This window comes from Vibrio sinaloensis (assembly GCF_000808535.1).
Lineage (GTDB): Bacteria > Pseudomonadota > Gammaproteobacteria > Enterobacterales > Vibrionaceae > Vibrio > Vibrio sinaloensis_D.
The window spans coordinates 747,842-805,512 of record NZ_JWLV01000001.1; the positions used below are offsets into that span (position 1 = coordinate 747,842).

A 57,671-nucleotide genomic window follows, 5' to 3' on the forward strand; every position below is an offset into this window, starting at 1 on the left:
CGGTCAGAGATACGACGCGCTTGCTGCATAGAATGCGTCACGATGACGATGGTGTAGTTCTTTTTCAGCTCTTCCATCAACTCTTCAATTTTATGCGTCGCAATGGGATCCAACGCAGAGGTAGGCTCATCCATCAGGATCACATCCGGCTCCATCGCGATGGTACGTGCAATACATAAACGCTGCTGCTGACCACCCGAAAGACCAAATGCGTGAGACTTAAGACGATCTTTTACTTCGTCCCATAGTGCCGCACCGCGTAGAGATCGCTCAACCACTTCATCAATGTGCTTTTTGTCTTTCACACCTTGAGCACGCAGACCATACGCCACGTTCTCATAAATGCTCATTGGAAACGGGTTTGGCTTTTGGAACACCATGCCAACTTTAATACGCAGGTCCGCTACATCGATATTGCCATAAATATCGGTACCATCCATATCCAGCTTACCGGTGATTTTCACGCCTTCAATGAGATCATTCATGCGGTTTAGACAACGTAATAGCGTCGATTTTCCGCAACCTGATGGGCCGATAAGTGCCGTTACTTGGCGAGTTGGAATCGGCAAATTGATCGCTTTTAGTGCTTGGTTGTCACCGTAATATAGGTCTAGATTCTCAATATCAAACTTGTTCATTTTCTTAATCTCTTCAATTCTTTAGTTCGTGTTTGTGTGCGATTAGTAAGTCGCTTTGTTGAAGCGGCTAGCAATAAGCTTCGTCGTCATGTTGATTAATAAGACCACGACAATCAGCACTGTCGCTGTACCGTAAGCTTGGTTCCACTCTTCAATTGTGAACAGCTCGGTAGTCAGCTTGTATAGGTGAACGGTCAGCGTTCGTCCCGAATCGAGCAAAGAGTCCGGAACTCGAGCAACCATGCCTGCTGTTAGAAAAACAGGGGCCGATTCACCAATGACACGACCAATACTAAGAATGACCGAAGTTAAGATACCAGGTGTCGCACTGGGTAAGATTAAACGCCAGATAGTGTAAATTTTCGAAGAGCCTAGCGCGTAAGAGCCCTCACGATAGGTTTGTGGCACAGCCATCAATGCTTCTTCCGTCGTGCGGATAATGACAGGCAGAATCAGGATACTCAAAGTCAATGCGCCCGAAAGGATCGAGAAGCCCAGACCGAGAATCGCGACGAAGAATGTCATACCAAATAGACCGAAGATAATCGATGGTATACCCGCCAATGACTCGGTACAGAAACGAATAACTTTCACCAGCTTACTGCCAACTTTGGCATACTCCGTTAAGTAGATGGCCGTCATAATGCCCAGTGGCGCTGCCACTGCAATCGAAGCGATAACCATGTAGATAGTCGCTACTATCATCGGGAAAATACCTTTCTCTTCCCCAGTCGCCGTGTAGTTATCAGTAATGAATGCCCAATCAACGTGCTTTAGACCATTCGATAAAATGTACCAGATGATCCAGAACAGGAAGCCTACCGTTAAAGCAGCAGCGGCCCAGATAAAACCGTTTAGGATCTTGTCCTTAAACTCTCGAGATTGTTTTAGTTTTGCGCGGTCCATAATCGTCACCTATCGCTTATTTCGCTTTTTCGCGATTGAGATAAAGAAGAGCAGCATTGAGCATCATGATGAAGACAAGCAATACGACACCTGTAGCGTAAAGTGCATTAGCGTGAACACCACTTGCGTAGGACATTTCAATCGCAATATTAGCTGTTAGTGTACGCGCAGAGTCCAATATACCCTCAGGCATCGCGGGGGCGTTACCCATTACCATGATGATGGCCATAGTCTCACCAAGTGCACGACCGATACCGAGGATGACCCCAGTCATAATGCCGCTGCGAGCTGCTGGAACAAGGAGCTTAAAAATGGTGTAGATCTTAGATGCTCCAAGCGCTAGCGAGCCTTCTTTGTAAGTGCGAGGAACTGCGCGAATAGACGTTTCAGAAACGGTTATCACTGTTGGTAGAATCATGACACCCAAAACAATAATACCCGCCAAAATTGTGTTGCCTGCTGGCACTTGGAAGATATTTTGAATTAGGGGAACGATGATAACCAAGCCAAAAAAGCCATATACCACTGATGGAATACCCGCCAAAAGTTCAACCGCCGGACGAATAACATCGGCGACACGTTTCGGCGCGATTTCAGCGATGAAAATTGCGGTCAATACACCTACGGGTACACCCACTATAACGGCACCAAATGTGGAAACAACAGAAGCAACAATCATGGTTGCAACGCCGTACAGCGCCGGTGGTAGCCAATCTTGGCCAAGGACAATGCCCGACACTCCCGCTTCTTGGAATGCAGGGATGGATTCTTTAACAATGAAGTAAGCAATAATTGCCAGTGAGACGATACCGATTACGGCACTCGCTAGAAACAGGCCATGGAAGATGCGCTCTTTCCAGTCAACGCGTTTGCGCTCTCGTAATGCTGGCTTAGAAACTTGAGTCGCTTCAGTATTCATAAGCTTTTCACTATTGGTTGCGATGGTCATAAAATTCTTACCTGGAGAACGAAAAGAATCGTTTCAGAGTCAGAAAAGGCTCAGCCCAAAATTAGGCTGAGCAATTAAGTAGATTTGCTGGGATTAGTTAACTGAGATGTAGCCTTTCTTATCTACAAGCGCTTGTGCGTCATCAGATACCATCCACTCTAGGAACTTCTGAGTTTGTGCTGATGGCTTACCTTCTTTGTAAAGTACAAGGAATGGACGTGCCACTTTGTAAGAGCCGTTCTTCACATTATCAACAGACGCTGGCGTGCCATCGATAGATAGTGCGTTAACTGAAGCGTCAACGGTGCCCAGAGAAATGTAGCCAATTGCGTAAGGGTTAGATGCCACCATTGTTTTTAGAGCACCGTTACCGTTAGCAACTTGAGCGCGCTGAGAGATTGCAGAAACTTTCTTACCAGAGATTTTCTTTTTCAGTTTCATGATGTCTTCGAAAGCACCACGAGTACCTGAAGCTGTGTCACGAGTGATAGCAACGATAGGCTTGTCTGCGCCACCAACATCTTTCCAGTTAGTGATTTCGCCTTTGTAGATTGCTGTGACTTGCTCAGCAGTTAGACCACTAAGGTCGTTTTTCGGGTTAACAACAACTGCGATACCGTCCATTGCCACTGTAAGCTCTTTAAGAGCAGGCTCTTTTTCGGAATCTTTTAGGTTACGAGAAGACATACCTAGGTCAGCACTGCCGTTTTTCGCCGCTTTTACACCTGCAGAAGAACCTGGGCCTTGAACTTCAATAAATACATCTGAGTTTGTCTTCATGTATGTTTCAGAGAAAACTTCCATCAGTGGAGTTACGCTGCTAGAGCCCACTGCAGAGATCGTTTCTTTAGCAGAAACTGAAGTCACTGCCATTGCGCCTAGAAGTGCGATTGCACCGATAACTGTCTTTTTCATCACAATATCCTTAATTGGCTTTATTGCCGTTGTGTTTCACTTGAACGATGCTCACTTTAGGACCCTTATGTGACAGTTGTGTTTCACTTAGTTGAAGCCTCTATGACAGCTTAGTTTTGCTCTTTCTCCTCCAATACACATTGAGTTATGAATCAATTATTGTGAGAAACTGTGTCAGCTGGATTATAATAATTGATGCAATTAGTTACATAAACCACTGAAAATTAAATAAATTAAGTTGCATAACGTCCTATCAAAAATTGCACACAACTCTAAATTTGTGTATTGAATTATCCTCGCAGGGAATTAGAATCATTCTCGAAACTAATAAAAATAATAATTTATTTACTATTACATTGCTTTTTTATGAAGAGGACCTTTCATGCGCCAACTACTCAGTGGCTTGTCTATTAAGCTTCAGGTGGTTGTGCCTGTTATTTTTACTTTGTTACTTCTCGTTGCAGGTATCAGTTACAGCACTTCAAATCTGAAAAATGTATTCAATCAAGTAACCATCTCTACCGAAAACTTGGTCACCCACAAGGATGAACTCACCAAAATCATCGACAACACCTACGGAATGCGCATTAAAGCCATTTACAGCCTTTTTAGATCCGATGATGTAGCGCAACTTGCAACGACTTTGGAATCCAAAAAACAAACCAATTTCCGCTTGTTGGACTCCCTAGCTCAAGTTAAAGGCCTCGAGGCAGAGGTGAAAGCGATGCGCAACGCCATCGACGATTACGTGAGCTACTCTATTGATACAATGACGCCCTTGCTAAAGACCAAACACGCTAGCGAATCATTGTCTGCGGCGTTTGAGCAACAGTACGAACAAGCATCAAACGTATACCGAACCAAGGGCAACGCGATGGTAAAAGCGATCGACGACTTGTCCGCTAAGCTCAACGAAATTGCATTGCACGAAGTCGCAGCCAACCAAACCAGTCACTCGAATGTGATGTTTAACGCGATCCTCGGCTTACTTGCCGTGCTTGGTACCGCTCTAGTGATAAGCTGGCTGCTGGCAGGTATCATCGTTACCCCAATCAAATCACTGCAAAAAGCAATGAAAGAGCTTGCTCAAGGCAACCTCAAAACGGAGGTAAGCGTTGAGGGTAACAACGAAATCACTGCGCTATCACAAGACTTCAACTCGACGGTTAAGCAGCTACAAGGAACCGTAGACGCGCTGGTACGAATCAGTGTTGATGTTGCTTCTGCTTCGACTGAACTTGCGGCAGTAATGACACAGTCAAGTGCAAACTCCGATCAAGAGAAGAACGAAGTTGAGCACGTGGCAGCTGCCATAAACCAAATGGAAAGTACCGCTTCTGAGGTCACCGAAAACGCTAATCGAGCCGATTCTGCCTCTACACGTGCTGACAAACTTGCACGTGAGAGCCTTGCCGTGTTTGAACAGAACACGCGTTCAAGTGAGAAAATGGCTCATCAGCTTTCAGAAGCCGCAACAGTAGTAAACTCACTGAAAGAGCAATCTGAGCAAATTGGTAAAGTCATTGAAGTTATCGAAAGCATTTCAGAGCAAACCAACTTACTTGCTCTCAATGCTGCGATCGAAGCGGCTCGAGCAGGCGAGAGTGGTCGCGGTTTTGCCGTTGTCGCAGATGAAGTCCGTATGCTTGCAGCACGCACGCAAGAATCAACCAAAGAGATCCAAGTCATTATCGAAGAGCTGCAAAGACAATCAGGAAGCGCGAATGAGAGCATGAACTCGAGCTTAGAGCTACTGAGTCACAATCAAGACCAAGCCAGCAAGGTTAGAGAGTCCTTGGGTAACATTAGCGCCTCAATCTCAGAACTGACAACTATAAACGCTCAAGTCGCCGTTGCATCGGAAGAGCAAGGGCAAGTGACCTCTGACGTAAACAACAACCTGAGCAACATTTACGAGCTTGTAAGCCAAAATGTAACCGGAATTACCCAAGCTGCTGCCGCAAGCCAAGAGTTATCAACGCTAGCGGAAAACCAAAAGCAACAACTGGGGTTCTTCAAGGTCTAACCGCGGTATTTAAGCAAAAAAGGGGCTGCCAATTGGCAGCCCCTTTCTGTTTTGTTTGACCTGTTTATTCGTCGTCCGCTTTCGGAGCAACTTTCTTTTTCGGGATGAACACACTATCACCCACAGCTACGTTTTGGTGGAAGCTCTTATCACGCTTCACTGGTTTCTTAACTGCTTTCTTCGCTTGAGGTTTAGCACTCTTAGTCACTTTACCCTTGTTACGGAAATCTGGCTTGCGCGGTTTTAACCCTTTGAATTTCCCTTTTAAACCTTCAAGCTCTGAAAAGCTCAGGTCTTGCTGTAAGTAGGCTTCGACGCGTTTAAAGCTGTCCCAGTCTTTCGGACCAACCAATGAGATCGCATCCCCTTTATTGCCAGCACGACCAGTACGACCCACTCGGTGAACGTATTCTTCCGTGTGTTTTGGCATATCAAAGTTGATTACGTGGGTAACATTCGCAATATCAAGGCCACGAGAAGCAACATCTGTCGTAACCAAAATCTTAAACACCGCTCGCTCAAACTGGCTCATGATGGTGTTGCGCTGAGTTTGATTTAGATTGCCACTTAGCGCGATTGCTTTCAGCTTTTTCTCATTGAGTTTTTCGGTCAAACGATCAGTGTCAGCTCGTGTTGCCGTAAAGATAATGATCTGCTTGTACTCTGCTTCTTGCAGCACACGCTCCAATATCGCCTCTTTGTGATCAAGGTGATCACACAGGTAAAACTTCTGAGTGATGTCCTTGTGCTCTTCATTCGAGACTCCGACAGCAATGCGCTTTGGTGCATTCAACATTTCAAAAGCGATATCGTTCACTTCCGCATGATCCAATGTCGCAGAGAACATCAAAGTCTGGCGACGACGGTGTTTTGCCGCATTATGAATACGGCGTAACTCTGGTGCAAAACCAAGGTCGAGCATACGGTCTGCTTCATCAAGAACCAAGGTTTCTAACCCTTCTAAGAAAAGCGAACGATGCTCTAGGTGATCCGCCAAACGACCTGGGGTCGCGACAATAAACTTAGGGTACTTTCGTAGGGCTTTTACTTGGTCATTAAAGTTTTCACCACCAACGATCAAAGTGGCGTCATAAGACAAGCCAGCCAACATTGTGCGCAGCTCTCCGTACACCTGTTTTGCAAGCTCACGCGTTGGCGCTAGAATCACAGCACGAGGATCTTTGGCAGAAAACGCTTTGCTCTTTAACGACTTGTGCAGCATAGGCAAAACAAAGGCAAGCGTTTTACCTGAACCTGTTTTTGACGAAGCCAACAAGTCTTTACCAGCAATCGCGACCGGTATTGCTTTTTGCTGGATCTCCGTTGCTTTCTTAAAATCGAGATGTTTTAAGTTTTTTAACAAGCGGTTGTCTAAGCCTAAATCTTTAAAATGCAAAGTATTCTCCATTGGTGCAGCAATATTTTCCATCACTCAAAAAGAGTGAGTTGGAACAGAAAATGAGTAAAAACAGGCTATGATACCTAGATTTACCCAAAGTAGATAGTGATCACATTAAATATCACTTGATGGTCGAAAATGGATAAGAATCGTTCTCAAAAACCGATGTAATTATAGCTCTCACCAATGAGACTCAGCTCAACTTATTGGATAATTGCTTAAATTCTTGGGTTTTTTTGACTTTATTCTGCTTTAGCAAGCGTAAAATTAGCACTACACTATTCACGTCACTATACGCAAGAGAAGGTATAGGACGACTTTATTGATACATATATTTCAAGGAGTTCGATTATGAACAAAATGTTGATCGCAGCTGCAGCGTCTTCTGTACTTCTACTAGCTGGTTGTGCTTCTGGTCCAGATGCAGCAACAACCGCTAAGATGGATGAGCTAAGCAACCAAGTTAGCCAACTAAGCCAAGACGTTCAAGCACTTCAATCTGAAGTTCGTAAGTCTGGCGACGCTGCAATGTCTGCACAAGAAGAAGCGTCACGCGCTAACGAGCGTATCGACAACATTGCTCAGTCTTACACTAAGTAATAACGTCTTCTTAAAGAAAGGGTCTGCAAATGCAGACCCTTTCTTTTTTCTGTTAAGAGACTAAGCTAATTGACAAACGTCGGAGCAACAATCTCAACAGGCACACCATTCTGCGCCAAGATTGCGGCCCTAGCCTTCACATCTGAATGATCAAACTCTTCCAACCACCAGCCTAGCTCAAGCGGCATTTCTAAGCTCTTTTTGGAACCATCACTTCTGGTCAGAGGTTCGTGGGCTTCAATAAACACACTGCGATCGGGTTCGAGCGAAACCTTAATTGGCTCATTGATCACCCGTACTTTCTCTCCCAGCGAGACTTTGGGAAACAACCAGTCGATATCTTTCGGCTCCATCCGAATACAACCCGAACTTACGCGCAGGCCAATACCGAAATCTTTGTTGGTGCCATGAATCAGATAATCACCCGCGCCATAAGCGAGACGAAGTGCGTATTCACCGAGTGGGTTTTCGGGACCTGCGGGAACCACAGCAGGAAGTTCTATTCCTTTCGCTAAATACTCTTTACGAATAGACGCAGGTGGCGTCCACGTTGGATTAGGACGCTTCTGGCTGATCGTGGTCGACATTTCCGGCGTATCGCGCCCGACTCGACCAATCCCCACTGGGAAAATGTGAACCAGACCGGAGTCAGGCTCGAAGTAATACAGCCTTAGCTCAGCTAGATTTATCACGACACCTTCACGTTCAACTTGCGGCAAAATGATTTGCGTCGGAATCGTCAATACGTAACCGGCTTTAGGCAGAAACGGATCAACGCCTTTATTTGCCGCCATCAATGAGAGAAAGCCAACATCATATTGCTTGGCAATTTCCGCCAAGGTTTCGCCTTCATCAACTTGGTGGTACTGAGTTCGCCCGACAATGTTGCTCCCTTCTGGAGGTAGCGGGTAGCTAGCCGCGAATACTTGCGAGGCAAAACAACAACCCAGAGCAACGAGTTTACGTAGCATCCATGAAATCCTTAGCATTTTTATAGTTGGCTAAGGTTATCTCTCTTTGAGCCTTGTGATCAACTATTGGCGAAGGATATGACACGCCTTTTGCATTGGCCCACTTGCTTGGTTGATGAATATACTTATCAGGAACATTCTTAAGCTCAGGGACCCAGTGGCGAACAAAATCACCCTTCGGATCGAACCGCTCCCCTTGTGTGGTTGGATTGAATATTCGAAAATAGGGCTGGCCATCGCAACCCGTTGACGCACACCACTGCCACCCTCCGTTATTGGCTGAGTATTCTCCATCGATTAGTTTGCTCATAAAGTAATCCTCACCAATCCGCCAATCCACTTGCAGATCTTTAATAAGAAAACTGGCGGCGATCATTCTTAATCGATTGTGCATCCACCCCGTTTGGTTTAACTGGCGCATTGCCGCATCGACAATGGGGTAACCCGTCATACCTTCCTTCCAAGCCTGAATGCGCTTCTCATCATTCTGCCATGTGAGGTGTCTCCCCCAAGGAAGGAAACTCTCTCCACGACTCAGCTTTGGCTCAAAATAGATAAGATGCTGATAAAACTCTCGCCAAATTAGCTCACTCAACCAAGTTTGACGTCCTTCACTCAAGGGAGGTATTTGCTCATAAAGTAGCCTTGCCATACATTGCCTGACAGACAATGCACCAATCGCTAAATAAGGAGACAATCGGCTGGTACCCTCAATAGACGGGAAATCACGGTCTACTTGATAATCGTCACTGCGTTCATTGACAAACGCTCGCAACAACTCAAGGATCTGTGCTGTTTTTGCGGGGTAAGCATCACTACACTCCGTCGGGTAGCTGAACGTCATATCATGTTGCAATATGTCTTGTGGTCGCAGCTCTCGGCCATGCTCTACCGCGCTTTTTGCTGGCTGAACGTGCACAGGGTATTGCTCAAGTTTCTGTAAGTAGGCACGTTTATAAGGAGTAAAGACTTTAAAGTAATGCCCCTGCTTGTTTACGACACTGCCTGGCGCAAAGTGGCACTTGTCGTCATAGCGATGCAGCATCACTCCCAGTTCAGAGAGCTTGCTCTCAGCCTTATCGTCGCGACTCACTTCGTTCAGCTCGTACTCTTTATTGACGTGGACGTTGGTCACACCATATTGCTTAACCCAACTTAACACCACATCGACACTGCACGGATAATCTGGAGCTTCGGAATAGATTAGGGGAATGTTCAACTCAGAAAGCTCGCTCTTGAGTTCGACAAGCCGCCTTTTGATCAAATCCGCTTGGATAGGCGCCATTTTATGCTCACGCCAACTATCAGGCGTTGCCACAAATGCTGCTATTACTGGTTCTCCGCTCTCAATCGCCACGTTCAGTGCCGTATTGTCGATTGTGCGCAAATCGCGCCTCAGCCATACAATTCTCATCTATATTCCTCGTAAGCGGCTAGCACGTCGGACATGAAAAACTGACCGGAAAACCCGCCTCTCACACTCTCAATACCACCCATTTGCTGCTCGGTGAGCGGACGTGGGCTATAGAGCGCTATCGAATCAAATTGCGTATCAAATTCTGCCCGAACGAGCCCTGACACATCATCAACGCCATCTAGCAGCGTCATGTTCCATCCATCATCAGATAATTTTGCCGCCCACAAACGACTCTCGATATCTCGACTTGGATCAAAATTGATGAACAAGCACTTGCCTCGATACGATGCTTTGTTTTCTGCTTCAATGATCGCTTCTAACTTTGCGATTAGCAGACCATTAAACAATGCCGTTTGTAGTACCTGTTGGTTGCGCTTTACTAAAGAGAGCGATTCATAGATCGGCTTCACGAACTGTTGAATGACCGCAGGCAATGGATACTCTTTTAGCACCGTATTAATGGTCGATTCGACCCGCTTTTTATTGAGTATGGCAAGAGCAGCGGTAACCTTATCCACTTCTTCTAGGTGTTGGTCAATCGCTACCCCTTGATCCTCGACTAAGGATTCTGCGTCTAACAACGCTTTTACCTTGCCAATAGAGACCCCCTTGTCCAGCCAGGTTTGAATAGACCGAATACGAGCAATGTCTTCTTCTTTATATAGACGATGGCCCTTTTCAGTTCTCATGGGTTTAATCAGGTTGTATCGACGCTGCCACGCTCGCAAAGTGACGGGCTTCACACCAGTCAACTCTGAGACTTCTCTGATGGCATACTGTTTTTCATTACAATCCATAACGTAAACGTAACTCCTGCGGATATGGGTCAAAATATTTTTGTTGTTGCAAATAACTGTCCGGATGGGTCGCTAAATAGTGTTTAATCAGCGTCAGTGGTGCTAATAACGGTATCAGACCAACACGATAGTCATCGATCACTTGGCAAAGCTCCGCTTTCTTTTCTTTATCTAGGTCTCGCTTGAAGTAACCCTGCAAGTGCATTAGAACATTGGTATTGTTCTTTCGGCTTGCTCTGTGAGCCATCGCTTTCATCAACCCTTCTCGATACAGCTTGAAGAATTCCTCAAGATCGTAGTCAGAAATATTGGCGACCAACTGGCCGAGTTTCTTATAAGATTCTGGGTGATGAGCCATGAGCGTTAACTTATAGCGAGAGTGGAAGGCCACAATCGCTCCACGTGTTAGGTTATGGCCTACAGACTGGTAGTAGTCATGCAGTGTGTATATGCGAGTAATGAAGTTCTCTTTCAATACAGGATCATTTAGACGACCATCTTCTTCTACTGGTAACCACGGCATTTTTTCCATCAAAGTTTTGGTGTACAAGCCAATGCCTTCTTTCGCAGCGCTGTTCTTGCTGTAAACCTTCACACGCTCCATGCCACACGTTGGCGACTTAGCACAGACGATGTAACCACAAAGCTCTTGATCAACAAGCTCAGCAACCTTCTTCTCAGAATAATCGATCATGGCTTCAGTGTGCTTGTTGTCGGGATTTTTGGTTTCAACAAGTTCGATTCGCTCTTCATTCGACATCAAGCGAATAGTGGGTCTTGGAACCGGCATGCCCATACCGACTTCTGGACAAATAGGCATAAAGTTGAAGTAGGGCGCCAACTCTTTGGTGACGAATTTACTGATCTTATGCCCTGAGTCGAAACGCACGTTTTCGCCTAGCACACATGAACTGATACCGATATTGATTACATTGCTCATCATACTGTCCTCTCAAAGGTGTACAAATTTTTTGTTTGTATAATTATTAGCACAATTTTCTCATGTTATACAAAAATTATTTTTGTACACACAGATGAACGTTACGATAAATTGCCTCAATAAGTTCACTTTAAATAAGCAATCGTTTTTCCGAATCGATTGCATACCCACTTTCAACACAAAACGTTATCAATAGCCTTTTTCACTTCGAGTTTGGGTGCTTTTGTGACATACATCTCACGGCTCGAGCGCTTATCTAGCTAGTATTGCCTCAACAGATAAAACAGAATCAACAAAATTGGTAATCAGGAAACTGAATAATCAATAACTTTGGAGTATCAACTATGGCAACCCCACACATTAACGCTCAACCAGGTGATTTTGCAGAAACAGTACTTATGCCGGGTGACCCGCTACGCGCTAAATACATTGCAGAAACGTTCCTAGAAGACGTGAAGCAAGTATGTGACGTACGTAACATGTTTGGTTTTACAGGTACTTATAAAGGTAAGAAAGTATCAGTAATGGGCCACGGTATGGGTATCCCATCATGCTGTATCTACGTTCACGAGCTAATCGCTGAATACGGCGTTAAAAACGTAATCCGTGTAGGTAGCTGTGGCGCAGTGCGTGACGACGTAAACCTAATGGACGTTGTGATCGGTATGGGTGCATCTACTGACTCTAAAGTTAACCGTATCCGTTTCAACAACCACGACTTCGCAGCAATCGCTGATTACGGCCTACTAGAAGAAGCGGTAAACCAAGCTCGCGCTCAAGAAGTGCCAGTAAAAGTGGGTAACGTATTCTCGGCAGACCTTTTCTACACACCTGAAGCAGACATCTTCGAGAAGATGGAAAAACTAGGCATTCTAGGTGTAGATATGGAAGCTGCTGGCATCTACGGTGTTGCAGCAGACCTAGGTGCAAAAGCACTAACGATTCTAACCGTTTCTGACCACATCATCCGTGGCGAAAAACTTAGCTCAGAAGAGCGTCAAAAATCGTTCAATGACATGATGAAAGTGGCGCTAGAGACAGCAATCAACATCTAATTCGATTTACTTTGCCACCAAGTGTCTGCTTGGTGGCCCGAATAATCCCGAGGGGGAGATAGTGACAACTGGCAAACTGCCACAGGAAGCAGAAGGTTTACAGCTCAACTTTTGTAAAACATTGGCGTGTGACAACTTTGGATTGAGTGATGCATATCGTTACGTTGTGCAACATGCGAACCCTAAACGACCTGCGATGGTTTGTCGGGAGTGCGGTGCTTTCCCCCCCTTACTTAACAACCAAGAAGTTCTCAACGAGCTTCACCGCTTACGTCATCTTCATAGCGATGGGCTCCCAGCCTGCCGCAACGATGATTGCGAAAACTTTGGCTTATCAGTCCATACCCACAAGCACCTTTATCATGCGTTTGGTTACAGCGGTGACCGCCAACGCTATCGCTGCAAGTGCTGTCAGACGACCTTCGTCGATAAATGGTCTGGAGCCAATAAAAAACTTCATTTCCAAGAAAACCTGCTTGGCTTGCTCTTTATGGGCTACTCTGTCCGCGAGATTTGCCGCAAATTAGAGATCAATCCAAAAACGTTTTATGACCACTTGGACCATATCGCAAGTCGTTGCCGACGCAAGTTGGCGATGTTCGACGCGAGATGGGTTAACCACGCACAATCCTATGAGTTTGCTTCCCACTACGTACAGTTGCAGCCTAAAAGCAACAATGGCGTCCTTTGGATGGCAACTGGCGAAGCCAACAGTGGCTATATATTGTGCCAACACGTCAATTACTCGGCTCAAGAAGAGCCAAGTGGAAGCGTCGATCACGATCCGTACTCAACACCATCACGTTTTGTTTCACGCGATCACTCGTCAGAAGCAAACATGCCTGCACCCAGTCCCTCTCCGGTGCTGAAGGAACGTATAGACCAGCAATATCAAACCATTCTGGCACGTGGCAATGTTGAAGATCCAATGGGCAACTTGACGGTATTCAATTACCCTTCAAAAGGCGCGTTGATTCGACCTCCTTACACCTCGTACGCTCACTTTTTGCACGTTCTAGATATGTGTCAAGAAGAGAGCCGAGTCAGCATTTACTTGCCACAAGATCCCGTCCTTCGCTCGGCAGCGTTGAGCGTGTTCTTGCCAAGAATTCAGCGCCAAAATATCGACTTGATGTACGTAGAGGAAGACAGCCAGTGGCAGACAGGCAGTGCAATCGACAAGATTGACATTGTTCATATGGGATGGTGGCGAGATCGCTGGGCAATCAGTTCGGTTGGTAATAATTCAAAAGGCATTTGTTACCTAGCGGGTCAACAAAACGAACCTGAATACTGGTTGCAAAAGGCTTCAATTCGAAAAACGGCGTTCTACCAACAACGCTTTCAAACCCTATTCGAAAGTTTTATCAATGAGCCTCGCCGCAAACTTCGACCTGGTGGTCTACTACCAATGTTGGATATTTTCCGAGCATGGCACAATTTGTGCTACCAAGATAAGTGCGGTAACACGGCGGCGCAAAATCTTGAGCTAACACAGTCTCCGCTGACATTGAGAGAGTTGCTTTCATAATTGTCATTAATGTGACGCGCCCCCGTAAACCGCCCGAGTTTTAGTACTTTTAGTAGAGTAAAGTAAACTGCTATTCTTATAATAAGTATGGCGTTTTAAGCATAGAAGCGGTAAGGGATTGATTCATTGGATAAAAGCCAACGACTACTAGAGACAGAGATAGATCAGCTTAAGGCGCGCATCGAAGCCGAGCCTGATAAGGTTCGAGCTATCGCGGAACAGTGCGCGGCGCGTTCTGCACAAATCCTCTACCCTGAAGGCGAAATTCAGTGCTTAGTGATCATGTCTCGCTGCGCATGGAATACCATGGACTACCGAAAAGGGATTCGGTACATCAAGGAAGCGCACAGCAAGCTTAGCTCTCTCGACACCGACGATCTCCTGCCTGAAATTCTTCACATTCACGCACTCCACTACTGGGGACAAGCCAAGTATTACTCTGCCCAGCAGTATTGGATTAACGCGCTAGAGCAATCAGCTTTGGTCGACGAAACCGAGATTCAACTGGAAGCATTGATTGGCCTTGGCAACGTGTGGCGTATTACCAACGAATACCCGTTGGCCAAGACCACCCATGAGCTTGCGGTTACTGTCGCGAACAATGCCCGAATAAGCTGGTTGGAGGGTAAAGCGCGTATCTTGCTTGCTTGGGACCACTATCTACTCAATAACTATGTCGAGATGCTGTCGGTACTTGATGGCGCTGCTGAAGCGCTAAAAGATCACCATGACAATACCTGGCAAGCGGAAATTTGGGATTTTCGCGGCCTTGCATTACTTGGCTTAGAGCGATTGGAAGACGCTGAGGAAGCGACCAACAAAGCGCACTCCCTAGCGGTTAAGCACGATTTAGTGTGGATGAAAGCGCACTCTTACATCAGCCGTGCTCGCCTAGAGCTATTGCGTAAACACCCACAAAAAGCCTCAGAGTTATTGAAAAATGCGGAGCAATCTGCGACATCATTTGATAACGGAGAACTGTTGTCTCAGATCTGTTTTCAACAATCGAGGGTGGCGGAAGAGTGCGGCGAGCACAAAATCGCCCTACAAGCGTTCAAAAAATACCGTAAACACTCGACCGATATGCTTCGCGAACAGACCGCTCGCGTAAGCAACGACAAAGCGCGCGCTTCCAAACGTCAACTTGAGCAACGTGCTCGTAAATTGATCAACCGAATTCGTGGCCAGCATGAATACGATCCAGAAAAACACCTCAGCCAGATGGTGTCTGAAATTTATTGGTGGGAACAACTGGTTCTGTTCAAGACTGAGCTAAAGCGCTCGAACCATGCCGTCATTATGATTCAACACTCTGACTCTGGGTACTTAGACGTATGTGCGGAACTGGCTCACTCTCTGTGTAACAAACAAGACCTGCTCTCACGCTTGAGCAGTGAAAGACTTGGGCTTTTGTTGGCAGACAAAGGCGATGAAGCGCTAAATGTTTTCCATGTACTAGCCAAAATGATCGAAATCTACCCTTGGCATCGCAAAGGACTCGACAAACCTCTGCCAAAAGTTGTCTTCCAAGACATACTCACCTTCCCATTCACCCTAGAACAATTAGAAGAAAACCAGCGACAGGAAGAGCAAAATGGAAGTATTACTGAATAAAATTTCCGACTCTGGTTTAGATGCGTCTTCGGTGGCTGGTGAAGAAGCGTTAATTTTCTGGAGCCACGTTCGCCAACATGTCGCCTCGACGCCTCAAGAAAAAGCCCAGTGCTTAATCATAAGCGCTGAGTTTCGCAGTGAACTAAAGCAACCTCTTACCAGTATCGAAGAGTTGAGAGAAGCGCTTAACCTGCTTACATTGCCTCAAGATGCGGAATTGATCCTCGAGGTAAAAAACAGCTTAGCGGATCGCCTCGTTGAAGGCGGAGACTACAGCGGCGCGCTTCATGAATACATCACCGCCTCCACCATCGCTGTAGATAACAGCTTTATCGATGAATATGCCCTAGCCGTACTGGGAATGGGTAATCTCTGTGACGCGTACGGCGATCACAATCGCGCCCTTCGCTATTACCAAAAGATTGATAGCATAGACCACGCGATAAGTAGCCGCTCACTTCGCCTTAGATACAAGCTCTACATGCTTGCCTGTTACATTGAGCTTAACCGCTACACAGCGGCACAAGATTTAATTAAAGAGTGTGAAGAACTCAGTATCCTCGTCAGCGATAAAGTATTGGCAGGGCAAATCTTACTCTATCAGGCAAAGTTATATCGCCAAGAGAAGCGAACCGATCTCGCGATGTCGTGTCTATCCAATGTTCAATACGCATCGGGCAACATCCATTCGGTATGGTTATCTAACATGACGCGCTTAGAACTTGCCTACTGTTTGAATGAAGCAGGAAAATCGCATTGGGCCAACATGATTCTTGAAGCGGCGCATAAGAGAATCAAACAACACGCGTCACCGATATTAAACCTTCAGCTTTGTAACTCACTGGGTGAGATTTGCGAGCAACAAGGCGACTACGTGCGTGCGCTCGATTATCAAAAACGAGCATTTCGAATCGAAAGTGATTTGATGAAGCAAATCCCGATCGGTGAACTCGGCGCTAGCCAATTACGTAGGCTTTCTCGTTTCGAACTGCAGCTCAAGCTCATCTTGTCCGAGATTGAAAATCGCGAACTCAAAGAGACAACAGAAAGCCAGAAGCACACCGTGGCTCAGTTGCAACAAGACGTGTTTACCGACCCATTAACCAAACTGCATAACCGACGTTGGCTCGACGTGAAGCTGAAAGACTTACTGCTTCACGACGTGCCGTTTGCTTTGATGGTGATAGACATTGACCACTTTAAATCGATCAACGATGAGCTTAGCCACTTGGTGGGCGACAAAGCGATCGTAAACGTTTCAGCCGAGCTAGCGGCTTACTTCAAGTTCCGCGGTGCCTCATGTGTTCGATTTGGTGGTGAGGAGTTTTTGGTCATTATTGAGCGCTGCACACTAGAACAAGCCGAAATGCATGCTGAAACCTACCGCGAGCGCATTTTCAATTTTGGCTGGGGAGATATTCTCGGTGAGCGCGGGCTAACCGTGAGTGTCGGTATCACTTTGCATCGCGAAGGTGAAAACACACAACGTACCTTCTACCGTGCAGACAAAGCGCTCTACCGAGCAAAAGCCAACGGTCGCAACCAAGTCTGCACCGAGTAAACACTGCTACTGAACAAAAAACAGCGAGATTCCGATTATCGCCGCCAGAGTGCCGAAAACGCTTTGGCGGGTCACCCTTCTTCCTTTAAACAGATAGATAAGCAACATAAATAGCGGACTGGTTGCGATTAATGTTTGAGCCACTGCCGGATTGGCATGTTTTAGCGCGACCTGCTGCAACCACAACGCTAAAAACGTGCCCACGAAAATAGCCGCGAGAAGCCAGATAAATGCGGGCTGTGATAACGAGCGTAAATGACGTTTAGTCTCTTCAAATGGCGACTTTTCAATACATCCAATGACCAGTACCACGGCTAACACACCAACAGACAACCGAATCAAGGCGCCAAGCAATGGTGGAAGATCCCCAGCAACCAAGGCATAGTGCGAAATAACAACACCCGATGCCTGACATACACTGGCTAGTAATCCAAACATTACCCCTGTCATGCTAATTGATTGACTCTGCTCTTCGGGCTGAAAAATGACAAATGTCACCGCAACCGTTGTAACAATCACACCGAGCCAACTCTGAAACGTTAAGGCAGACCCCAATACCAGTAAAGCTAAGACACCCGACAACGGCGGGGCCAGCGATTCTAATAACAACGTCTTATTCGCACCAATTCGTTTTAACGAAGCGAAATAAGCGCTATCACCAATAGCGATACCTATCATGCCGGAAATGGCCAGTATCAACAAATGAGACATGTCAGGCTTTACGATGTTAACCGAGGTAATCGGTAGCGCAATCAACATCATTATTGACGCTATCGTTCCCTTTAGGATGTTCAATTGCAGAGCGGTAAATCGGTGACTAAACTGGCTGTAGATCCACGTTGCTAACGCCCATACCACCGCTGCGGCGAGCGCTGCTACCTCTCCTTGGTATGCCATATCAACCCACATAATTGTTAAAATAGTTAATTGAGAAGTGTAACCAAAAAATCTCTAATTTGTTGTTTTTATTTCTATACTTTATCTCATAACCACCGTACGATTTAACTTTCCATAATTAAAAAAACAAGGATGTAACTATGTTTTTAGATTACTTCGCATTGGGCCTTCTGGTCTTTGTCGCGTTGGTTATCTTTTACGGCATCATCGTTATTCATGACATTCCGTATGAAATAGCAAAAGATCGCGAGCACCCTCATCAAGATGCGATTCACTATGCTGGCTGGGTTAGCCTATTTACCCTGCACGCTATCTGGCCATTCCTTTGGATTTGGGCAACGCTATGGCGAAAAGAGCGTGGCTGGGGATTCCAAAAGTTGGAAGCGGAGCAGCATGATATTCACCATCGCGTCGATGCATTGATTGATCAGGTCAACCAACTACAAAAAGAAGTCGCCGAACTAAAAACCGAATCCAATGAGACCACAGCGCCTTCCAACCAGACTGATGGTCAAGAGGAGAAGCAGTAATGGATTTACTTTTAATTCTGACGTACGCCGCTCTGTGTATCACCATATTCAAAGTCTTTAATATCCCGCTGAACAAATGGACAGTCCCTACCGCAGTTCTTGGCGGCGTTGTCCTTATTGGTACACTCATTTTATTGATGAACTACAACCATCCGTTCACACAAACCGGTAATCAAGTTTTTTCTTCGACCCCTATCGTTTCAGGCGTAAGAGGAAAAGTAATCGAAGTACCCGTTCAGCCAAACCAACCACTCCAGCAAGGGGACGTTCTATTCAAGATTGATCCAATCCCTTATGAAGCGGAAGTGGCTAAGAAGAAGGCTCAAATTAAAGAGGCGAGTCAAGGCGCGCTTGGACTCGAGTCGCAGCTTCAAGCAGCCAAAGCCGCAGAAGTGAAAGCGATAGCAGAGCGCGATAAGGCGCAGCGTGAATTCGATCGTTACCAACGAGGTTACGATAAAGGTGCATTTACCGAGCAACAACTCGATACACGCCGCCAAGCCTTCAAAGCCGCACAAGCTGCCGTTGAGTCAGCTCAAGCGGGCGTGGAACAAGCAGAACTCGCACTGGACTCTGAGATTGGTGGAGAAAACACCACTGTCGCTCGTCTATTAGCAGAGCTGCGCCAAGCGGAGTTTGACTTGGAGCAAACCGTGGTTCGCGCACCGACTGATGGCTTTGCTACCCAGCTTGCTTTGCGCCCTGGCGTAATGGCCGTACCTTTACCGCTCGCGCCTGTGATGACCTTCGTTCATACCGAAGATAAAATATACACAGCCGCCTTCAGGCAAAACTCGCTGCAACGATTAAAACCTGGCTATGAAGCCGAGTTTTTATTCCGCGCACTGCCAGGTAAGGTGTTTAAAGGTGAGGTAATCGACGTTCTTCCAGCCATTGGTGAAAGCCAGTTCCAGGCTCGTGGCTCACTTCTTGGAACAGAAGCTCTGCGCACCAGCGGCCGCGTATTTGTGACACTGAAGATCACTGATGACTTAACAGAGTACAATCTTCCGATGGGTACAGCGGTCGAAGTGGCAGTGTATTCCGATAAATTCACCCACGTTTCTATCATGAGGAAAGTACTGATTCGAATGAAGAGTTGGCAAAACTACCTCTACTTGGATCATTAATACTCACATAAAACAGGCCTCAATCGAGGCCTGTTTTTTTATATCAACCTCTATCCTCATCTACGAAGCGACCAACAACGGTTAGCCATCTAGATAGTTGGCTTTCCAAGTCATTTATCAACAGGTATAATTTGCGCCTTGCGCTCATAGGTGTACAAAAATCAATCAAATAAAGCACCTATAGCTACCTTCTTTAAAGAATTTATCACTGTTTTCTTGAACAGCAGACACAGACTATCGCTGTTCTGAAATAGGCATCACACTAAGGGTTATCTATGAATCTTTCTGCAAAAACCGTTGTCGTTATTGCAATTGGCGCTGCGCTGTATGGAATTGGCGGCTTACCGATGTTCGGTATTCCTGTTTTTGCCAATACAACACTTAAACCGGCAATGGCGGTATTGGCACTTTTCTCTGTTCTGTTTGGTCCTATTGTTGGCTTCTTAGTGGGTTTCATCGGTCACTGGGTGACGGATTTGTTTGCAGGTTGGGGCGTTTGGATCACTTGGGTGTTAGGTTCTGGCATCGTGGGACTTATTTTGGGTTTCTATCCTGCGCTAACCAAACACCGTCTACAAAATGGCCACTTCAACCACAAAGACTTCGCGCTGTTTGTCTTGCTCGCATTGATTGGCAACGTGATCGGCTACGGCTGCTCCGCATTCCTTGACACCATTCTATACGCTGAACCATTCACCAAAGTTTTCACTCAGTTGACCATTATTGCTGCTGGTAACACAGTGTTAATTGCGGTTGTTGGCTACTTTATTCTCAAATCAGTCGCAAAACGCAACGCTCAAAGCCGCAACCTAACTGAGGCTTAATCATCAATGACTATTGAATTTTCTGACTTCTCTTTTAGATATGAGTCGCTGGACAAACCGACGCTTAAACATATCAATCTAAGGATAGAGAAAGGAGAGAAAATCGTCATTATCGGTCCAAGTGGTAGCGGAAAATCTACCCTTGGCCAATGCCTAAATGGGCTCATCCCCCATGCCATCAAAGGGGAAATAACGGGGCAATTGACCTTACACGGTCAGCAATGTGCCAAGCTCCAATTGCACCAAATCACCGAACAGGTCGGTACCGTCCTGCAAGATACTGACAGCCAGTTTGTTGGGTTAAGTGTCGGTGAAGATATTGCATTTGCACTCGAAAACCAGCAAGTTTCTAATGTTGATATGTATCCAATTGTCAAATCAACCGCCAAAATGGTTGAACTGGAAACGATGCTTGACCGCTCGCCGCAAGACCTCTCCGGAGGGCAGAAACAGCGAGTTTCGTTAGCGGGCATTTTGGTGGACGACGTCGACACGTTGCTCTTTGATGAGCCACTAGCAGCACTCGATCCAAAGACAGGTCGAAAAACAATTGAAATCATCGACCAGCTTCATCAAGAATCCGGCAAGACCATCATTATTATTGAGCACAGACTGGAAGACGTACTGCATCGCCCCGTTGACCGAATCATTCTGATGGAACAAGGGGAAATCATTGCCGACCTCACGCCTGATGAGATGCTTGCTTCGCCATTGCTGGCTGAGCATGGGATTCGTGAACCTCTTTACCTCTCTGCATTGAAAAGCGCGGGGTGCACCATACACGCAACAGATAAGCCCGCGAGTCTAAACCGCTACCCCATAGACCAGTGCCAATCTCAGTTTCTGCAATGGCGCAGTAACGTCGTTTCAGAGAATAACAACAGCGACAAACTACTTGAAATTTCAAACCTCACCTACTCGTACGATGGCGAACGAAACGCACTGGAAGAGGTTAGTTTTTCTATTCGACGCGGTGAATTTGTCTCTATTTTGGGGAAAAATGGATCGGGTAAGTCGACCATCACCAAATTGATCATGGGCGTGATTGCACCGGATGACGGAACCATTGCATTCAATGGTGAAGCGCTGCAAGAACTCTCTATCTTCGAGCGCAGCCAAAAAATTGGTGTTGTCATGCAAAACCCTAATCATATGATCTCTCACCATATGATTTTCGATGAGATCGCTTTTGGTCTGAGAAATAAGGGGCTAAGCGAAGAGAGAATCAAAGAAAAAGTGCTCTCGATTCTCGAGCTCTGCGGCTTAAGTAAGTACCGTAACTGGCCAATAGAAGCACTCAGCTACGGCCAGAAGAAGCGGGTCACTATTGCATCCATTTTGGCATTAGAGCCAGAACTTCTGATTCTAGACGAGCCCACTGCCGGCCAAGATTATCGCAACTACACCGCGATGCTTAACTTTATCCACAAACTCAATAGAGAGCTCGGGATAACGGTGATCATTATCTCTCATGATATGCATCTCGTTTTGGAGTACACGCAGCGTTCCATTGTGATCTGTGATAGCAAGTTGATTGCTGACGCACCGATGACGCAAGTGTTTAGCCAACCTGCGTTACTCGATAAAGCGAACTTGACCACCACAAGCTTGTACGATCTGGCGGAAAAGTTAGGCATCGATGACAAGAATGGGTTTATGCAGCACTTCATACAACTTGAGAATCACGTCGCATGAAAACGTCTAAAATGAAATTTGGCATCAGTTATGTCGATACCAAATCCCCCCTGCATGCGCTTAATGGCATTACTAAATTTGCACTCTTTATCGCTTGGGTAACCGTTGTATTAACAACCTTTGATCTCCGGCTAATTGGCCTCATGATTTTGATTGGACTTGGGTTATTAAAAATGACTCGAGTGCCACTCACCGTGTATAAACCGTTATTAATCGGAACGGCGAGCGTGCTGTCGCTCAATGCACTGTTTATGTTTTTGCTTGCGCCAAATCAGGGCTCCGAATATCTGGGCAGCACCACGCCATTGGTGACACTGCCTGGCCATTACTCATTAACGCAAGAAACCTTGTTCTATCTGATCACGGTCACTCTGAAGTACTTTAGTATGTTCCCGATTGCGTTAGTGTTTGTGTTTACCACGCACCCAACCGAGTTTGCCGCTAGCCTTAATCGTATTGGCGTACCTTACAAAATCGCCTACGCAGTCAGCCTGACACTGCGCTACCTGCCAGAAGTGAAAAACGACTTCGTCAACATCATGCATGCACAGCAAGCTCGCGGGCTGGACATTTCAAAAAATACGCCTTTGTTTCAGCGCTTGCAAAACGTATCAAAAATTTTGGGGCCGTTAATTTTCTCGAGCTTAGACCGAGCAGAAGAGATTTCAAACGCCATGACGTTAAGAGGGTTTGGCCGTCACAACAAACGGACTTGGTACAGCTACCGCCCACTTCAGAAGCAAGATATCGCTTGGTTACTCGTTATTGGGATAAGCGTTGTCGCAGCCATTGCGAAACGAATCACCGACACCGAACTTTTCTGGTATCCATTCTGATAAAAGGGCCTGACAGCAGTCAGGCCCTTTCGCTTTATGCAGGAGCCATTGCGGTCTTCGTCCACACGAGCATCAATGTTGCTGCCGCCACTAGCCATACGAGTGTCGCCCCACCTAATGTCGGAATTAAAGACCATCGGTAACTCAAGTAATATACGGCGATTAGATAGCCCGCGTAAGGCAACAACGAGTAGAGACCAAAAAGCGCGGTTAACCTCAGCTCTTCCATATTGCGCTCGGAGCCGACAATAAAATGGGCGATCAAGGCAAACGTTGGAAATAGAGGCACAAGACCTGCGATGTAAAAGTTCTTACTTTTTGACAGCAGCGCAATCAACACGACTGCACCAGCACCAAGCAAACTTTTGAAAAATAAAGAGACCATGGCGTGTCATGCTAGGTTGTTGAACAGTTCATCATCCGACATGTATTTATGCTTACTGCCCAAATTACGTAGATGCATAAACATAAAATCAGGAAAGCCAGGGGCGAGTAAATCATTTGGCTCCCAAACAATACCACCGACGAATACGTATCGACCTTGCTTTTCTTCGCTGTGCAGACTGTTGTTGAGCTCTGTTGAGAACTCTGGACGAACCCCTTCGATAACGCAGACGATCTGCCCTTTTGCAACACCGACAACGCGCTTGACTAGGTTAGCCTTAAAACCGCACTTCCAAGCCTGCCGAGTCGCCATTTCGAAACCGTGTTTACGAACGTTCTTGTGAATATTGACCACCAGATTCATCTCAACGCACCACCTATCAAGCCGTAATTCATTCCAGATTAGAGAGCAACAGCAGATAAGGCGAGTGAAATGTTCCCAGTAATTCTCACTCAGTGAAAATAATCTTGTATTCACCACGAATACGCCGACGTAACCAGAATCAAAAACCCAACAAATGTCACACTTATAAAACAACGCAAATATCTCATTGCATTATTATTTGAATAATGTCGCATAAATCTGTCGAATTTATCGATAACTTTAATAACTTTAATGACTCATAAAAATTCGACTCCGCTAGAGTCTGAATTGAGAGGAAAACACAATGAAAGAAGTCGATTTTAGGACCATAGATCGCCTGTTCATCAAGATGTCAATCAATGATAAGTTCTGGGTGATACTTGGCCTGTTTCTCATAACCGTTTCATTCCTAGCGGGAGGACGGTACTTGGATACGATCAAGCAAGCAGAAACAAGCCAGGTACAAGCTGCCCAAGTTCGGTTGGATACCCTCGTTTCGACGTTGGAACAGAACCAGCTTACGACGGTTTCCGATATTTCGCGAGTAACATCACGTCAGGAGTCGAACATCAGCAATGGCGTCATTTCGGTTTATCAAACCAGTCGAGACGGCAATCACTATGTATTGACTAGCCAAGTCAGCAATGCAGTTGCAGAAACAAAAACGCAAGCCCTTACCACCTTTTTACTTAGCTATTTATGGACTTTGCCGTTTGCTCTTTTCTGTTACTGGGTATCGACCTTTATTGGCGGCGCACTATGGGTGCTGTTCACGACAACTCAACGTATAGGAGAAGGCGATTTAACGTCTCGCTTAGGCTTTCATCCAGGAAGAGATGAGTTTGGTACCATTGGCTGTGCACTCGACAAAGCTATGGACACACTGAGTGACTTAGTCAACAACGTCAACCAAAACACTCAAACGCTGACAGACACCTCTGCCTCTTTCGAACAAGATATGAAGCAAAGCGAACAACAAGTCCGTAGCCAATACGCTTCACTGGACTCGGTTGCGACCGCAATGGAAGAGATGACGGCGTCTGCAAAAGAAGTATCCAACATATCTCGCCAATCCACCGAACAGACCGAAAATGATTCGAAACACATTGAAGGTAGCCATAAACGCGTTCTGTCAGCCATTAAAGAGATTGATACGCTCTCTCAGTACATCGCTCAAACTGAGAACTCGGTAACGAGCCTAAATGACAACACGACACAAATTAATGAAGTCATCACGACGATCAACTCCATTTCTGAACAAACCAACCTACTCGCGTTGAATGCAGCCATTGAAGCCGCACGGGCAGGAGAACAAGGTCGTGGCTTTGCCGTTGTCGCGGATGAGGTAAGAACGCTCGCAAGCCGGACTCAATCTGCCACCGTTGAAATCCAGTCCATGATTGAGAAGCTCCAGTCTGAAAGCCAAAACATTGCGACGATCACGTCTAAAACCGTTTCTCAGGCGCAAACAAGCAGCGATTTGATCGCCGCGATTGGTGAAGATGTTCAATCCATCGCACAGTCGGCGCAGTCATTGACAGAAATGAGTATTCAAATCTCAACCTCTGCGGAAGAACAAAGTGCAGTCGCCAATGATATCGCCGCAGAGTTGACCGACATCCGAACTCAGTCGAACGCCTTACGCACAGTGGCAGAGCAATCGTCTCAAGGGATTGAGAACTTAACTGCCACAGCCATATCACTTTCGCAAATATTGAAGCAGTACCGCACACAATAAACGAAAATCCCTGTCATACATGACAGGGATTTTTTTACCAATATCGCTCATAAATGATCTGCCCACCCGTGGCTCGCCGATGTTTCTCGAGGCCAAAGCTTTTTAACACCTCGACAGACTCTTTAATCATATCTGGGTTGCCGCACAACATTGCAAAGCTCTCTTCTGCGCTAAGATTGACGCCCGCTTCCTTTTGCAGTGTTTGGTTGGAGAGCAACTGCGGTATACGCCCATACAAAGCGCTGTCCAACTGTTCACGCGAAACAACGGGGACATACTGCAAGCGGCCATCATATTGCTCAATCAATGTTTCTATCAAGTAACGATAAACCAAATCTTTTTCTTGGCGGACGGCATGAACAAGCACAATGTGCTCGCAACCCGGCCTGACGTTAATATCATCAAGCAGCGAAAGAAAGGGACCGATACCCGTGCCAGTAGCAAGCAGCCATAAGTTTTGAGTGTTTTTTGGAATCGAGCTTAGAGTCAAATCGCCATACGCTTTGTTACTCACGTAAATGGTGTCCCCTTCTCTCAGTTGCTGCAGTAAAGGGGATAAGGATCCTTCAGGATTTGCAACAATTAAAAACTCCATCATGTCACTGCTGTTTAAAGGAGCGTTAACAATAGAGTAAGGCCGTGCTACCAGTTGTTCGTCTTGGCTTAGTAGTGCCAATTTCACGTATTGACCCGCTTGAAATCGAACAGAAGCACCACCGAGTCGTAAACTGAACAACGAGCTTGTCCATTCAGTACGACGTTCAACGTGGGCTTGAGAAAAACCATCGAGTGCTGCCATCACAGTTCCTCCAATTGGTTAACTATTTTTTAACTTACGCCCTGTCGTCTTAGTTGTAAAATCCCTTGTCTATCAAGTTATTGTGGATCACATTTATTTAACAAAGAGACAACGTTAAAGGAATTAACCTCAAACTGTGATATTTAGCGTTCTACTCGGTTTGAGATATACTGCGCTCCATAAATCCACTCCATAACTAGATGTTTAATGAATAAGAGCTTACTCACCAACATTATTGCGTTAGCCCTACTTGCTGGAGGCTATCAAACCGATAATCAAATCGCCTTTTATGCGGGCCTTTTTGCTTTCTCAGGTGCCATTACTAACTGGTTAGCCATTCACATGCTGTTCGAAAAAGTACCGGGATTATATGGTTCGGGTGTGATTCCTGCGCGCTTTGAAGAGTTTAAAGCGGCCATCAAAAACTTGATGATGGAGCAGTTCTTTACCCAAGAGAATATCGATAAGTTTCTGAACAAAGAAATGGCTGGCGGTAAGTCGTTAAATCTTGAGCCTGTCATTGAAAAGATTGACTTCAATCCTACCTTCGACTCCCTTGTGGATGTGATCGCCAACTCTCAATTTGGTGGCATGATTGCTATGTTTGGCGGCGCCGAAGCACTCCAACCTCTCAAGCAACCTTTTGTCGAGAAAATGCAAGAAGCCATCGTTGACATGAGCCAGAGCGATACGATTAAAGAAGCGCTAAAGGAGCAGTTTGAGGCCCCCGCTATGATGGAAGAAATTCGCGGCAATGTTGAAAACATCATCGACCAACGCCTAAATGAACTAACGCCAAAATTGGTCAAAGAAATGGTGCAAAAGATGATCAAAGAACATCTTGGCTGGTTAGTGGTTTGGGGAGGTGTATTCGGCGGTGCGATTGGTGTCGTGTCATCCTTCATCGCATAATACTCTGTGAAAAAACAACAAAGGGAGGCTGGTGCCTCCCTTTTCATTCTTGGTGAATCAAAGCTTACTGATCAAATCCGCATTCACACCAAAGCTGGTTTTGTGCTCTTCTATTACAACTTCACTGCGCGTTTGAATAACGCCGGGTAAAGTGCCAAGCTTTTTCGACATAAAGTATTGATACGCCTTCATGTCTTTGACTCGAACTTTAATCATGGTATCGAAATCTCCAGACAACGAGTAACACTCTTCGATTTCAGGAATGTCAGACACCACATCTGCAAACTTTTCAAAGATAGAAAAACTGGTTTGATCGAGGCGGATATGGATGAACACTTGCACGTCTAAACCGAGCTTTTCAGGATTTAACTCAGCGTGGTAGCCTTTAATATAGCCTTCTTTTTCGAGACGTTTTACGCGGTCGGAGCAAGGAGAAGTGGTTAAGTTAACTTGCTTAGCTAACTCGACAATAGGTAGCCTGCCTTTGAGGTTTAAGGTACGTAGAATTTCACGATCAATTCTATCTAGGTCCATGTAACACTCTTATTATTGGTTATTATTCTGACCAATAATAAGCGAATAGCCCTCTACACACCTAGAGACAAATAGAATCTAAGCGTGATTTTGGTGATTAGGTCACTCACCCCAAAGTTTAGGCGGCTTTTACACCAGAAAAACCATCTGAGCTCACCACATCTGCTTGCGTGTTGCATACTCGACAAAAGCACTGCTTCTCCATTTTCATGTAGTGCGCACCTTGAAATACGGTTGCAAAAAAACAAGCCAGACTTTTTACCATTGATTGATGCTCTTCCTCACAACGCTTCATGACAATTTTATGCGCTGTCATTTTGTTGCAGCAATGGCAGTAAACCTGTGGCATTGGAACTCTCCCTGTATCTGGTGTGGTTATTGATAGTGGACATAGTTGTAAGGCCTTGGTTCCCTTTGCTCAAACTTTAGTGTGCAATTTGTGAAGCATGTTCAATTCCTGACCAACAAATAAAAAAGCCCCTGAAACTTTTCCGTTTCAGGGGCTTTTAACAGACCAGTACGATTAGTCTAATTCGACTAGCTGTTTCTCAAATTTTGCGTGCTGCGCTTTCACTGATTCTTCAGGTTCACCTGTCAGCAAGCTCACTACCACAATTGAAATCGTCGAGAAAATAATGCCCGGTACAATTTCGTAAACATCAAACCAACCGCCACTCAGTTGCTTCCATACTACGATAGTAATACCACCAACCAGAATACCCGCCAACGCACCATTGCGGTTCATGCGAGCCCAGTACAAGCTTAGAATTAACGCAGGGCCGAATGCCGCACCAAAGCCAGCCCATGCATAAGACACAAGGCCAAGAACGGAGCTGTCTGGCGTCATTGCAAGCACAAGAGCAACAATGGAAATACCAATTACCGCAATACGGCCAACCATAACGATCTCTTCAGATGAAGCATCTTGCTTGAACACTTGCTTGTAGAAGTCTTCTGCAAGCGCAGACGAAGAAACCAATAGTTGTGAATCGGCTGTACTCATTACCGCCGCCAGAATTGCCGCCAGAAGAATGCCGGCAATCACAGGGTGGAACAACGAGTTAACCAAAAGCATGAAGATCTTCTCACCATCATCAACCGTTACACCGGAGTTGTTCACGTAGATTAGACCAACAATACCAACGAGCATCGCACCAAGCATAGACAGCGCAGTCCAAATAACGGCAATACGACGAGCTGTCGTTAAATCTTTGTTGGTACGCGTCGCTTTGAAACGCGCTAGAATGTGTGGCTGACCAAAGTAACCAAGACCCCATGCAACAAGCGAAATGATCGCAATGGCAGAAAGTGGCTCACCTTTTGAGTCATTCCATAGTGTCAATAGCTCTGGGTTGATGTTTTCTAGCTGACCACCAAGATCGCTAAATCCACCTTCCATAGCCGCGATCGGTACGATCATTAATGCTGCCGCCATCAACAGGCCTTGCACCAAGTCCGTCCAAGATACCGCAAGGAAGCCACCGAACAAGGTGTACGACACAACACACACGGTGCCAATCACAACCGCCGTCGTGTAATCCAAACCAAATACAGTTTCAAACAACTTACCACCAGCTACCAAGCCAGAACTTGTGTAGAAAAGGAAGAACAGAAGAATGAAGAAAGCAGAAATTACTTGAATCATCTTTGATTTGTCGTTGAAGCGGCGCGACAAGAACTCAGGCAAGGTCAACGCATCGGTTGTAATCGAGTACGTGCGCAGTCGCTTGGCATTAATCAACCAGTTGAGCCATGTACCTACAAGTAGACCACCCGCTAGCCAAAACGCTTCAATACCCGCTGCGTACGCATACCCCGGAAGCCCCAATAGCAGCCAACCACTCATGTCTGACGCCCCTGCGGAAAGCGCCGCAGGCCAAGGGCCAAGTGAGCGTCCACCCAAGAAATAATCCGATGAGTTTTTCGTTCGTTGATACGCAATAACGCCTATTGCCAGCATCAAAATTAGATACGCAATAAACGTGGTCGTAATAGCAAAGCTATTTTCCATGTGATTTGTCCTCTTTTAAACGATCGCCTTCCCTAAACGCCCCAACCTGTAATTATCAAAATAGTCGTTGGGGCTATACACGGAAAAGGATTAGTGAGTGTCGCTACCAAGTTCTAGCAAGGTCGCGTTACCACCCACCGCTGTTATATTTATTGTGCGTGTGCGCTCGGTAATGAAACGCAACGAGAGATGTGGATCATGGGCAACGGGAGTTGCGTTGAGATCCGTTTCAGAAACTAAGCCAACGATGGCTCCTTCACGTTTCGCAAGTTGACGGTTGATACTACGTTCAACTTCAACATTACCTACATAACCGACACTACGTACGTCAGACTCCAGCAGCTGATGATAGGCATCTAAAGAAGCAAACTGTACTAGGTTGGTAGGTAAAGAAGACTGCGTGTAAGCAGCTTCAAGGTCTTTGCAAAGCTCGGCATCATCACTACAAAAGATGACACTGTTGCCCGCAATAAGCGCCGCGGTCATTTGCGCAACCGCCGCGTTTTTTGCTGGTTGCGTCGCATCACCTTGGATGATCAAAGCGACGCCACGTCCAGCAGTGTACAACTCGTTGGTTTCCCCAGTAGGGCCAATAAGTTGATGAGTTTCAGCAAGCAAAGTAGACGCTTGCTCGATGTGGAAAGAGACCACAGCCCCAAGCGACGCTTGGTTTTGCTGCAGCGATTGCTTAAAAGCAAGTAGGCACTCACTTTTTGAATCAAAATCGGTCAGATTCCAGTTTTCCCAAGCAGAAAAAGCATCAGAAAAACGAGTGACTTGATGAACCATAATTATTCTCCTGCCTGAACTTAAGAAAAGGTTGCTTGCGTGAAACGGAACAAGTAATGCGGACCACCCGCTTTTGGCCCCGTTCCTGACAACCCTTGGCCGCCGAATGGTTGAACACCAACAACAGCGCCAACTTGGTCGCGGTTGATGTAGCAGTTACCCACTCGGGCGTGCTTCTCAATCCAGCGATAAGTCGTCTCGTTACGGCTGTGGATACCCATCGTCAAACCAAATCCAGTGTGATTGATTTGCTCAACAACTTGCGCCAGCTCACTCGCTTTAAAGCGAACGATGTGCAAGATAGGACCAAATTGCTCCTCTTTCAGGCAAGAGATGTCACGGATTTCAAAGGCACTCGGCGCGACAAAGTCGCCATGCTCATGCTCGTCTGAAAGCGCTAGCTGAGCGACTTTCTTTTCCGTTGATAACATCAGTTCGATGTGCTTAGTCAACTTCGCTTTGGCCGTTGCGTCGATCACAGGGCCAACATCTGTAGAGTGAAGGTAAGGCTTACCGACCGAAAGTTCCTGCATCGCGCCTTGGATTAGGGCAACAATGCGATCCGCGATGTCCTCTTGAACATACAGAACACGAAGAGCACTACAACGTTGACCTGCCGATGCAAACGCAGAGCGAATCACGTCACGAACGACCTGTTCAGGCAGTGCCGTACTGTCGACGATCATCGCGTTCTGACCGCCAGTTTCAGCAATAAACGGAACTGGCGCAGCATCACGCTGGGCTAACGTTTGGTTAATGCGCTGAGCGGTTGCCGTTGAGCCAGTAAACGCCACACCAGCTATCGCAGGGTGAGAAGTAAGTGCAGAGCCAATCTCGGCGCCGCGGCCCGTCAATAGCTGAACAGTGCCCGCAGGGAATCCGGCTTCATGCATTAGCGCCACAGCGCGAGCGGCAATCAGACTCGTTTGCTCCGCAGGCTTGGCAACGACAGTATTACCCGCGACTAACGCGGCCGTCACTTGGCCAAGGAAAATAGCCAGCGGGAAGTTCCAAGGGCTGATGCAGACAAACACACCGCGTCCTTGACGTGAAACTTGGCGAGTTTCACCATCAAAGCCTGTAATAGATAATGCCGCCAACGCGTCGACCTGTTTCGCGTAGTAGCGACAGAAATCCACCGCCTCACGAACTTCGTCGATGCTGTCATGGATGGTTTTTCCTGCTTCCTGATGACAAAGTGCCACCAGCTCCGCGAGATGTTCCTCAAGCAAATCCGCCAGCTTCTCTAACTTTTCACCACGCTGTTGCGGCGACGTCGTTTGCCAACCCTCAAATGCAGCATGTGCTCCTTCAATCGCTTCGGAAACATGATCAAGGTTTGCAAAGGCAACCTGACCAACTTCAATTCGGCGATCGTAAGGTGCTTTGACAAGCTCAACATTGATGTTTTCCTTGATCATGCTTTCGGCATAATCGTGACCATTAATGACTGGAGCCGCCTGCCATTGCTTATCTAGGAAGCGCTCGACTTCCGCTTCAAACGGTTTCGCTTCACTCTCAATATCAACGTTGACGCCGATTGAGTTCTTGCGCTCAGGGAAAACAGCAGGGGGCAGTGGAATTTGCGTATTGTTCAGGGTATCGAATGCTTTTAGCATATCCACAGGGTGTTGCGTTAACGACTCGACAGGACATCTTGCATCCACAAGACGATGAACAAAGGAGCTGTTGGCACCGTTTTCTAGCAGTCGGCGAACCAAGTAAGGCAGTAAATCTTTGTGGCTGCCCACAGGTGCATAGATACGAACTGACTGCTGATAAGCTTCCATCGCATGGTTGTAGAGCGAATCGCCCATACCGTGTAAACGTTGGAACTCAAAATCTTTGTGTTTAGCCATAACCGCGATAGACGTTACTGTCTGAGCGTTGTGGCTAGCAAACTGTGGGAAAATATTGCCACGTACATTGTCGCTTAAAAGAAACTTCGCGCAGGCTAAATACGCCACGTCGGTCGCTTCTTTACGCGTGTATACCGGATAGTTTGCGTAACCTGCTTGCTGTGACCATTTGATCTCACTATCCCAGTAGGCACCTTTCACTAGACGAAGTGGAATTTGATCGCCCTGCTCTTTCGCCAGTCCGTTTAACCAGACTAACACCGGTAATGCACGTTTTGAGTACGCTTGAACCACCAAGCCAAACTTACCCCAGCCTTTAACCAGTTCGCTGCGATACACTTTCTCGAACAGTTTAAGAGACAACTCCAAACGATCCGCTTCTTCTGCGTCAATCGTGATCGCGACATCTAGCTCAACCGCTCGGCTAAGGAGTTGTTGTAACGTATCGTACAACTCAGTGAGAACACGCTCTTCATTCGCGACTTCATAACGCGGGTGCAGCGCAGAGAGCTTGATAGATACCGAAGGCGCAGGGCTTGTTTCAAGGCCGTACTTGTCGCGACCAACGGCTTCGATGGCCATTAAGTAGTCTTTGAAGTACTTATTCGCATCAGCGGTCGTCAATGCCGCTTCACCGAGCATGTCGTATGAGTAGGTAAAACCTCGGTCGCGATTCGAACGTCCATTTTTCTGCGCTTCTGCAATGCTGCGACCAAGAACAAACTGATGTCCCATCACTTTCATGGCTTGATGCATTGCTTTGCGAATCACCGGCTCAGACATTTTGTTGACTAGGCGATTAACCGCACTTACCGGGCTTTGAGCTTCACCCTCAGAAAGACCAACCACTTTACCGGTTAGCATCAAACCCCAAGTCGAGGCATTCACAAAGACCGAATCTGAATTCTTCAGGTGAGATTTCCAGTCCGCCACTGTCAGCTTGTCGCGAATCAACGCATCCGCCGTAGCCGCATCCGGAATACGCATTAAGGCTTCTGCCAGACACATCAACAAAATGCCTTCCTGAGTATCAAGGCTGTATTCAAGCAGCAGTGCGTCGATCATTTGAATCGACTTTTTATCTGCACGAATCGCTTCAATTAACTCAGTGGTTTTTTGGGTAATTTGCGCTTTCTCAGCGTCAGTTGGCATCGCCAAAGGCAACAGTTGTTCTAGCCATTGTGATTCGTCCACCATATAAAGTGGCGAGATCAGTGACCAAAGCTTTTCAAGCGGCTGCTCGACAAACTCAGTGTTCAACACATCAGTTGCTGTAAACATGCGTTTTCCTCAATCTCACACCTGACAATCGATCAGGTTTCCTACAATGGCATGCAGTGTATTTTGAGCGTGAGAGGAATACTTGTCAAAAACTCCGAGCTTTTTGCTAAAAACTCTGTTTTTTAACAAAACAAAAACAGAATCACACCAAATTAAGCAATATTATATTCGGTTTGTGCTTGCAGTTTTAACCAATTCTTTTCTTATAGGCTGAAGGTGAAATACCTTGAAGACGAGAAAAAGTGTGCGTGAAAGTACTTTGCCCTGAGAATCCCGTAAGCTCTGCCACTTGTCCGAGTGATAGGTTACCCTGCGCAATAAGCTGTTTCGCCATATCAATACGTTTGCTCAGCACATATTGGTGTGGCGTAATCCCCATTTGCTCCTTGAACAGATTGTGAAACTGACTTTCACCGAGGAAGACACTGCCCGCTAACTGAGCGACACTGATTTTCTGGCTCAAATGCTGCTCGATGTAGCGGTCAATCGCATCGAGATCAAAACGGGACTCTTTTCGCAACGTTTCAAAAGAAGACATGTGACGATGCAGTAATGCAATTACCGTGTCATTGCAAGCACGGCTTAACAGCAAATCCTCAGGACTGGACTGCATCTCTAGCACCAGCATCTGGATGAGTTTTTGAATCTGACCATCGAGCTGAAAGTAAGTGTCACGATCATTGAGCTCATTGAGCTTTTGAAGCATTAATGGGTCGTCATCACTCGCTATAGGCATATTGAGAACCAAGATATCGGATTGACCGACAACCCCGCCAAATGCATGCCCTGATCCGGAAGTCACCACGCAACCTTGGCCGGGGCCAACATAGTTACCCTGCCCATTGACTTCAAATTCCGCTTGCCCCTTTAGCCCTATCACAATTTGCGTGTAGCTGTGGTCATGACACTCCATGTAAGAAGGGAGAGTCACCAATTCTGCCGGTTTCGGTGACAACTTATTGGCAGCATCGGGCGTGATGAGGGGTTTAGGAGGTAGATGCATAGAACACCACACAAATAGGACGGTCAGTAAGCAAATGGTATAACAAAATCGCGAAGATTCGAAATCCCTATCATCGAATACCAAATCAAATGCATAAAGCCTGACCGTTCTTTTCTTTGCAAATCGATAGCTTAGAAGAGAAATCAACAAAATCTTCCTCACCGGAAGAATGATCAAGTGCACATAATTTACGGTCAATGTGCCTTCTATCCATTAACTGATTTCCAGATTCGAATTTGCCACTTGAATATTTCTTTAATACTCACAGAATGGTTCGACGACTTTCCTGATTTTCTAGAAACTTGTGTTAGAATCGCAGGCTGAGTTTAGCCAAGAGTGCTAAAAAGGACGAATCGATATCTCTGAAAGGCAAACGTGCAAAGGAGTGTCAATTGTTTGTCTTAAACATCTATCTGTCCGCTGGCTGTGGTTGTCTATTCAACATTCACGCCCCATAAAGCAGACTGAGTTTTGAGATTAGTGTATTAAACATTATATGTTGCAGGGACTTATGAACAAACGTCGCCTCCCAGCGCTTCTACTAGCGCTAACCCCTTTTTGGGTTTCGACTTCAATATTTGCGGAAGAATCTGCCCCGTCAGACCCTGTTGCCGCAATAGAAATCAAGATAAAGCAAAAAGAATCTGAACTTGATTCCGTGACCAATGAAGTCAGTGCGGAAACAGAACAGTTAAGACAGCTACAAAGTGAAAAAAATCGCTTGAAGCGTGCAGAGCAAGAGCTGATCGTGAAACGAGACCGCGCAAAAGCCGCTCTGGATACGCAATATACCCGATTGCTTGAAGACCCAGGCTTGGACTTAGCGTCGTACCAAAATGAGTACCGCCAATCATGGGCTGCGGTAAAAGAGACCCAGCAAGCACAGCTTGAGAATAGACAAGCGATCGCCGAGAGCGAAATGCGCGTAGCTTCTATCAATCAAAAACACGCCCGTTTGAAATCTGAATTTTCATACTTGAAAGAGCAAAAGGTAGACGCGCGTGTCAAACGTTTAGATCGTGAACTGCGTGACAGCAGTGTGCTTGAGACAAGTTACACAACAACCTGTTCGGCGACCATGACGTTGGGTGAGTGTTCAAACCAAGGTCAATACCTTACTAAGCAAAAAGCCGTAAAGATTTTCAAATCGCAGCTGCTTGATGGTGTCACTGAGTCCCACACAGCGAAAGAAAACGCTAAAGATGTTCAGCTCAATGTCATCGTGCAAGAGTCTCAAGTGATCCGTTCAAGCTTTGAAGGCACGAATCAGTACTTCACCCAAATCCAAGCTCAGCTGCGCGCTCGTCCAGACAAAAGCACAGCGTGTAAGCTACTTAACGTCTCGACTCGATACTGCCTTAAAAACGCCAAGAAAAAGGATAAGAAAATCGACAAGAGTTGGGTAAACGTGACTGTTCGCTCTGACCAATACGACGATTCTGTGACCATCAACGGCATCAGTTACGGCAGCACACCGGTTGAAGTCGTCCTACCAAAAGGTCAGCACCAAGTGACGGTATCGAAGAATGGTTTCCAATCCTACAATCGGATCATTACCATCAATTCGAACGATACCGTGTGGGTGAAACTGCGTCCTAACGGATAATATTGAGTAAAAGACCAACACAATTCACAAAGATGAGTAAAAACGCCACTTTGATTCTCAGTTATCTAATGATAATTTGAGACCAAAGTGGCGTTTTCGTTTAGAATGAGCCAATTAACTTAATTTTTTGGATGTAGAAGAAAGACAATGCGATTCGGTTTCTCGACCCTTTTGCTAGCATTATCTCCGACCTTGATGGCGTCGTATGCTCAAGCACAAGAAACGCCAACATCATTGATGGAAATCGATGACCAGATTTTTACTAAACATTCGGAGTTAGTGACTTTTGAGCAGTTCAGGGATGGACAACAAGAGCTCGTTAATCAGCAGCAGAGTGAAATAAAGCGCCTCAAGGCTGAAGCTGCGACTCTAGCGGCAAAATTCGAGGATGCAAAAGTTAAACTCAAGCGCGACTACGAGCGCATGATTAATGATCCCAACATCGATATTGCCGCTTCTCAAGCCGCCTACCAAAACGCGTGGCAAAGTGTTAAAGACAATCAAGATCAAACGCTATCAGCGCAGCATCGTCTTGCTGAGCTCGAAGCGGATCTTGTCACTAAGCAAGCAGAAATCAAAACCATCAAGCGTTTGATTGAAAACCTTGAAACCGCCAAATATCGCGCTCGTGCAGAACGCTTGGCGCAAGAGCTAAACCAACATAAAAAGATTTCCGTCAGTTTCACCAACCGCTGTGCTGACTCGATGACATTTGCTCAATGTGAAAGCCAAACCAAAGAGCTGGCGCTGCAAAAAGCCGTCAAAGAGTTTCGCTTGTCACTGTTAGAGAAACTTTCTGAAACCAATGTTGTAAAAGCTAACCTGCACAAAGCGTCTATCAACATCCACGTTCTCGATCATCAAACGCTTGAAAGCGGCTTCCAAGATGGAATGCGTTACAGAAGCTTGATGGACGTCGAAATGGAGTCTCGCCCAGATAAAAGTACCGCTTGCCGCCTGCTGGATCTTGATAAGCAATACTGCCTATCTAAAGGGCAAAGCAATGGCAATAACGCGGCAGTACAACAGGAAGTGGCGTGGGTGAACGTGTCAGTTCGCTCAAACTTGTACGATGATAACGTCTTGATTGATGGTGTATCCTACGGTTCAACCCCCGTAGAGGTCATGCTACCTATTGGCGAACACACAATTTTAGTTGAGAAAGAAGGTTACTACCCATTCAGCAAAAGTGTTGAAGTGGGCTCTGACTTCGCAATTCGTGCTGAGCTAAAAGAGAGAACCAACCAACCGAGATCGGGAGACAAGTTTGCCGACTCTCTCGCCAATGACACCAAAGCTCCAGAGATGATTACCGTATTGAAAGGCCAATACCTTGTCGGTCAAAATGCAGCAGAGCGCGTTAACCTTGATCATGCTTTCGGTATCGGTGCAACGCCTGTTACTGTTAATCAGTTTAAGTTTTTTGTCGAACAAACCAACTATAAAACGGATGCGGAGCTGAAAAACACCTGTACTGCATTGATTGATGGCGAGGTAACGCCACTATCAAAAAGCAGTTGGAAAAATCCTGGCTTTAAACAGTACCCGAACTCACCGGTGGTGTGTGTCAGCCAGAATGACGCGAAATCCTATGCCAAGTGGCTAAGTAAACAGACGGGAGCCAAATATCGTCTGCCAACGGCACAAGAGTGGGAAATTGCAGCTCGAGCCGGAAGCCAAACCAAATACTGGTGGGGCAACACATTCGAAACCGGTAAGGCAAACACCGGCTGGAGTGGGACTCCTTGGTCTAATGTGAGTACCGCACCAGTCAGTGCATTCGCGCCAAACAAACTGGGTATGTACGATGCAGTGGGCAACGTATGGCAATGGACCAACGGCTCAAGTGGTATCGCCAAAGGTGGTGCATGGAACTTTTCGCCTGAAATGGCCGCCGCCGATCAGCAGTTGATTCTTTCAACGTTTACCGCATCTAACTACCTCGGCTTCCGAGTTGTGCGTGAATTAAACTAACACACTTCACTCAAACACGAGTAAGGGGGGGATTTCCCCCCTTTTTTGTTCCCGCGTACTAAGTAAAATGTCTATAGAGTCAATCTAATGCCAAATCTGTGCTAGCGAAATATTCCGCCAATTACAGAAACGGCTTTTAGGTCGCTCGGTATCTATTGATACGTCTATTCCAGCTAATATTGGCAATAGAACCTCTTCTACACGTCGACAAGAGTCATCTTGTGTTTGCCAGTCACTCTGTGTCTGGCATTTTTTATTCCTTTGCAACAGGGCCTTAAGCTAGAATCTCAGGGTTGCTCTATGAGGTGCATATAAGAAGTGAGTCCGCATTTAGTCTCCTTATTTAATCAGTTACCCGGATACTGGGGATGCAAAGACCAGAACTCCGTGTTTGTTTACGCAAATCTTGCCTACGCTCAACTTGTCGGTTTGGAAAGTCCTGATCAGTGTATCGGTCTAAGCGATCATGAGATCCCTAGCCCAACATCACGCTGTGCGGAAGATTTTCGTAGCCAAGACATCTATGTAATGGAACATCGCACCAGTCTAAAGGTGCTCGATATCCATCCTTATCCGGATGGGCGGTGGCGAGCTCATATTTTTATCAAAACGCCTTGGTACAACGAACTGGGTGAAGTGCAAGGGTCGATATTTTATGGGCAAGATTTGTCAGACACGGCAATTTTGGAGGTCGGGCACTGGATATGTCGTGCAACGGGATTATCAGACGACTCAATGCTGTCGTTAAAGAGCCCTCAAACAGAACTGCCTCTTAAACTTTCTCCTCGAGAATCAGAAGCATTGTTCTTGCTACTGTACGGGAAAAAGCCAAACTACATTGCAAAAGTGATGAACATTTCGATTAAAACGTTAGAAAGTCATGTCGCGCGGTTAAGAGCAAAGTTTGGCGCGCATACCAAAGCGCAATTAATCGATCTTGCCTTAGAGAGAGGATTCGGCTCTCAAATACCGCATACTTTGTTGAGAAAACAGATTTCGGTGGCGCTCAATACAGAATACGCCGCATAAGCGGCGTATTTTCAATGCACTAAGGTGCTAAACGGTCAATGTGCCAAGCCTCAGCTTCTTTCGAGAAGAGGAATCGATCATGCAAGCGGTGTTCACCTCCTTGCCAAAACTCTATCGACGTCGGTTTGATACGGAAACCACCCCAGAAACTCGGTACAGGAATCTCGCCTTTTTCAAATTTCTGCTTGAGCTCTAGAAACTTACCCTCAAGCACACCGCGTGCAGAGATACGGCTGCTTTGTTTACTGGCAATTGCCGCCAACTGGCTATCTTTTGGTCGCGACGAGAAGTATTTCATGTTTTCTACCACGGATAGTTTCTCGGCAACGCCTGTGATGTGAACCTGACGCTCCATTGGATGCCATGGGAAATGAAGACTGACTTTCGCATTGACCTCTATTTGAGAAGCCTTACGACTGCCTAGGTTGGTGTAAAAGACAAACCCCTGCTCATCAACATGTTTAAGCAAGACGATGCGCTGGAATGGCTGCCCAGATTCATCCACGGTTGCCACTGTCATGGCCGTCGGGTCAGTCAGCTTGGCCTCAATTGCTTGTTTTAGCCATAAATCAAACTGCTGAACAGGATCGGCGAGCAGATCTTTTCTTCTAAGACCGCCTTTGGTGTATTCGCGGCGAATATCTTCAAGTTCCATCTTATCTCCTGACGAAATTTTTTGCCTGATTGTGAGCTCTAATTTAGGAGAACTCAAGCATGAAACTCGATACAAACACTACACTTAATCATGCAATGTAAGAAAGAGAAATTGCATACTGAAAGGCGATTATGACAGCAAATTCTTAACATTTGCATCAGACAGTAATAAAATCAATAAAATAACCTAATTTTACAAGGATCACCAATGAGTAAGAGCGGTTACAATAAGCTTACTCCTGACGAGCTAGAGTATGTCGACGACAAAACAGCGGCACTGCTATTGAATACGCCTAACAGCGCTCGAATCATGCTTTGGATTATGGTGCTCTTTTTCGTACTTGCCGGTGTATGGGCATCTTGGGCTCAAATCGACAAAGTCACCGTTGGACAAGGCAAGGTCGTTCCCTCTTCACAAATCCAAGTGGTTCAAAACCTTGAGGGGGGGCTGATCAAAAACATCTTGGTCCAAGAGGGGCAAAAAGTCGAAAAAGGACAACAACTGCTGCTTATTGACGACACGCGTTTCCGCTCAGATTTCCGTGAGCGAGAGCAGCAAGTCGCCAACTTAACGGCAAGCGTTATGCAACTTTCTGCGTCGATTACCAGTGTGGCGATCAACGAAGACTTCGACAACAACACATGGCAAAACAACGTCCTGATTAACTTCAACAAACTCGCTTTCCCACCACAACTATCTGAGAGCAAGCCTGAACTCGTGGCACGTCAGCGTGCAGAGTATCGACAAGATCTCGACAAGTTGAGAAACCAGATCTCTGTTGTCGATCAGCAAGTGAAGCAGAAACAGCAAGACCTGATCGAGATCCAAGCTCGCGTCCGTAACCTAAGAGACAGCTACAATTTCGCCAAAAAGGAGCTCGATATTACCAAGCCCCTTGCCGATGAAGGGGTTGTACCAAAAATTGAGCTGCTCAAACTGCAAAGGCAAGTTAATGATACCCGACGTGAACTCACATCCAGTGAACTCAAGGTTCCTGTGCTAAGATCGGCCATTCGTGAAGCCATGCTTAGCCGCATTGATATCGCACAAAAGTTCCGTTCAGAGCAACAAGAAAAGCTCAACCAAGCTCAAGATAAGCTCTCTGCGATGACAGAGTCCGCTGTAGGGTTGGAAGATAGAGTCAACAGAACCATCGTCACCTCTCCAGTTACGGGCACGGTAAAAACTCTCTACATCAATACCGTTGGTGGGGTCATTCAACCGGGTATGGACATTGTCGAAATCGTACCGAGTGAAGATACCCTGCTCGTTGAGGCAAAAATTGCACCTCAAGATATCGCCTTCTTACGCCCCGAACTGCCCACTATTGTTAAGTTCAGCGCCTACGATTTCACCAAATATGGTGGTCTAGAGGGGACACTTGAACACATCAGTGCCGATACCACTACCGATGAAGAAGGCAACAGTTTCTACTTGGTACGAGTAAGAACCAAAGAGACAAGCCTAAACAAAGATGAAACTTTGCCAATTATTCCAGGCATGACCGCATCTGTTGATATCATCACTGGTAAACGCACGGTCATGGAGTATCTGCTAAAGCCAATCCTTGGTGCCAAAAACAATGCTTTGAAGGAGTGATGCATTATTCTATGTTCATACCAATACAGATGCCCAAATCAAACGACAATAGTGCTTAAATGAAATATCTCTATTTAGCACTCCTGCTTTTGATTGCCTCAACTACATCGTTTGCTCTTAATACCCAAGAGCAACGTTGGGTTGAGGCTGTGCGTAACACGTATGGTGATCGCGCCGCTCGCCGAGTAGAAACATGGCGTAAAGAAATGGCAGCTTACCGCTCTCTCTCTGAACGACAGCAGCTTACCGAGGTAAATCGCTTTTTCAATCAGCTCAACTTTGTCAACGATGACCGCTTGTGGGGCAAAAACGACTACTGGGCAACGCCTCTCGAATTTCTTGGCAGTAACGCCGGCGATTGTGAAGATTTTACCATTGCGAAGTACTTCTCCTTACTCGAGTTAGGAGTCTCAGACAAGAAACTCCGTTTAGTGTACGTTAAAGCCATAGAGTTAAATCAGTTTCATATGGTTCTCGCTTATTACTCCAAGCCAAGCGCAGAACCGATTCTACTCGACAACATTGACCCAGAAATTAAGCGGGCGTCGAAGCGACGTGACCTGCTACCGATATACAGTTTTAACGGTAAAAACCTGTGGTTAATGAAGTCGAAACAAGGACAGTTAGCAGGGAAATCATCCAGATTGAGTTTATGGAATGATCTCCGTGCTCGCGAGAAATCGCTAAAACTAAACAAACCCATAGTCAATTATGATGAGTAGGCAATATGACGTTATATAAACAGCTTGTCGCGGGAATGATTGCTGTAATCTTGATGCTACTGATCTCGGTGTTTATCATCGAGTTTGATACCACTCGAGATAACCTAGTACAGCAACAACAGTCGGAAGTGAACAACACCATTAATACGGTCGGTTTGGCTCTCGCTCCCTACCTAGAAAAGCGAGACACCGTTGCTGTTGAGTCGGTAATTAACGCACTGTTTGATGGCAGTAGCTATTCGGTCGTGCGACTGATCTTTCTCGATACTGGGGAAGAGATTCTGCGCTCGTACCCAATCAAACCCAACAATGTGCCTCAATGGTTCACTGACCTTCACCTGTTTGACAAAATCCACGATCGTCGTGTTGTCACCAGTGGCTGGATGCAATTGGCCGAAGTTGAAATTGTTAGCCATCCTGGAGAAGCCTATGCTCAGCTGTGGAAAGCATTCGAACGATTGGTGATTGCGTTTTGTATCATTATGCTGATTGGCCTGTTCTCGATTTCATTTATTCTTAAACGCGCGCTTAAGCCTCTCAATCTTATCGTAAACAAAATGGAGCAAGTGGCGCGCAATCAATTTGGCGACCCACTTCCCCGCCCTGCTACGCAGGACCTTATCTATGTTGTTGATGGCATCAACAGTATGTCTTCTCAGCTTGAAAAGTCCTTTAAAGCGCAAGCAAAAGAAGCGCAACAGCTTCGTGAAAGAGCCTATGTTGATCCAGTTTCAGGATTGGGTAACCGCGCCTTCTACATGAGCCAATTGAGCTCTTGGCTAAGCGAAGGCGGATTTGGTGGCGTTGCTATTCTTGAAGCGAGCTTCATTCGTGAGCTCTACGACGACAAAGGGTATGAATTTGGTGATGGTATGGTTCGTGAACTAGCTGACCACCTGAAAGTGTCGTTAACTTCACCAAACGTTACCTTAGCTCGCATATCTACAGAGGAGTTCGGTTTCATCCTTCCGAATATGGACAATACCGAGCTGAAACTTATCGCTGACAGTATCGTCACCTACGTTCAAGACATCAACTCCGACCCTACTGGCATGGCGACATCGAGCATTGCGCTTGGCGTCGTCCACAATGAAACCTCGGTTAATACCAGTGAAGTATTGACTATGCTCGATAACGCACTGGCAACCGCAAAAGCTAACCCTGAGATTTCTTACGGCTACATTTCTGCTGCCAATCACGACAACCTTATGGGCAAACAGCAATGGAAAACCTTGGTGGAAGAAGCGATCAACAACGATTGGTTCACCTTCCGCTTCCAAGCAGCCAATAATTCGTGGGGACAAACATTCCACCGCGAAGTGTTCTCGGCCATTGAAAAAGATGGCGAGCGCTATAGCGCCAACCAATACTTGTTTGCACTAGAGCAGCTTAACGCTAGCCATGTGTTTGATGAATACGTAATCGAGTCCATGGTTAAACGCATCAAGGAAGGGGAAGTCTCTGAACCTGTCGCGATCAACATTGCTCAAACAAGTATCTCTCAACCAAGTTTCATTCGATGGGTAACCCAACTGCTCAACAAAAACAAAGCATGTGCGGGTCTGCTTCATTTTGAGATTCCTGAAAACTGTTTTATCAACTCCCCACATCACACTGCACTATTTTGTAATGCGGTTCGTGCAGCGGGTGCAGATTTCGGTGTCGACAACTATGGACGAAATTTCCAATCACTCGATTACATCAATGAGTTCCGTCCTGCGTATGTGAAACTGGATTATCTTTACACGCATCACTTAGATGATGAGAAGCAGAAGTTCACCTTGACCTCTATTTCACGCACAGCTCACAACCTAGGTATCAAGACCATCGCTTCTCGTGTCGAAACTCAAACTCAGCTCGACTTCTTGTCTGAGCACTTTATTGAAGTCTTCCAAGGCTTCATTGTAGATAAATAGGAAAAAGGTATAGCATGCAGGATCCGCTATTAAATTCGCTTATCTACGTAAGCCGTTACTATGGCTTAGCGAATTCTCCGGAGGCATTGATCAATGGTTTACCGTTGGCCGACGGAAAGCTCACTCCTTTTCTATTCCCGCGCTCTGCTGAGCGTGCGGGCTTGGTAGCGAAAGAAAACAGAGCACCACTAAAAGACATATCACAACTGGTCTTGCCGGTCGTGTTGCTGCTTAAAAGTGGCGATGCTTGTGTTCTAAACAGCATCAATGACGACAAAAGTGAAGTTGAAATCGTTACCGGAGATTCAGGCTTAGTCCCTGTATCTATCAGTTGGAGCGACCTCGAAGAACAATACATTGGTCGCTACTTCTTAGTCAAAAAACAGTTTCGCTATGACGAACGCTCTCCCGAAGTATTGGAAACCAAGAAAGGTCACTGGTTCTGGAGTACCATTTGGCAGTCGAAGCACATCTACCGTGACGTACTAATCGCGTCGATTCTGATTAACTTATTCGCGGTCGCGGCGCCGATGTTTACGCGCTTAGTCTACGATAAAGTGGTGCCAAACCTCGCTTTTGAAACACTTTGGGTATTAGCGAGCGGTATCTTTGTCATTTTCTTGTTTGACCTGTGCCTGAAGTTGATGCGCAGCTACTTTATTGATGTCGCGGGCAAGAAGTCCGACATACTGATCTCATCTAAGCTGTTTAGTAAAGTGATGGGGATTCGAATGGAAGCAAGGCCACCCTCAGTCGGTGCGTTTGCCCGTCACTTACAAGAGTTTGAGTCCATTCGAGAGTTCTTTACTTCAGCGACGATTGGTTCCTTGATTGATCTTCCGTTCGCATTACTCTTCTTGCTACTGATCTGGCTGATGGCTGGCAACCTCGTTCTCGTGCCTATCGTCGGCGTGTTGATTTTGGTGATTTACTCACTGCTAATCCAAGGACCATTGCGTCATACCATTGAAGAAGGTTCACGCTTGGCCTCGCAAAAATACGCTAACCTGATCGAGAGCCTTGCCGGACTCGAGACAGTAAAGCTGTTTGGCGCGCAAAGCCAGTTCCAGTTCCGTTGGGAAGAAGCGGTGGCTCATATGGCCAACTGGAACGTCAAAAGCAAAAGGATTACTGACGGAATCCAAAATACTGCAGGCTTTGTTCAGCAAGCATCGAACGTTGGCATGATTATCCTTGGGGTTTATCTGATTGCAGAAGGCGAATTAACCATGGGTGGGCTAATTGCGGCCACCATGCTAAGTGGCCGTGCCATTGGCCCTATGGTTCAGTTGTCTCTGTTATCGACACGCTATAACCAAGCGAAATCCTCCATGTCGATCATTGAGCAAGTCATGAGCATGCCGGATGAACAAGAAGAAGGGAAACGCTACATCCATCGACCTATCGTCCACGGTAAAATTGAACTGGATAAAGTGACTTTCCACTACCCTGACTCTCCGGTCGCGTCGGTTAGAGACTTGAGCTTAACTATCCAGCCCGGAGAGAAAGTCGCGATTATCGGTCGTATTGGTTCAGGGAAAACCACCCTAGAACGCCTAATTATGGGTTTATACCAGCCGACGGAAGGTCACGTTCGTATCGACGACACCGATATCCAGCAATTGCACCACATTGATGTTCGACGCAACATCGGTTGTGTACCACAAGATAGCCAGCTTTTTTATGGTTCTATCCGCGACAACATCACCCTAGGGCGACCTCTGGCCGATGATCGAGATGTGATGGACGCAGCAAATCGAGCGGGTGTTACCGTGTTCACTCAACAAGACCCTGCTGGTCTGGAGCGTCAGGTAGGTGAAGGTGGCATGCTATTGTCTGGAGGACAACGTCAAGCAGTGACCATTGCGCGCGCACTGCTAGGCCGTCCACCTGTACTTCTTATGGATGAACCAACCAGTGCCATGGACAACCGTTCAGAAATGCACATCAAACAGCAACTCGCTCAGCTTAAGCAAAGTGAGACGCTGATTTTGATCACTCACAAGACCTCTATGCTCGATGTCGTCGACCGAGTGATTGTGATGGAAAAAGGTTGCGTGATTGCTGATGGGCCAAAACATGAGGTACTAAACAACCTCAAACAAGGTAAGGTAAGAGCGGTCAACTAACCATTTCGAGAACTAAAAAAGCCATTCAGGTCACCCTGAATGGCTTTTTTGTTTTAGCTCGAATATCGATTAGTTAGTTGAACAACTTGCTGGGCCAACTTCTTTCCATACTCCCCATTGACCAGACTTCGTTGGATCGTCACCTTTAGTCCACCATTTCGCTTCCCACACTTTACCAGCCCAAGAAACTTGGTTGCCGCCAGTGTATACCGTAGATGCACTCCAAAGGTCGCTACAAAGATCGCCACCGGTTACCTTCTTCGCCACAACGACAGTCGAAGAAGCCGAAGCGGTCGCTTTGCCATCGCTTACTGTCACGGTGAAAGCAAGTGATGTATCTTGCGTGTACTCAGCAGCAACAAAGCTCACTGTTGCACCATCCACAGTTGCATTCAAACCTGCTGGTACATCCCAAGTGTAAGTCAGCTGATCGTTGTCAGCGTCACTTGAAGAAGATGCATCAACGACTACCACGTCACCCGCATTGACATTCGCAGGTGCGACAATCGCTGCCACTGGTGGCGTGTTGACAGGTGGTAGGTCCTTAGCGTTGACAGTAACCGTCACGGTATCTGATGCTGTTGCACCTTCGTTGTCCGTGACCGTCAGTTTGAAGCTCAGAGTTTGTGTCTGTGTGACTTCATTGACATCAAAGTTTGCCGCGGCACTGCTTGCGCCAACCAAGGTCACTGGCGTGCCGGACACTTGGCTCCACTGGTAGCTCGCGATAGTACCGTCAGAGTCTTTTGAAGCGCTGCCGTCAAGAGAAACAGTAGCAGGACCAACAACCGTAATATCAGCACCTGCATTGGCAACTGGAGCTCGGTTTACTGGCGTTGTTGTGCCGCCTGCTAACCCTTCATGCATCGCATTTAGGATATCGCCATTGTCAGCATCGATTTCCCAAGAGAACAGACCAGCAAGGCCAAGAGAGCGTACGTACGCGCCTTTTGCTTTCACTGAGCGATCATCGTCAAACGTGATCAACTCACCAGTAGAACGGTTCCATACCCAAGGCGCTTCTGCTTGCTCATCATAACCATATTCAAAACCATTAACGCCCTGCTTGTTATCGCCAAGCATGAAGGTTTTCACGCCTTTGTAATCAATAACGCCATCTTCCCAAACGCCTTGCTCGGTAGACCCTTTCAGTTTACCTGTTGCAACACCTGTCATTGGGTCGGTTGGATCAGACAATGTATCTGGCGTCACACCTTCCCAACCACGACCGTACATAGCAGTGCCCAATACGAGCTTGTTGGCTGGAACACCCTGCGCGAGTAGCAATTGAATACCGTTGTCAGAGGTGTAAGCAGGACCTTTGTACGGTTCGCCATTTTCATCTAGGCCTGTTCCATCACACTGACCAGGGCGCATAAATGAACCACAGTACAACGCTGTTTGGTGACCCACTACGTTGTTCCAACCACCATAGAAGTCGTAGGTCATCGCGAAGATGTAATCCATGTATTGAATCGCTTCACCGTAGTTCACGTCTTCAATCTTATCGTGACCAACACCGATTGCAGACGTCAATTCGTAAGTACGGCCAGTCTCTGCTTCAAGTTCATCAAGCATGACACGCAGCTCACGCATTAAGGCGATGTACGCCGGGCCATCGTTTACTGGATCACCTTTATCCGCCGCAGCACCGCCGCCACCAGGGAATTCCCAGTCAATGTCGACACCATCATAGAATTTCCACGTTTTCAGGAAGCGCTTCACTGACGCGATGAAAGTGTCACGATTTGCTTTGTCTACAAAGTCGTAGAATGGGTCTGACAGTGTCCAACCACCGATAGAAGGGATGATTTTCAGATCTGGATTACGCTGTTTCAGCGCCATCAACATTGCGTAGTTGCCCTTGATAGGCGAGCTGTATTCGTGACCGGCTTGCGGAAAGCTCTTTTGATAAGCAGCCCAAGGGTCATGGATGACCACTTCGTAATCTGCAACGCCCTGACATGCTGTTTGCAAAGCGTTGAAGCTGTTGCCTCCAACAGATTTTACCGACTCGTTCGGACCACAAACTGGAATGAAGCCATAAAGAATATGAGTTAGGTTATCGGCTGGAATGTTGTCCACGGTGTACTTACGGCCATAGATACCCCACTCAACAAAGTAAGTACCCACAACGGTATTGGGATCGGTATTGTAGGTTTTATTGTTCGGGTCAACATTCATTGTCAGTGGTTTTAAGTGCGAACCATCCGTATCCGCGACCACAATTTCTGCTGGAGCACTTGCGCTACAACCTGTCGCATCACATGCTTCAATCGTCATCTGATAACGACCACCTTGGCCATAGGTAAAGTTTGCTGTGGTTTGGCTGCCAGTAATCGGGCCAGTCGCCACTTCAACACCATCAAATAAGATCTTGTAAGTGTCACCCGTAGTGCCACTCCACTGATTAAACTTAACGGTGATGTTCGCTTGCTCGTTGTATTTCACCATCTGGTTGTAGCCAGAGGTGGTTTCCATTGCGAGTTCTATTTTAGAAAATTGTAGGTTGTTCGAGCCATATACGTCGACGCTTGGAGCGGCTGGTGCTGCAAGCGTGGCCCCAGAAAGTGCCATCGCGATGCTAGCTGCACACAAAGTAATACGATTCATATCTATTTCTCTCATTCCTTGAAGTTCACTCTAAAGTCAGAGTTAAAGCTGTTCCTCTACAACTAATGAAGAACATCCACTTCAGTATTTAAGAGACTTTTTTTTAGTTGGAAAAAATAAAAGTGCTTTACGAGTCAAAGTCAAAATTCATAATCGTGTTAGCACTTTGTTACATCAGTAATTGGATACTGAGTCAGAATTTATAAACTCATTGAGTTGCAGAAGAAACCGTATGCTTATGAATAAAATGCAGAATCTGTCACTAGCTAAAGACATGGGATTAAAATAGAACACTGCCCCAGTGAAAAATCGCTGAGGCAGTATTTCGGGTCTATTGACCTTTTTCGGTTACATCAAAATAGGGGAATTATTTCGATTTGAAACGCGCGGTGAAGTGGCGCAATACCGGAGGCTCGTACTCAAATGTCAGCCCTTTTAGCTCGTGCGCACTCTCTTTCAACGCAATAATGGCATCCGCGATGTAGTCCATATGGTCGTTAGTGTAAACACGTCGAGGGATTGTTAGACGCATCAACTCTAATTCTGATGCTTTCTGCTCTCCGGTTGCCGGATCGCGGCCTAACAACAAAGAGCCAATCTCGACAGCACGGACCCCAGCTTCCAAATAGAGTGCATTACATAACACTTGTGCGGGAAACTCGTGCGCAGGAATATGGGGCAATATTTTCGCTGCATCAACAAACACGGCATGACCACCCGTAGGATATTGAATAGGAATCCCAGCTTCACGTAACCGCTCACCAAGGTATTGCACTTGGCTGATACGGTAATGAAGGTAGTCTTCATCTGCCCCTTCGTACAAGCCTCTTGCTAATGCTTCCATGTCACGGCCAGCCATACCACCGTATGTCACGAACCCTTCCATCGGTACGCAACGTGTCTGCACTGCTTGGAACAGCTCTTTGTGATCACGAATACAGCACATTCCGCCAATATTAACCATCGGATCTTTCTTCGCTGACATCGTCAGCATGTCGCCATATTGGTACATTTCTCGAATGATCTCTAGAATCGACTTGTCTTGGTACCCTTCTTCGCGCTGCTTAATGAAGTAAGCATTTTCACAGTAACGCGCGGAATCAATAACTACGGGGATGTCGTTCTTCACAGCAATCTCGTAGACCGCACGCATGTTTGCCATAGAGACTGGCTGTCCACCCGAGCTGTTGCACGTCACGGTGGTGATAATTGCACAAATGTTTCGCGCCCCATGCTCTTCGATCGTCGCTTCCAGCTTTTGCAGGTCAAAGTTACCTTTCCAGTCGTACGGCGTGGTCGTGTCAAAGGCATGCTCATCAACCACATTGATTGCCTTACCACCATTTAACTCAATGTGTCCTGCTGTGGTGTCAAAGTGATAATTCGAGATAAATACAGGATCGGTGCCACCGCGAACCGTACGCATACGTTCAATGAGTGCTGGAAATAGAATTTGCTCAGCGCCGCGCCCTTGGTGGGCTGGAACCGTTAACTTGTAGCCAAAGAAATGCTCGACAGCTGCGCACAAGTTGTAATAGTTGCGGCTACCCGCATAAGACTCATCCCCCATCATGATGCCAGCCCACTGATTGTCACTCATGGCACCTGTGCCCGAATCGGTGAGCAGATCGATATACACATCATCACTTCGAAGTAAGAAAGGATTGAGACCGGCTTGGTTGAGCGCCTCGACCCGATCTTGATAAGTGGTCATTTTGATCGGCTCTACCATTTTGATGCGAAAAGGTTCTGGAATACGTTTCATTATAATTTCCTATAGATATAACTGGCCCTACAGAGGAATCTGTATCTGGCTAAATACATAACTTTTTGAATGTGCGCGATATGCGCGAGAGGAAATTACAGTGAGTCTGTTTCTTTGCTTTGTAGCGAGAGGCAGTAGTCTATGTTATACCATGACGACAACACGTATCGGCTGTCGTGCATCCAAATGCAATTCATAGCGTTGTCCTTATCGTTGATGGCAAACTGACCAACAATATAGTCGCTTAATTTGCTCCTTTCCGTGAAATGCGACTCATTTTATAAAAATAGAGCACTCTCCGTCATATTGCGGTCAAAATTCCCTTCATTGTTAGGGTTCTGATTGCATTCGCCTACTCAGGTTGGCAGAGTTAAGTCCACTCTGTTTTAACGGCGAAAATTATGAAAGTCCAAACCTCATTATTGGCGTTTGCCGCGCTGGGTTTAAGTACAAATGCACTGGCAGATGTTACGATTTCCATTCCAGATACAGTTGAAGTCCTTTTGGTCAATGAACAAAAGCCGCAACTGGATGGCGGTCTTTTCTCATCTCAAAAGACAGTGACCCTACCTGATGGCGAAAACCAAATTTTGTTCTTATACAAGCCTTACTTTACTCAAGGAAAGGATCGAATCATTGTTGAGAGTGATCCTATCATTGCCAAGTTTGCCGCAAAAGAGAGTGAGCTTGTGTTCGACTTTCCAAGCTACCGAAACGTGCGCGAAGCAAAAGCAGAGATTAAATCTGCCGATTGGCAATTTAAGAACCAAAACGGTCAGGTAGTTTTCGTTCAGCAAGAGCAGCTGGCAAAGGAAGGTATGCAAATTGGGCGCAATTTCAAACTTGAAATCGCCGAATACAATCGACATGACGGCATCGCCTCATTGAACAAATCGCTCCCGATGCTAACCAATGTCTCAATGGACGATTTGAAAGGTGAAAACACCGCAGAGCAGATGCTTCATTTTTGGTATGAAGAAGCCGATAAAGAAACGCAACAGCGCTTTAAACAGTTTCTTTTAGCTCAATAGAGTACAGATCATGCACGGCGTGCTCACTGATGCGCCGTTGCTAGTTCATCGAGACCGGTAGAGATGTTATAACAGCGCCTCGCATGGTGTTGTAAGCAACCATAGACCTTTTCATCCAGTTGCCCCTTCTCCACCAGCTCGTTAAGGATACACATCGCTTTAGAGAGCATTAACCCTTTTCGATAAGGTCTCGATTGCGTCAGCGCCTGAAACACATCCGCGATTGCCACAATCCGGCTTGGTTGATCGAGTTGTTCGGCTGTCTTACCCATAGGGTATCCAGAGCCGTCAAGTCGTTCATGGTGGTTGGATGCCCAATCGATCACTTCTTGGCAATGAAACATTTTTATCAAAGCATGACGCGTATCGGTCGCATGTCGACGGATACACACATACTCCTCTTCGGTCAAGGCTTCCGGTTTATGCAAAATCGCGACTGGCGTTTTCAGCTTACCAATGTCATGGACGAGGCCGGCTAAGTACAACATTCGTTGAACGCGATGTGAGTAGCCAAGTTGCAGCCCAAGAAACTCCGTCAGTTTTGCTACGTTCCGCGAGTGCTCAAACGTAAATGAACTTTTTGCATCTACAATCTGGGCAAACAGTTCGGCAACCGAAATGGTTTCTTCTAACGTCAGGTGGGTGGAAAAGAACGGAACAGCGTCAAAACGATAAGCTAAATTCTCGATGTAGCGCGAATCCATGGAGAACCAAAAGTCATCACTGTCGATCAGCTCAACCATGTGCTGAACATGATTGGCATCAAACATGGTCCATGCGTTGGCTAACAACTCCTGCGTAATCACCTCACGGCTAGATTGAGTCACATTGCCGTAGCTATCAGGACAATAGTTGGCATGCAGATAGTCAACTCTATCGGATATAAACAGCAGCGCGGCGAACTGCTTATCCTCCTCGGAAATGCCTTCTGTCTGCGCTAGCTCAGACCACCATGTATGGTGATAAAGGATTGGGACAGCTAAAGACTCCAAAGGTTTGCAAGCACGAAGGAGTTCATACCCTTTCACGCAATGAGAAATCGTGTCTTTGGGCACCAAGCTTTCTAGCAGTGCGCTTCTTTCCGTTGCTTCCGTAACGCCACAGTCATGAATCAAACCCAGCGAAAAGGCAATTTGAGCCTTCTCTTCACTCCAACCCATCCTTTGAGCACAGCGATACGCGATATAGCCCACTCGGTGGCCGTGATGGATATCATCCACGCCAACCGCATCCAGCGCACAAGCCATTTCAAACAACACCTGACGTAAATCGACGCTTACGTGATCAAGTGACACTTCCATATTATTCCGCACCAACAATTTTCGTTGTTATTATTTTAGTGCCGAGAGAGTAAACTAAAGTGCCAGACAAAAACCACATCAATATAACGGCTATTTACAATTATGTGATTTATATAACGCAACCCAATAATTTCGTGCCACACAAAAAGTCAATTATTTGAAGTAGTTATGGTCTTACCAGTGTGTTCCTGTTAGCTTGTTGTTACCACACTCTCTAGGAAATCTTATGTTTACCGTCCAGATCGACAACGAGTTGCAACTTGCACTCATACAGGAATCCTTCGCTCCTCGCTATGTAGAATTAGTATCCGAGCAAAAAGAATATCTATCCCAATGGCTTGCATGGCCTGCATTTTGCCACGCAGAACAAGACTTTAAGCTGTTTGCCCAGCGTATGCTGCATGACTATGCCGATGGTAAGTCCATGACCTGTGCCATCATCTACCAAGGTGAAATCGTGGGTAACTGTAGCTTCAACACCATTAACCATGACACTAAACGAGCAGAAGTCGGGTACTGGCTGTCTCAGCCTCATCAAGGCAAAGGCATTATTACCCGGGTGGTCACCAAGCTTATTGATATTGCATTCAATGAACTCAAGCTAGAGAAAGTCGAGCTATCCGCCGCAAAAGACAACCTCGCCAGCCGAGCAGTCGCAGAACGAGTCGGAATGACGCTTGAAGGTATTATCACTAATGCTGAAAAAGTGGGCGATCGCATTCTCGACCACGCCGTTTATGGGATTAAGAAGCAGCATAGCTAAGTAGATTGGCTTGACCACCCGCACATAATTCTTCGCTATCTCATGTATTTACATGACTGAAGTGCTAGGATTGCGATTTTATAAACGAAGGAAGCGTAACGTGCCTTCAATCATTAAATTCGCCCTGATCGCCTTGGCCCTCTGCGCGGGGTTCTTCGCTGGTGATCTCTATCATTGGTATAAAAGCGAGGCCGCTCGTCCATCTTTAGATGACTACTGCCTGCTTTCAACCAAACCGTGTAGCGAAAACGATATCACGGTGACGCTGGATCGAGACGTCAGCCAGCCTTTGATTCCAACTCAAATTCAAGTCGAATGGTCGTCATCTGACAATGAATCTCTACTGTTAACGCTCGAAGGTTATGAGATGGAGATGGGCATCACGCTATTCAAACTGAACAAAAAGCAGGACAACATCTATACCGGAGAGATCCTTCTCCCCGTCTGTACCTTGGAAGCCATGACCTGGGTTGGCCAGTTGTCAGATGGAAAGAGGCAAATTAACACGGCCATTAGGATGGAACGATGAGTAAAAACTGGACATTAATATTGATCACCGCGTTTGTGTTGGGGTTTGGACTAAAAAGCTACCTAGACAATCAACCAAAACAAGCGGTCGCTCAACCAAGCCAAGTCATGCTTTTTGGCGAAAATAACCAAGAAGTCAACATCTTCGATACCAGCGACTCACGTATCCGTGTGGTCTATTTTGGTTTCACTCGCTGCCCTGATGTGTGCCCTACCTCTTTGGCGATGCTAGCCGGCGCACTCAATCAAGTCGATGAAGCAACCAAACAGAAGTTTCGTCCGATGTTCATTTCGCTGGATCCCGAGCGCGATGCCGCTGCAGACTCTTACAAATATGCGCAGTATTTCCACCCTATGATAGAAGGACTATCAGCGCCGCTTGACGTCACCACACCACTGGCTCACCGATACGGGGTGATTTTTAGAAAGACCGAGCTAGAAAACTCAGAATTGAAATACACCCTTGATCATAGTTCCTATTTTTATTTCCTAAAACCAGATGGCACACTCATAACAAAAGTGCCACATACGCTAACACCAGCACCATTGGTAGAAGCGTTTCAATCCATCACATTAGAAGGACAATAGCCATGAAGTTGAAATCACTGCTTCTTGCAACCTTGGCACTGAGCCCCCTTGCCCAAGCGAACATGGATATCATGACTCATCATGCTTACGCGAGAGCGACACCACCGAATGCCGCCACCAGCGCAGTGTTCGCTGAAATAATGAACCGCAGTGAAAACGACAGAGTCATTGTTTCAGCGTCCACCGAAGCAGCGGGCAAGGTGGAACTGCATGATGTAATTAAAGAGGGCGATGTGATGAAAATGCGCCAAATTGAGTCGATCACCGTTCCTGCAAATGGAAAAGTTGAGTTGAAACCCGGCAGCTTACACATCATGTTGTTTGACCTAACCCAACCGTTAGTGGAAGGGGAAGCGATTGACGTTCAAATCACTTTCGCCAATGGTCAAAAACAGACCTTCAATGCCCCTATCAAAAAAGTGATGAGTGGTATGAAGCATCATCATTAAACTGATTTCTTTGTGACCAAGCCAAAAGGAGCATTACGCTCCTTTTTTGTTACTCATAAAAACAATAATACAACACAAAATTCACACTTACTGGTTAATCTTAATTTTTCCTGCTAATTTTCAATTAAATCTAGACACAATATTTCAACACGCTAGTATGTCCTGCTCAGTTTGAGATAACTGAAATTACTATAAATCTATAAATTTATTCATTGCAGGGATAACTATGCAACACAACTCACTTATTGCCCGTTTCGCTCGTGGCAATCTGGTTTTGCAAATCCTAGCCGGTATCATTCTTGGTGTTGGTCTAGCGACAATTGCTCCAGAGTCAGCGAAAGATGCGGGATTACTTGGAAGCCTCTTTGTCGGTGCACTAAAAGCAGTCGCACCTATTCTTGTGTTTATTCTGGTCGCCGCTTCAATTGCCAACCAGAAGAAAAACCAACACACCTACATGCGCCCAATCGTGGTTCTTTACCTTTTCGGTACACTAACAGCGGCATTAACTGCTGTCGTACTTAGCTTCTTGTTCCCGACTACGTTAACGCTTGTTTCTGGTGCCGAAGGTACAACACCACCACAAGGTATTGCGGAAGTGATGCATACTTTGCTGTTCAAGTTGGTGGATAACCCAGTTAACGCCCTAATGAGTGCGAACTACATCGGTATCCTTGCTTGGGCAGTTGGCCTAGGTTTGGCACTGCATCATGCATCAGCAACTACCAAAGCGGTGTTTGAAGATCTTAGCCACGGCGTTTCACAAATCGTTCGTTTCATCATTCGCCTAGCGCCATTCGGTATCTTTGGCCTTGTTGCATCAACACTGGCAACAACAGGCTTTGAAGCGCTTGCTGGCTACGCGCACTTGCTTGCGGTTCTATTAGGTTCAATGGCGATCATCGCGCTTGTGGTTAACCCAATCATCGTGTTCGTAAAAACCGGCGAAAATCCATACCCATTGGTGCTGCAATGTCTACGTGAAAGTGGCGTCACGGCCTTCTTTACTCGTTCAAGTGCAGCAAACATTCCGGTGAACATGGCGCTGTGTGAAAAGCTAAAGCTGGATGAAGACACGTACTCGGTTTCTATTCCGCTAGGTGCGACCATCAACATGGCGGGCGCGGCAATTACGATTACAACGCTAACGCTTGCTGCAGTACACACGATGGGTATTGAGATTGACCTGCTTACCGCTCTATTGCTGAGCTTGGTGGCGGCAGTGTCCGCTTGTGGTGCTTCAGGTGTGGCAGGTGGCTCGTTGCTGCTAATCCCGCTGGCATGTGGCCTGTTTGGTATTCCAAATGAGATTGCAATGCAAGTGGTTGCGGTAGGCTTTATTATCGGTGTTGTTCAAGACTCAGCAGAAACCGCACTCAACAGTTCGACAGATGTGGTGTTCACCGCCGCAGTATGCAAGTCGAAACAGAAACAAGCAAAAGCATAAATCAAAAAAATGGCCTCCAGTTAAGAGGCCATTTTTATTTCTTACCATTGCCTATTTCTTACCATGGCCTATTTCTTACCATGGCCTAATTCTTATCCATTGGAGACTGGCTGAAATCCATTCTCGCCGGTTTATCTTCAATCACCGCTTCCACACTCTCTCCCGTTGGCTCTTCAACCTTTAATAACTCTGGCGCTTGCTCTGCTTCTGTAGGCGTTTGCTCTAACAACGGAATGTTGCGCTTGTACAGTTTGTTTAGTGCTTTGATGATTGAGTGCTTGCCGACTTTATTCTCGCGAATTTTTTTCATCATCGGCTTACTTAGCCCTTGGAGCCCAACCACGGTATCGACCCCGATATTGAGCGCGACTCTGTCCCGCAGTGATTTGGCTCGCTCGTAGCCAAGTTGACTCGCTAAGAAGAGCCATATATATGCGATGGCGTTACCATTGGGTTTGTAGTCCATCCACACTTCTCCTGCCGCATACATCGCTTCTAAATAGCCTTTTTCTGCGGCTCGCTCTAGCCAATAACAACCTTTGGCGTGATCTGGCTCGACGCCAATCCCCTTGATATAGCTGAGTCCAAGCTTCATGCGCCCTTCATTGCTGCGCAACTTCGCCGCGCGGCGGTAATACTCTATCGACATTG

Annotated in this window: 50 protein-coding genes (2 of these 50 running past the window's edge); 26 read left to right on the forward strand and 24 right to left on the reverse strand. The window is 46.4% G+C overall.

What is annotated here, in order from left to right; all coding sequences use genetic code 11:
* The 4 genes from pstB to RJ47_RS03300 all read right to left on the reverse strand — a co-directional run.
* Nucleotides 1–638: the 5' portion of a phosphate ABC transporter ATP-binding protein PstB gene (gene pstB, locus RJ47_RS03285; protein WP_038188252.1), read on the reverse strand. Its footprint begins 112 nt before the window's first position; the window shows 638 of its 750 coding nt (coding positions 1–638); the start codon lies at nucleotides 636–638; the stop codon falls past the left edge of the window.
* A gap of 42 nt (nucleotides 639–680) precedes the next feature.
* The gene (pstA, locus tag RJ47_RS03290; RefSeq protein WP_005470214.1) at nucleotides 681–1,544 is read right to left on the reverse strand and encodes a phosphate ABC transporter permease PstA; all 864 of its coding nucleotides are present in this window, start codon (nucleotides 1,542–1,544) and stop codon (nucleotides 681–683) included.
* 16 nt (nucleotides 1,545–1,560) lie between these two features.
* Nucleotides 1,561–2,493: a phosphate ABC transporter permease subunit PstC gene (gene pstC / locus RJ47_RS03295; RefSeq protein ID WP_038188250.1), complete on the reverse strand. Its 933-nt coding sequence runs from the start codon at nucleotides 2,491–2,493 to the stop codon at nucleotides 1,561–1,563.
* A gap of 93 nt (nucleotides 2,494–2,586) precedes the next feature.
* Nucleotides 2,587–3,408: a phosphate ABC transporter substrate-binding protein gene (locus RJ47_RS03300; protein WP_005470267.1), complete on the reverse strand. Its 822-nt coding sequence runs from the start codon at nucleotides 3,406–3,408 to the stop codon at nucleotides 2,587–2,589.
* Nucleotides 3,409–3,790: 382 nt separating this feature from the next.
* Here RJ47_RS03300 and RJ47_RS03305 point away from each other — a divergent pair, with 382 nt between their 5' ends.
* A complete protein-coding gene (locus RJ47_RS03305; protein ID WP_038135243.1) occupies nucleotides 3,791–5,434 on the forward strand; it encodes a methyl-accepting chemotaxis protein in 1,644 nt (547 codons plus the stop codon).
* A gap of 64 nt (nucleotides 5,435–5,498) precedes the next feature.
* On the opposite strand, the gene RJ47_RS03310 is transcribed toward RJ47_RS03305, so the two are convergent.
* Entirely contained in the window at nucleotides 5,499–6,842 is a 1,344-nt protein-coding gene (locus tag RJ47_RS03310; protein ID WP_038136097.1) for a DEAD/DEAH box helicase, read from the reverse strand.
* 342 nt (nucleotides 6,843–7,184) lie between these two features.
* On the opposite strand from RJ47_RS03310, the gene RJ47_RS03315 reads away from it, so the two are divergent.
* A complete protein-coding gene (locus tag RJ47_RS03315) occupies nucleotides 7,185–7,433 on the forward strand; it encodes an Lpp/OprI family alanine-zipper lipoprotein (protein WP_005470243.1) in 249 nt (82 codons plus the stop codon).
* Nucleotides 7,434–7,498: 65 nt separating this feature from the next.
* Here RJ47_RS03315 and RJ47_RS03320 read toward each other — a convergent pair whose 3' ends face one another.
* Genes RJ47_RS03320 through RJ47_RS03335 form a run of 4 tightly spaced genes read right to left on the reverse strand, consistent with a single transcriptional unit; the run spans nucleotide 7,499 to nucleotide 11,558 of the window.
* A complete protein-coding gene (locus RJ47_RS03320) occupies nucleotides 7,499–8,404 on the reverse strand; it encodes a L,D-transpeptidase family protein (protein ID WP_005470287.1) in 906 nt (301 codons plus the stop codon).
* Complete coding sequence (phrB, locus tag RJ47_RS03325; RefSeq protein ID WP_039481370.1) at nucleotides 8,394–9,818, reverse strand: deoxyribodipyrimidine photo-lyase; 1,425 nt, start codon at nucleotides 9,816–9,818, stop codon at nucleotides 8,394–8,396. Before phrB ends, RJ47_RS03320 begins: the two co-directional genes overlap by 11 nt.
* Nucleotides 9,815–10,618, reverse strand: coding sequence for a MerR family transcriptional regulator (locus RJ47_RS03330; protein ID WP_039481373.1), 804 nt, complete (start codon nucleotides 10,616–10,618; stop codon nucleotides 9,815–9,817). Before RJ47_RS03330 ends, phrB begins: the two co-directional genes overlap by 4 nt.
* On the reverse strand, nucleotides 10,608–11,558 hold the full coding sequence (locus tag RJ47_RS03335) for a YbgA family protein (protein ID WP_038188943.1): 951 nt from the start codon (nucleotides 11,556–11,558) through the stop codon (nucleotides 10,608–10,610). The genes RJ47_RS03330 and RJ47_RS03335 overlap by 11 nt, the downstream gene beginning before the upstream one ends.
* A gap of 344 nt (nucleotides 11,559–11,902) precedes the next feature.
* Between RJ47_RS03335 and deoD the strand changes: the two genes are divergently transcribed.
* The 4 genes from deoD to RJ47_RS03355 all read left to right on the forward strand — a co-directional run bounded on the left by deoD (nucleotide 11,903) and on the right by RJ47_RS03355 (nucleotide 17,319).
* Entirely contained in the window at nucleotides 11,903–12,613 is a 711-nt protein-coding gene (gene deoD / locus RJ47_RS03340) for a purine-nucleoside phosphorylase (RefSeq protein ID WP_005470284.1), read from the forward strand.
* Between the two features lie 61 nt (nucleotides 12,614–12,674).
* Nucleotides 12,675–14,144 carry a lactate dehydrogenase gene (locus tag RJ47_RS03345; RefSeq protein WP_039481376.1) on the forward strand — a complete coding sequence of 490 codons (1,470 nt, stop codon included), beginning with the start codon at nucleotides 12,675–12,677 and terminating at the stop codon, nucleotides 14,142–14,144.
* Between the two features lie 126 nt (nucleotides 14,145–14,270).
* Nucleotides 14,271–15,758 carry a hypothetical protein gene (locus tag RJ47_RS03350; RefSeq protein ID WP_039481685.1) on the forward strand — a complete coding sequence of 496 codons (1,488 nt, stop codon included), beginning with the start codon at nucleotides 14,271–14,273 and terminating at the stop codon, nucleotides 15,756–15,758.
* On the forward strand, nucleotides 15,739–17,319 hold the full coding sequence (locus RJ47_RS03355) for a diguanylate cyclase domain-containing protein (RefSeq protein WP_005470044.1): 1,581 nt from the start codon (nucleotides 15,739–15,741) through the stop codon (nucleotides 17,317–17,319). The genes RJ47_RS03350 and RJ47_RS03355 overlap by 20 nt, the downstream gene beginning before the upstream one ends.
* 6 nt (nucleotides 17,320–17,325) lie before the next feature.
* Here the strand turns inward: RJ47_RS03355 and RJ47_RS03360 are convergent, their stop codons facing one another.
* On the reverse strand, nucleotides 17,326–18,216 hold the full coding sequence (locus RJ47_RS03360; protein WP_039481378.1) for a DMT family transporter: 891 nt from the start codon (nucleotides 18,214–18,216) through the stop codon (nucleotides 17,326–17,328).
* Nucleotides 18,217–18,356: 140 nt separating this feature from the next.
* Between RJ47_RS03360 and RJ47_RS03365 the strand changes: the two genes are divergently transcribed.
* The 5 genes from RJ47_RS03365 to RJ47_RS03385 all read left to right on the forward strand — a co-directional run bounded on the left by RJ47_RS03365 (nucleotide 18,357) and on the right by RJ47_RS03385 (nucleotide 23,231).
* Nucleotides 18,357–18,746 (forward strand): DUF3302 domain-containing protein, encoded by a 390-nt coding sequence (locus tag RJ47_RS03365; protein ID WP_039481381.1) that lies wholly within the window; start codon nucleotides 18,357–18,359, stop codon nucleotides 18,744–18,746.
* Complete coding sequence (locus tag RJ47_RS03370; protein WP_005470154.1) at nucleotides 18,746–19,876, forward strand: HlyD family secretion protein; 1,131 nt, start codon at nucleotides 18,746–18,748, stop codon at nucleotides 19,874–19,876. Before RJ47_RS03365 ends, RJ47_RS03370 begins: the two co-directional genes overlap by 1 nt.
* Before the next feature lie 275 nt (nucleotides 19,877–20,151).
* Nucleotides 20,152–20,700 carry an ECF-type riboflavin transporter substrate-binding protein gene (locus tag RJ47_RS03375; protein ID WP_039481384.1) on the forward strand — a complete coding sequence of 183 codons (549 nt, stop codon included), beginning with the start codon at nucleotides 20,152–20,154 and terminating at the stop codon, nucleotides 20,698–20,700.
* A 6-nt stretch (nucleotides 20,701–20,706) separates the two neighbouring features.
* Nucleotides 20,707–22,395 carry an ABC transporter ATP-binding protein gene (locus RJ47_RS03380; protein ID WP_039481387.1) on the forward strand — a complete coding sequence of 563 codons (1,689 nt, stop codon included), beginning with the start codon at nucleotides 20,707–20,709 and terminating at the stop codon, nucleotides 22,393–22,395.
* Entirely contained in the window at nucleotides 22,392–23,231 is an 840-nt protein-coding gene (locus RJ47_RS03385) for an energy-coupling factor transporter transmembrane component T family protein (protein WP_039481390.1), read from the forward strand. The genes RJ47_RS03380 and RJ47_RS03385 overlap by 4 nt, the downstream gene beginning before the upstream one ends.
* Nucleotides 23,232–23,265: 34 nt before the next feature.
* Here the strand turns inward: RJ47_RS03385 and RJ47_RS03390 are convergent, their stop codons facing one another.
* Both RJ47_RS03390 and RJ47_RS03395 read right to left on the reverse strand, forming a co-directional pair.
* A complete protein-coding gene (locus RJ47_RS03390; protein ID WP_039481393.1) occupies nucleotides 23,266–23,616 on the reverse strand; it encodes a GlpM family protein in 351 nt (116 codons plus the stop codon).
* Between the two features lie 6 nt (nucleotides 23,617–23,622).
* Entirely contained in the window at nucleotides 23,623–23,979 is a 357-nt protein-coding gene (locus tag RJ47_RS03395; protein WP_039481397.1) for a hypothetical protein, read from the reverse strand.
* A 304-nt stretch (nucleotides 23,980–24,283) separates the two neighbouring features.
* Here RJ47_RS03395 and RJ47_RS03400 point away from each other — a divergent pair, with 304 nt between their 5' ends.
* Nucleotides 24,284–25,717 carry a methyl-accepting chemotaxis protein gene (locus RJ47_RS03400; RefSeq protein WP_039481401.1) on the forward strand — a complete coding sequence of 478 codons (1,434 nt, stop codon included), beginning with the start codon at nucleotides 24,284–24,286 and terminating at the stop codon, nucleotides 25,715–25,717.
* A gap of 34 nt (nucleotides 25,718–25,751) precedes the next feature.
* On the opposite strand, the gene RJ47_RS03405 is transcribed toward RJ47_RS03400, so the two are convergent.
* A complete protein-coding gene (locus RJ47_RS03405; RefSeq protein WP_039481403.1) occupies nucleotides 25,752–26,516 on the reverse strand; it encodes a ferredoxin--NADP reductase in 765 nt (254 codons plus the stop codon).
* A 207-nt stretch (nucleotides 26,517–26,723) separates the two neighbouring features.
* Here RJ47_RS03405 and RJ47_RS03410 point away from each other — a divergent pair, with 207 nt between their 5' ends.
* Entirely contained in the window at nucleotides 26,724–27,428 is a 705-nt protein-coding gene (locus tag RJ47_RS03410; RefSeq protein ID WP_038135272.1) for a DUF445 domain-containing protein, read from the forward strand.
* 57 nt (nucleotides 27,429–27,485) lie between these two features.
* Here RJ47_RS03410 and RJ47_RS03415 read toward each other — a convergent pair whose 3' ends face one another.
* The 6 genes from RJ47_RS03415 to RJ47_RS03440 form a co-directional block, all read right to left on the reverse strand.
* Nucleotides 27,486–27,962 (reverse strand): Lrp/AsnC family transcriptional regulator, encoded by a 477-nt coding sequence (locus RJ47_RS03415; RefSeq protein ID WP_005470058.1) that lies wholly within the window; start codon nucleotides 27,960–27,962, stop codon nucleotides 27,486–27,488.
* 118 nt (nucleotides 27,963–28,080) lie between these two features.
* A complete protein-coding gene (locus RJ47_RS03420) occupies nucleotides 28,081–28,311 on the reverse strand; it encodes a hypothetical protein (protein ID WP_038135274.1) in 231 nt (76 codons plus the stop codon).
* A 174-nt stretch (nucleotides 28,312–28,485) separates the two neighbouring features.
* Nucleotides 28,486–29,973 carry a sodium/proline symporter PutP gene (gene putP, locus RJ47_RS03425; RefSeq protein WP_038135276.1) on the reverse strand — a complete coding sequence of 496 codons (1,488 nt, stop codon included), beginning with the start codon at nucleotides 29,971–29,973 and terminating at the stop codon, nucleotides 28,486–28,488.
* A gap of 90 nt (nucleotides 29,974–30,063) precedes the next feature.
* Nucleotides 30,064–30,762: a 1-pyrroline-5-carboxylate dehydrogenase gene (locus tag RJ47_RS03430; protein ID WP_039481406.1), complete on the reverse strand. Its 699-nt coding sequence runs from the start codon at nucleotides 30,760–30,762 to the stop codon at nucleotides 30,064–30,066.
* A 20-nt stretch (nucleotides 30,763–30,782) separates the two neighbouring features.
* Entirely contained in the window at nucleotides 30,783–33,902 is a 3,120-nt protein-coding gene (gene putA, locus RJ47_RS03435) for a bifunctional proline dehydrogenase/L-glutamate gamma-semialdehyde dehydrogenase PutA (RefSeq protein ID WP_039481408.1), read from the reverse strand.
* Nucleotides 33,903–34,089: 187 nt separating this feature from the next.
* Nucleotides 34,090–34,905: an AraC family transcriptional regulator gene (locus RJ47_RS03440; protein WP_038135284.1), complete on the reverse strand. Its 816-nt coding sequence runs from the start codon at nucleotides 34,903–34,905 to the stop codon at nucleotides 34,090–34,092.
* 511 nt (nucleotides 34,906–35,416) lie between these two features.
* Between RJ47_RS03440 and RJ47_RS03445 the strand changes: the two genes are divergently transcribed.
* The 3 genes from RJ47_RS03445 (at nucleotide 35,417) to RJ47_RS03455 (ending at nucleotide 39,514) form a co-directional block, all read left to right on the forward strand.
* Nucleotides 35,417–36,511 (forward strand): PEGA domain-containing protein, encoded by a 1,095-nt coding sequence (locus RJ47_RS03445; RefSeq protein WP_039481409.1) that lies wholly within the window; start codon nucleotides 35,417–35,419, stop codon nucleotides 36,509–36,511.
* Between the two features lie 147 nt (nucleotides 36,512–36,658).
* Complete coding sequence (locus RJ47_RS03450) at nucleotides 36,659–38,485, forward strand: formylglycine-generating enzyme family protein (protein ID WP_039481413.1); 1,827 nt, start codon at nucleotides 36,659–36,661, stop codon at nucleotides 38,483–38,485.
* Between the two features lie 318 nt (nucleotides 38,486–38,803).
* Nucleotides 38,804–39,514 (forward strand): PAS domain-containing protein, encoded by a 711-nt coding sequence (locus tag RJ47_RS03455; RefSeq protein WP_038188190.1) that lies wholly within the window; start codon nucleotides 38,804–38,806, stop codon nucleotides 39,512–39,514.
* A gap of 19 nt (nucleotides 39,515–39,533) precedes the next feature.
* Here RJ47_RS03455 and pdxH read toward each other — a convergent pair whose 3' ends face one another.
* A complete protein-coding gene (gene pdxH, locus RJ47_RS03460) occupies nucleotides 39,534–40,169 on the reverse strand; it encodes a pyridoxamine 5'-phosphate oxidase (protein WP_038188187.1) in 636 nt (211 codons plus the stop codon).
* A gap of 207 nt (nucleotides 40,170–40,376) precedes the next feature.
* Here pdxH and RJ47_RS03465 point away from each other — a divergent pair, with 207 nt between their 5' ends.
* Genes RJ47_RS03465 through RJ47_RS03480 form a run of 4 tightly spaced genes read left to right on the forward strand, consistent with a single transcriptional unit; the run spans nucleotide 40,377 to nucleotide 46,535 of the window.
* Nucleotides 40,377–41,768, forward strand: a complete 1,392-nt coding sequence (locus RJ47_RS03465) for an HlyD family type I secretion periplasmic adaptor subunit (RefSeq protein WP_038212101.1) — start codon at nucleotides 40,377–40,379, stop codon at nucleotides 41,766–41,768.
* Nucleotides 41,769–41,827: 59 nt separating this feature from the next.
* Complete coding sequence (locus tag RJ47_RS03470; protein WP_038135297.1) at nucleotides 41,828–42,490, forward strand: transglutaminase-like cysteine peptidase; 663 nt, start codon at nucleotides 41,828–41,830, stop codon at nucleotides 42,488–42,490.
* A 5-nt stretch (nucleotides 42,491–42,495) separates the two neighbouring features.
* Nucleotides 42,496–44,406 carry an EAL domain-containing protein gene (locus tag RJ47_RS03475; protein ID WP_005469161.1) on the forward strand — a complete coding sequence of 637 codons (1,911 nt, stop codon included), beginning with the start codon at nucleotides 42,496–42,498 and terminating at the stop codon, nucleotides 44,404–44,406.
* Nucleotides 44,407–44,420: 14 nt separating this feature from the next.
* The gene (locus tag RJ47_RS03480; protein WP_005469201.1) at nucleotides 44,421–46,535 is read left to right on the forward strand and encodes a type I secretion system permease/ATPase; all 2,115 of its coding nucleotides are present in this window, start codon (nucleotides 44,421–44,423) and stop codon (nucleotides 46,533–46,535) included.
* Nucleotides 46,536–46,604: 69 nt separating this feature from the next.
* On the opposite strand, the gene RJ47_RS03485 is transcribed toward RJ47_RS03480, so the two are convergent.
* Nucleotides 46,605–49,148, reverse strand: a complete 2,544-nt coding sequence (locus RJ47_RS03485; protein ID WP_039481416.1) for a glycosyl hydrolase family 18 protein — start codon at nucleotides 49,146–49,148, stop codon at nucleotides 46,605–46,607.
* Nucleotides 49,149–49,515: 367 nt separating this feature from the next.
* A complete protein-coding gene (locus RJ47_RS03490; protein ID WP_005469170.1) occupies nucleotides 49,516–50,913 on the reverse strand; it encodes a tryptophanase in 1,398 nt (465 codons plus the stop codon).
* Between the two features lie 401 nt (nucleotides 50,914–51,314).
* On the opposite strand from RJ47_RS03490, the gene RJ47_RS03495 reads away from it, so the two are divergent.
* On the forward strand, nucleotides 51,315–51,944 hold the full coding sequence (locus RJ47_RS03495; RefSeq protein WP_039481418.1) for a DUF2057 family protein: 630 nt from the start codon (nucleotides 51,315–51,317) through the stop codon (nucleotides 51,942–51,944).
* A gap of 23 nt (nucleotides 51,945–51,967) precedes the next feature.
* On the opposite strand, the gene RJ47_RS03500 is transcribed toward RJ47_RS03495, so the two are convergent.
* The gene (locus tag RJ47_RS03500) at nucleotides 51,968–53,245 is read right to left on the reverse strand and encodes an HD-GYP domain-containing protein (protein ID WP_039481421.1); all 1,278 of its coding nucleotides are present in this window, start codon (nucleotides 53,243–53,245) and stop codon (nucleotides 51,968–51,970) included.
* 226 nt (nucleotides 53,246–53,471) lie between these two features.
* Between RJ47_RS03500 and RJ47_RS03505 the strand changes: the two genes are divergently transcribed.
* The 5 genes from RJ47_RS03505 (at nucleotide 53,472) to sstT (ending at nucleotide 57,020) form a co-directional block, all read left to right on the forward strand.
* Nucleotides 53,472–54,008, forward strand: coding sequence for a GNAT family N-acetyltransferase (locus tag RJ47_RS03505; protein WP_038135308.1), 537 nt, complete (start codon nucleotides 53,472–53,474; stop codon nucleotides 54,006–54,008).
* A gap of 100 nt (nucleotides 54,009–54,108) precedes the next feature.
* On the forward strand, nucleotides 54,109–54,537 hold the full coding sequence (locus RJ47_RS03510; RefSeq protein WP_039481424.1) for a hypothetical protein: 429 nt from the start codon (nucleotides 54,109–54,111) through the stop codon (nucleotides 54,535–54,537).
* A complete protein-coding gene (locus RJ47_RS03515; protein ID WP_039481427.1) occupies nucleotides 54,534–55,124 on the forward strand; it encodes an SCO family protein in 591 nt (196 codons plus the stop codon). Before RJ47_RS03510 ends, RJ47_RS03515 begins: the two co-directional genes overlap by 4 nt.
* 2 nt (nucleotides 55,125–55,126) lie before the next feature.
* Nucleotides 55,127–55,573 carry a copper chaperone PCu(A)C gene (locus RJ47_RS03520; protein ID WP_005469116.1) on the forward strand — a complete coding sequence of 149 codons (447 nt, stop codon included), beginning with the start codon at nucleotides 55,127–55,129 and terminating at the stop codon, nucleotides 55,571–55,573.
* A 226-nt stretch (nucleotides 55,574–55,799) separates the two neighbouring features.
* A complete protein-coding gene (gene sstT / locus RJ47_RS03525) occupies nucleotides 55,800–57,020 on the forward strand; it encodes a serine/threonine transporter SstT (RefSeq protein ID WP_038135319.1) in 1,221 nt (406 codons plus the stop codon).
* An 85-nt stretch (nucleotides 57,021–57,105) separates the two neighbouring features.
* Here the strand turns inward: sstT and RJ47_RS03530 are convergent, their stop codons facing one another.
* Nucleotides 57,106–57,671: the 3' end of a tetratricopeptide repeat protein gene (locus RJ47_RS03530; RefSeq protein WP_039481430.1), read on the reverse strand. The gene runs 574 nt beyond the window's last position; only the last 566 of its 1,140 coding nucleotides appear in the window; its start codon lies off the right edge, out of view; the stop codon is at nucleotides 57,106–57,108.

Coding starts and splice junctions, on each gene's coding strand:
- pstA (WP_005470214.1), bottom strand. CDS start 1,544: ATGGACCGCGCAAAACTAAAACAATCTCGAGAGTTTAAGGACAAGATC.
- pstC (WP_038188250.1), bottom strand. CDS start 2,493: ATGACCATCGCAACCAATAGTGAAAAGCTTATGAATACTGAAGCGACT.
- RJ47_RS03300 (WP_005470267.1), bottom strand. CDS start 3,408: ATGAAAAAGACAGTTATCGGTGCAATCGCACTTCTAGGCGCAATGGCA.
- RJ47_RS03305 (WP_038135243.1), top strand. CDS start 3,791: ATGCGCCAACTACTCAGTGGCTTGTCTATTAAGCTTCAGGTGGTTGTG.
- RJ47_RS03310 (WP_038136097.1), bottom strand. CDS start 6,842: ATGGAGAATACTTTGCATTTTAAAGATTTAGGCTTAGACAACCGCTTG.
- RJ47_RS03315 (WP_005470243.1), top strand. CDS start 7,185: ATGAACAAAATGTTGATCGCAGCTGCAGCGTCTTCTGTACTTCTACTA.
- RJ47_RS03320 (WP_005470287.1), bottom strand. CDS start 8,404: ATGCTACGTAAACTCGTTGCTCTGGGTTGTTGTTTTGCCTCGCAAGTA.
- phrB (WP_039481370.1), bottom strand. CDS start 9,818: ATGAGAATTGTATGGCTGAGGCGCGATTTGCGCACAATCGACAATACG.
- RJ47_RS03330 (WP_039481373.1), bottom strand. CDS start 10,618: ATGGATTGTAATGAAAAACAGTATGCCATCAGAGAAGTCTCAGAGTTG.
- RJ47_RS03335 (WP_038188943.1), bottom strand. CDS start 11,558: ATGAGCAATGTAATCAATATCGGTATCAGTTCATGTGTGCTAGGCGAA.
- deoD (WP_005470284.1), top strand. CDS start 11,903: ATGGCAACCCCACACATTAACGCTCAACCAGGTGATTTTGCAGAAACA.
- RJ47_RS03355 (WP_005470044.1), top strand. CDS start 15,739: ATGGAAGTATTACTGAATAAAATTTCCGACTCTGGTTTAGATGCGTCT.
- RJ47_RS03360 (WP_039481378.1), bottom strand. CDS start 18,216: ATGGCATACCAAGGAGAGGTAGCAGCGCTCGCCGCAGCGGTGGTATGG.
- RJ47_RS03365 (WP_039481381.1), top strand. CDS start 18,357: ATGTTTTTAGATTACTTCGCATTGGGCCTTCTGGTCTTTGTCGCGTTG.
- RJ47_RS03370 (WP_005470154.1), top strand. CDS start 18,746: ATGGATTTACTTTTAATTCTGACGTACGCCGCTCTGTGTATCACCATA.
- RJ47_RS03375 (WP_039481384.1), top strand. CDS start 20,152: ATGAATCTTTCTGCAAAAACCGTTGTCGTTATTGCAATTGGCGCTGCG.
- RJ47_RS03380 (WP_039481387.1), top strand. CDS start 20,707: ATGACTATTGAATTTTCTGACTTCTCTTTTAGATATGAGTCGCTGGAC.
- RJ47_RS03385 (WP_039481390.1), top strand. CDS start 22,392: ATGAAAACGTCTAAAATGAAATTTGGCATCAGTTATGTCGATACCAAA.
- RJ47_RS03390 (WP_039481393.1), bottom strand. CDS start 23,616: ATGGTCTCTTTATTTTTCAAAAGTTTGCTTGGTGCTGGTGCAGTCGTG.
- RJ47_RS03395 (WP_039481397.1), bottom strand. CDS start 23,979: ATGAATCTGGTGGTCAATATTCACAAGAACGTTCGTAAACACGGTTTC.
- RJ47_RS03400 (WP_039481401.1), top strand. CDS start 24,284: ATGAAAGAAGTCGATTTTAGGACCATAGATCGCCTGTTCATCAAGATG.
- RJ47_RS03405 (WP_039481403.1), bottom strand. CDS start 26,516: ATGGCAGCACTCGATGGTTTTTCTCAAGCCCACGTTGAACGTCGTACT.
- RJ47_RS03410 (WP_038135272.1), top strand. CDS start 26,724: ATGAATAAGAGCTTACTCACCAACATTATTGCGTTAGCCCTACTTGCT.
- RJ47_RS03415 (WP_005470058.1), bottom strand. CDS start 27,962: ATGGACCTAGATAGAATTGATCGTGAAATTCTACGTACCTTAAACCTC.
- RJ47_RS03420 (WP_038135274.1), bottom strand. CDS start 28,311: ATGCCACAGGTTTACTGCCATTGCTGCAACAAAATGACAGCGCATAAA.
- putP (WP_038135276.1), bottom strand. CDS start 29,973: ATGGAAAATAGCTTTGCTATTACGACCACGTTTATTGCGTATCTAATT.
- RJ47_RS03430 (WP_039481406.1), bottom strand. CDS start 30,762: ATGGTTCATCAAGTCACTCGTTTTTCTGATGCTTTTTCTGCTTGGGAA.
- putA (WP_039481408.1), bottom strand. CDS start 33,902: ATGTTTACAGCAACTGATGTGTTGAACACTGAGTTTGTCGAGCAGCCG.
- RJ47_RS03440 (WP_038135284.1), bottom strand. CDS start 34,905: ATGCATCTACCTCCTAAACCCCTCATCACGCCCGATGCTGCCAATAAG.
- RJ47_RS03445 (WP_039481409.1), top strand. CDS start 35,417: ATGAACAAACGTCGCCTCCCAGCGCTTCTACTAGCGCTAACCCCTTTT.
- RJ47_RS03450 (WP_039481413.1), top strand. CDS start 36,659: ATGCGATTCGGTTTCTCGACCCTTTTGCTAGCATTATCTCCGACCTTG.
- pdxH (WP_038188187.1), bottom strand. CDS start 40,169: ATGGAACTTGAAGATATTCGCCGCGAATACACCAAAGGCGGTCTTAGA.
- RJ47_RS03465 (WP_038212101.1), top strand. CDS start 40,377: ATGAGTAAGAGCGGTTACAATAAGCTTACTCCTGACGAGCTAGAGTAT.
- RJ47_RS03470 (WP_038135297.1), top strand. CDS start 41,828: ATGAAATATCTCTATTTAGCACTCCTGCTTTTGATTGCCTCAACTACA.
- RJ47_RS03475 (WP_005469161.1), top strand. CDS start 42,496: ATGACGTTATATAAACAGCTTGTCGCGGGAATGATTGCTGTAATCTTG.
- RJ47_RS03480 (WP_005469201.1), top strand. CDS start 44,421: ATGCAGGATCCGCTATTAAATTCGCTTATCTACGTAAGCCGTTACTAT.
- RJ47_RS03485 (WP_039481416.1), bottom strand. CDS start 49,148: ATGAATCGTATTACTTTGTGTGCAGCTAGCATCGCGATGGCACTTTCT.
- RJ47_RS03490 (WP_005469170.1), bottom strand. CDS start 50,913: ATGAAACGTATTCCAGAACCTTTTCGCATCAAAATGGTAGAGCCGATC.
- RJ47_RS03495 (WP_039481418.1), top strand. CDS start 51,315: ATGAAAGTCCAAACCTCATTATTGGCGTTTGCCGCGCTGGGTTTAAGT.
- RJ47_RS03500 (WP_039481421.1), bottom strand. CDS start 53,245: ATGGAAGTGTCACTTGATCACGTAAGCGTCGATTTACGTCAGGTGTTG.
- RJ47_RS03505 (WP_038135308.1), top strand. CDS start 53,472: ATGTTTACCGTCCAGATCGACAACGAGTTGCAACTTGCACTCATACAG.
- RJ47_RS03515 (WP_039481427.1), top strand. CDS start 54,534: ATGAGTAAAAACTGGACATTAATATTGATCACCGCGTTTGTGTTGGGG.
- RJ47_RS03520 (WP_005469116.1), top strand. CDS start 55,127: ATGAAGTTGAAATCACTGCTTCTTGCAACCTTGGCACTGAGCCCCCTT.
- sstT (WP_038135319.1), top strand. CDS start 55,800: ATGCAACACAACTCACTTATTGCCCGTTTCGCTCGTGGCAATCTGGTT.